This is a genomic window from Arthrobacter sp. UC242_113 (genome assembly GCF_044054585.1).
Classification (GTDB): Bacteria; Actinomycetota; Actinomycetes; order Actinomycetales; family Micrococcaceae; genus Arthrobacter.
Window position 1 is genome coordinate 1 of record NZ_CP171968.1, and the last position, 57,054, is coordinate 57,054.

Consider the following 57,054-nt stretch of genomic DNA (forward strand, 5'->3'; position numbering starts at 1 on the left):
GTTTGAAAAGTTGCTCCGGAGCGATCCTGAACGTTGGTTTGGGTGGTGCCGGGTGTGTCTGTTGTTTGAGAACTCAATAGTGTGCCAAGTTTGTTGATACCGATTTTTTATTAAATTGGTTGAATTTGCCGGGCCTATCCGCCTCCGTGGTGTGGTCTGGTGTTTTTGGCTGGTTTCAAATTTTGTGCAGCTGGTTTCCGCGTTATTTCCGTGGTTTCCGGTTGTGTCTGTTTGTTTTCAACGGAGAGTTTGATCCTGGCTCAGGATGAACGCTGGCGGCGTGCTTAACACATGCAAGTCGAACGATGATCCGGTGCTTGCACCGGGGATTAGTGGCGAACGGGTGAGTAACACGTGAGTAACCTGCCCTTGACTCTGGGATAAGCCTGGGAAACTGGGTCTAATACCGGATATGACTCCTCATCGCATGGTGGGGGGTGGAAAGCTTTTGCGGTTTTGGATGGACTCGCGGCCTATCAGCTTGTTGGTGAGGTAATGGCTCACCAAGGCGACGACGGGTAGCCGGCCTGAGAGGGTGACCGGCCACACTGGGACTGAGACACGGCCCAGACTCCTACGGGAGGCAGCAGTGGGGAATATTGCACAATGGGCGAAAGCCTGATGCAGCGACGCCGCGTGAGGGATGACGGCCTTCGGGTTGTAAACCTCTTTCAGTAGGGAAGAAGCGAAAGTGACGGTACCTGCAGAAGAAGCGCCGGCTAACTACGTGCCAGCAGCCGCGGTAATACGTAGGGCGCAAGCGTTATCCGGAATTATTGGGCGTAAAGAGCTCGTAGGCGGTTTGTCGCGTCTGCCGTGAAAGTCCGGGGCTCAACTCCGGATCTGCGGTGGGTACGGGCAGACTAGAGTGATGTAGGGGAGACTGGAATTCCTGGTGTAGCGGTGAAATGCGCAGATATCAGGAGGAACACCGATGGCGAAGGCAGGTCTCTGGGCATTAACTGACGCTGAGGAGCGAAAGCATGGGGAGCGAACAGGATTAGATACCCTGGTAGTCCATGCCGTAAACGTTGGGCACTAGGTGTGGGGGACATTCCACGTTTTCCGCGCCGTAGCTAACGCATTAAGTGCCCCGCCTGGGGAGTACGGCCGCAAGGCTAAAACTCAAAGGAATTGACGGGGGCCGCACAAGCGGCGGAGCATGCGGATTAATTCGATGCAACGCGAAGAACCTTACCAAGGCTTGACATGGACCGGATCGCCGCAGAAATGTGGTTTCTCCTTTGGGGCCGGTCCACAGGTGGTGCATGGTTGTCGTCAGCTCGTGTCGTGAGATGTTGGGTTAAGTCCCGCAACGAGCGCAACCCTCGTTCCATGTTGCCAGCACGTAGTGGTGGGGACTCATGGGAGACTGCCGGGGTCAACTCGGAGGAAGGTGGGGACGACGTCAAATCATCATGCCCCTTATGTCTTGGGCTTCACGCATGCTACAATGGCCGGTACAAAGGGTTGCGATACTGTGAGGTGGAGCTAATCCCGAAAAAGCCGGTCTCAGTTCGGATTGGGGTCTGCAACTCGACCCCATGAAGTCGGAGTCGCTAGTAATCGCAGATCAGCAACGCTGCGGTGAATACGTTCCCGGGCCTTGTACACACCGCCCGTCAAGTCACGAAAGTTGGTAACACCCGAAGCCGGTGGCCTAACCCCTTGTGGGAGGGAGCCGTCGAAGGTGGGACTGGCGATTGGGACTAAGTCGTAACAAGGTAGCCGTACCGGAAGGTGCGGCTGGATCACCTCCTTTCTAAGGAGCACCTACAGGCCCACGCTTTCCGTGTATGCGGGGTGTGTGGTTTGTCAGGAGTAAAGGCCCGTTGCGCAGGCGATCGTTCTGCGGCGGGTGCTCATGGGTGGAATATCAGCAAATAGGTGCCTGGTGGCACGGGCCGTTGGTTAGTACGGAGTGGTTCCTCTTTGGGGGGCTGGTCCTGGAACGCGGGTGGTTCGTGGTTGTTGGGTAGTGTTTGGCACACTGTTGGGTCCTGAGGCAACAGGACCGGGGAGGGTTTGGTTCTTTCCCGGGATGTTTGTTTCTGGTTTCCTGGCTGCACCGATCGCACGGTTGCCTCTTTGGGGGGTGTGTGGGGTGTGTGGTACGGGGTTGTTGTTTGAGAACTACATAGTGGACGCGAGCATCTTTTATAAGAAGCAATTTCCAAGAATATGAACCTGGATCTGGCTGCGCGTGATGATGGCACTCTTCGGGGTGTGGTTGTTGGGTGTGGTTGGTTTCTGTGGTTCTCTCGAAAATTACTCCTTGATCTTTTGTGGTCAAGTTTTTAAGAGCACACGGTGGATGCCTTGGCATTAGGAGCCGAAGAAGGACGTAGGAATCTGCGATAAGCCTGGGGGAGTCGATAACCGGACTGTGATCCCAGGGTGTCCGAATGGGGAAACCCCGCCAGACGCGCGAGTGATCTGGTGACCCGCATCTGAACACATAGGGTGCGTGGAGGGAACGCGGGGAAGTGAAACATCTCAGTACCCGCAGGAAGAGAAAACAACAGTGATTCCGTTAGTAGTGGCGAGCGAACGCGGATCAGGCTAAACCGACCCATGTGTGATAGCCGGCGGGCGTTGCATGGGCGGGGTTGTGGGACTTGTTGTCCTGGTTCTGCCGGACCGGGGAGGTGTGAGTGCTGGTATAGGTGAACGGTCTTGAAAGGCCGGCCGTAGAGGGTGTGAGCCCCGTAACCGTAATGCTGTGCACCGCCTTTGATGAGTATCCCAAGTAGCACGGGGCCCGAGAAATCCCGTGTGAATCTGTCAGGACCACCTGATAAGCCTAAATACTCCCTAATGACCGATAGCGGACCAGTACCGTGAGGGAAAGGTGAAAAGTACCCCGGGAGGGGAGTGAAACAGTACCTGAAACCGTGTGCTTACAATCCGTCGGAGCAGCCTTGTAGTTGTGACGGCGTGCCTTTTGAAGAATGAGCCTGCGAGTTAGTGTTACGTCGCGAGGTTAACCCGTGTGGGGAAGCCGTAGCGAAAGCGAGTCTGAACAGGGCGTTGCAGTGGCGTGATCTAGACCCGAAGCGAAGTGATCTACCCATGGCCAGGTTGAAGCGACGGTAAGACGTCGTGGAGGACCGAACCCACTTCAGTTGAAAATGGAGGGGATGAGCTGTGGGTAGGGGTGAAAGGCCAATCAAACTTCGTGATAGCTGGTTCTCCCCGAAATGCATTTAGGTGCAGCGTTGCGTGTTTCTTACCGGAGGTAGAGCTACTGGATGGCTAATGGGCCCTACAAGGTTACTGACGTCAGCCAAACTCCGAATGCCGGTAAGTGAGAGCGCAGCAGTGAGACTGTGGGGGATAAGCTTCATAGTCGAGAGGGAAACAGCCCAGACCACCAACTAAGGCCCCTAAGCGTGTGCTAAGTGGGAAAGGATGTGGAGTTGCGAAGACAACCAGGAGGTTGGCTTAGAAGCAGCCATCCTTAAAAGAGTGCGTAATAGCTCACTGGTCAAGTGATTCCGCGCCGACAATGTAGCGGGGCTCAAGTACACCGCCGAAGTTGTGGCATTCACATGTTTTCCAAGCCTTCGTGGTTCAGGAGTGTGGATGGGTAGGGGAGCGTCGTGTGGGCGGTGAAGTCGCGGTGTAAACCAGCGGTGGAGCCTACACGAGTGAGAATGCAGGCATGAGTAGCGAAAGACGGGTGAGAAACCCGTCCGCCGGATGATCAAGGGTTCCAGGGTCAAGCTAATCTGCCCTGGGTAAGTCGGGACCTAAGGCGAGGCCGACAGGCGTAGTCGATGGACAACGGGTTGATATTCCCGTACCGGCGAAAAACCGCCCATGTTGAACAGGGGATACTAACCGCCCGAGACCTGCCCGACACCCCTTGTGGGTGAAGGGTTTTGGTGGAGCGCGGGACCTGATCCTGGGAGGCAAGCGTATTAACAGGTGTGACGCAGGAAGGTAGCCGAGCCGGGCGATGGTTGTCCCGGTCCAAGGATGTAGGGCGAACGGTAGGCAAATCCGCTGTTCATGTGCCTGAGATCTGACGGGACTCCCGTAAAGGGGGGATTCGGTGATCCTATGCTGCCTAGAAAAGCATCGGCGCGAGGTTTTAGCCGCCCGTACCCCAAACCGACACAGGTGATCAGGTAGAGAATACTAAGGCGATCGAGAGAATTATGGTTAAGGAACTCGGCAAAATGCCCCCGTAACTTCGGGAGAAGGGGGGCCCCAACCTTGAACACCACTTGCTGGTGGGAGGGGATCGGGGCCGCAGAGACCAGGGGGAAGCGACTGTTTACTAAAAACACAGGTCCGTGCGAAGTCGCAAGACGATGTATACGGACTGACTCCTGCCCGGTGCTGGAAGGTTAAGAGGACCGGTTAGCCGCAAGGCGAAGCTGAGAATTTAAGCCCCAGTAAACGGCGGTGGTAACTATAACCATCCTAAGGTAGCGAAATTCCTTGTCGGGTAAGTTCCGACCTGCACGAATGGAGTAACGACTTCCCCGCTGTCTCAACCATAAACTCGGCGAAATTGCAGTACGAGTAAAGATGCTCGTTACGCGCAGCAGGACGGAAAGACCCCGAGACCTTTACTATAGTTTGGTATTGGTGTTCGGAGTGGCTTGTGTAGGATAGGTGGGAGACGTTGAAGCCCGGACGCCAGTTCGGGTGGAGTCATCGTTGAAATACCACTCTGGTCACTTTGGACATCTAACTTCGGCCCGTAATCCGGGTCAGGGACAGTGCCTGATGGGTAGTTTAACTGGGGCGGTTGCCTCCTAAAAAGTAACGGAGGCGCCCAAAGGTTCCCTCAGCCTGGTTGGCAATCAGGTGTCGAGTGTAAGTGCACAAGGGAGCTTGACTGTGAGAGAGACATCTCGAGCAGGGACGAAAGTCGGGACTAGTGATCCGGCGGTACATTGTGGAATGGCCGTCGCTCAACGGATAAAAGGTACCTCGGGGATAACAGGCTGATCTTGCCCAAGAGTCCATATCGACGGCATGGTTTGGCACCTCGATGTCGGCTCGTCGCATCCTGGGGCTGGAGTAGGTCCCAAGGGTTGGGCTGTTCGCCCATTAAAGCGGTACGCGAGCTGGGTTTAGAACGTCGTGAGACAGTTCGGTCCCTATCCGCTGCGCGCGCAGGAAATTTGAGAAGGGCTGTCCTTAGTACGAGAGGACCGGGACGGACGAACCTCTGGTGTGTCAGTTGTACTGCCAAGTGCACCGCTGATTAGCTACGTTCGGATGGGATAACCGCTGAAAGCATCTAAGCGGGAAGCTCGCTTCGAGATGAGATTTCCATACACCTTGTGTGTGAGAGGCCCCCAGCCAGACCACTGGGTTGATAGGCCGGATGTGGAAGCGAGGACTAACGACTCGTGAAGCTGACCGGTACTAATAGGCCGATAACTTACACCACACACCACCCCCGCAAACGGATTCAAAAGCGTTTGCACCCAAGGGGGCGGTACAAAGAAACAAGACTGCTTGCGTCCACTATGTGGTTCCCAACCAACAAACCCGCCGGGTTTGACGGTTCAGGAACCAACACAACTAAATACAACACCACAGTTGTAACACCACAGTTTTCCCCTCCCCGGGCACACCCCGGGCGGACGGGACACAGGGTTACGGCGGTCATAGCGTGGGGGAAACGCCCGGTCCCATTCCGAACCCGGAAGCTAAGACCCACAGCGCCGATGGTACTGCACCCGGGAGGGTGTGGGAGAGTAGGTCACCGCCGGACACTATTTACGGCTCAGGCCCCGACGAAGAACGTCGGGGCCTGACCCTTTAACCCCGCCTGACCCTTTAACAGCCAGGGCCACACCAACCCCCGGGCCGCCAAAACCCTCCCTCAGCTCCCGCAGCCTTTTCACTGACGCGTCCTCACGTCCCGCAACGTTCTCCCCGACGCGTCCTCACGTCCTGCGGCTTTTCCGCGACGCGTCCTCAGCTCCCACAGTCTTTTCGCGGACGCTCGATCATCAAGTCCTGCCACGTTCTTGGTACTGCGTATCGCGTTGAACCGGCCCAGCGCAGGGATTGCGGCTGCGGCGGGTTCCGCAGTTCCCGCCATCGCGTGGGCGGCCCTTGTCGGCCCGGGGCTGACAACGACACCATGGATACCGCGATGATCGTGGGTTCAGTGTAAGTGGTCATCGCATTCGCTTACCTGGCTGTCGTCGCGCTCATCCTTACAAATGGGCTGGTTGCCACGCCCAAAGGTGAGCGCCGGCGTCGAATGCGTCAGCAGCAGCTAGCCCGGCTACATTGACTGAGCCCTCGAGCAGTTCGGCGCGTGGCAAAACTGTCAGAGCGTTTGCGGCGACGCGACGTGAGGAAGGGTGCGCGTTGAGGCGACAGGATGTGAGGAGGCGTCGGGGGTGAGGCGACGGGACGTGAGGAAGCGTCGGGTTGGGGCCGGTAAAGTTGGTAGCCATGGAAAATCTCTTCAGCCACGCCGCCGGCAACGAAGCGCCTGAGCCCGTCGATAACCTGGACGCCGTCATCTGCAGTGCTGTTGTCCCCGGTCCCGTGTCCCGCGCATTCATGGGGTTCACCGACCACACCCATCTCTGGTGGCCGATGGAGACCAACAGCGTGTATGGTCCCGGCTCCTACGTGGAGTTCGAGGAGAACCTCATCCTGGAGTCAGCCGAGGATGGCCGCAGCACTATCTGGGGCACCATTGACGACTGGCAGCCGCCGCTGTCCTTTCACGCGTCCTGGTATCCCGGCAGCACCGCGTTGTGGTCAACCGAGCTGCGCGTCGTGTTCCGTGGCGTGGAGGAAGGCACCGAGCTGCGAATTGTCCATGACGGCTGGGAAGGGGCCGAAGATCCGGCCGGCACCCGGGCCGCCTGGGAGAGGGACTGGCCGGAAGTTCTGGGCCGGTACGTGAGGTTCATGGGCGGCGTTGCAGAGTAGCGGCAAGCTAAGCCGGGGGCACTGCCGTGCTCCGGCGAACCACGAACCGCGTCGCGTATTCGGTATTCCCAACGGCCCGGTCTGTTCCGCCGTCGAACCCCTCAAGCAGCAGGCGCACAGCCAGGGCTCCCTGGCCCCGCGGATCCTGATCGACAGTGGTCAGGCCGAAGAGTTCACCCAGTTCGTGCCCGTCCATGCCGATCACCGACAGGTCTTCCGGCACTCGGAGCCCAAAGTCCCTGGCCGCCAGGATGGTGCCAATGGCCATCTCATCCGAAGCTGCAAAGACGGCCGTGGGCCGTTCCGCGGTTCCACCCAGCAGATCCCGTGCCACGGCGTAGGCACCCTCGATGGTGAAGTCCGCTCTGGCCACCCATGACGGCCGCACGGGCAGTCCTGCAGCCGTCATCGCCTTCTCATAGCCTGCACGCCGGGTGCGCGGGATCTTGAAGTCCTGCTCGTACACCGAGTCGCCCGTGATGTGCGCGATTTGGCTGTGGCCGAGCCGGATCAGGTGGTTGACGGCCGCCTCTGCCAGGCCGTGGTCGTCTATGCGGATGGTGGAGGCTCCGGGCAACGGTCCGCCGATGCCCACGAGCGGCCGCTGGATGGCCAGCATCTGGCCGATCTCGTCCTCCGTCAGCGCCAGTGCCACCGCGATGACCGCATCCACGCGCTTCCGCAGCAGGAAGTCCTGGAGAATGCTCCGGCGCCGCACCGCCCCCTCGGTGATGTTGTAGAGCGTCAGGTCATAGCCGGCGTCGAGGAGGGATGCTGAAACGCCCTCCACCACCGAGGCGAAGTACCAGCGGCGGACGGTGGGGACCACGAGGCCGATGTTGCGGGTACGGCCGGAGGCGAGGCTGGATGCCTGGTAGGAAGGCACGAAGCCGAGCTCGGCCGCGGCGGCCCGGGCACGCTCCCGGCTCGCCGGCGACACATGCCCCTTGCCGCTCAAGGCACGTGAAACGGTGGCAATGGAAAGCCCGGCCCGTTCCGCAACGTCCTTGATGCCGGCCATGACTCAGCTCTCTGTGCCCTCTGCAAAGATCCGCAGCCAGACGGTTTCCCCTGCGCCCAGGCCAAACCGCTGGCCCTCCTCGCCAAGGCGCAAGCGCGACGAACTGCGGAGCACGACCTCGCCGGCGGGCAGTTCCAGGGGATCAGAACCCGTGTTCATGACCACCAGAATGTCCCCGTTGAGGAACGCCAGGGACGACGCGGTGCACCATTCCTCCGCCCAGGCGAGGGAACCGCGCCCAAGGTCCAGTTCCCGGCGGACCGTCAGCATGCGGCGGTACAGGTTCAAGTGCGACGACGGGTCCCCGGCTTGCGCGTCCCGCGCCAGTTTCGCGAAGCTCTCCGGCTGGGGGAGCCAGGGCGCATCGCCGTCGCCAAAGCCGCTGTGGCGTTCGGATGCCTTCCACGGCAGCGGAACCCGGCATCCATCGCGTCCCAGCCGGGCGCCGCCCGTCCGCGCAAATGTCGGGTCCTGCCGCTGGTGGTCCGGGATGTCGATGCCGTCAGGCAGGCCGAGCTCTTCGCCCTGGTACAGGTAGGCGCCGCCGGGGAGCCCCAGCATGAACATGGACGCCGCGGCGGCCCGGGTCCTGCCCAGTTCCTCGTCCGGCTGGGGGTCCTCGGGGCCGATGCCGTCACCGTCGCGCGGCCCGGACCAGTCGTACCCGAAGCGGGTGGCGTGCCGGACGACGTCGTGGTTGGACAGCACCCAGGTGCTGGGGGCACCCACGGCGTCCAGGGACGTCAGGGATTCGGTGACGATGTGGCGCAGGCGGGGGAGGTCCAGGCCCGCGTGGAGGTAGGGGAAGTTGAAGGCCTGGTGCATTTCGTCGGGCCGGACCCAGTGGGCCAGCCGCGGCAGGGGGTCCACGTTGGCTTCCGCGCAGAGAATGCGGTCGGGGCCGTACTCTTCAAGAATCCCGCGCCACGCGCGGTAGATGTCGTGCAGGGCCGGCTGGCCGAACATCGGTGCCTCGTGTCCGGGGAAGCCGTCGGAGCTGCTGCCGTCCGCGCGACCGCCCCAGGCGGGAAGGCCCGGGGCCTTCACCAGGGCGTGCGCAACGTCCACGCGGAAGCCGGAGACGCCCCGGTCCAACCAGAAGCGCAGGATACGTTCGAACTCGTCGTGCACGGCCTGGTTGTCCCAGTTGAAGTCCGGCTGCGATGAATCGAAGAGATGCAGGTACCACTGGCCCGGGGTGCCGTCAGGTTCGGTGATGCGGGTCCAGGCGGAACCGCCGAAGTGCGATTCCCAATTGTTGGGTGGTTCGTTGCCCTCGGCGCCCTGGCCGTCCCGGAAGATGAACATGTCCCGTTCGGGGCTGCCTGCGCCGGCCGCCAGCGCGGCCTGGAAATCGCGGTGCTGGTCCGAGCAGTGGTTGGGGACCAGGTCCACGATGACGCGCAGGCCCAGGCGGTTCGCCTCAGCCACCATGCCGTCGAAGTCCCCGAGCGTGCCGAAGATCGGGTCGACGTCGCAGTAGTCGCTGACGTCGTATCCGGCATCGCGCTGCGGCGAGCGGTAGAAGGGCGAGAGCCAGACTGCGTCCACGTTGAGTTCGGCCAGCTGCGGCATCTCGGCGGTGATCCCCGCGAGGTCACCGATGCCGTCGCCGTTCATGTCCCGGAAGGAGCGCGGGTACACCTGGTAAATGACAGCTGACCGCCACCAGCCGTGCGCGTTGTCCGGGGCGTGGATGGGCGTCAGGGAGCCAGCCAGCGGCGACGCCGAGTGCAGAAACGAGTCAACAGACATTGGCCAATCCTAAAGGCGGAAGGGCACCTAATGAAAGCGCTTACACAATTCAAATGGTTGACAGTTGGCGTCATGGAACGCGGCGATGAGGTCACATCAAGCGACGGAATTGGAAACGCTTCCAGCATCACGCGTCCAGCATCGGGCGCCCACGGCTATTCCTGTGCCCGACCAAAGGGCAAAGAGTCCGGTCCACACGACATCTAGACTGAAGCAAAGTGATTGGACGGGAGACACATGGGCAGCATCGCCGACGAACTGACATCAATCCTGGGGCCGCGGAAGGTGCTCCGGGACGACGCCGCACTCACGGTTTACGCGGTGGACCAGGCCCCCGTGGTGGACTACCGGCTGCCCGCCGCAGTGGTTTTGGCGGAGTCCGTCGATGACGTCCAGGCCACAGTCAAAGCCTGCGCCGCCCGGAACGTGCCGCTGGTGCCCCGCGGTGCCGGGACCGGAGTCTCGGGCGGCGCCCATGCCAGCGAGGGGTGCGTTGTCCTTGGCCTCGAACGGATGAACCGCATCCTGGAGCTCAACGCGGATGACGAGACCGCTGTCGTCGAACCTGGCGTAATCAACGCCTATCTGAACGACGCCGCCGCGGCGCACGGACTCATGTTCGCTCCGGATCCTGCAAGTTTCAGGATCTCCACCGTCGGCGGCAACGTGGCCACCAACGCCGGCGGCCTGCGGTGTGCCAAGTACGGCGTGACGCGGGATTCTGTTCTGGCCCTGGACGTGGTCCTTGCGGACGGCTCGCTCCTGCACACCGGCCACCAGACCTTCAAGGGCGTGGCGGGCTACGATCTGACCGGAGTGTTCGTGGGGTCGGAGGGCACGCTGGGCATCGTGGTCGGCGCGACGGTCCGGTTGAAGTACCTACCCCGCGAGGTGCACACCATCGCCGCGTTCTACCCGGACTTCCGGCAGGCGGCGGCCGGGGTGCTCGCCGTCGGCAGGGCCCGCGTCCAGCCGGCCATCATGGAGCTGCTCGACGGCGGATCGCTGGCTCAGCTGGATGAGCTGTACGGCTCGGGCCTGGCAACGCGGGGAGCATCGCTGCTCCTGGTCCAGACGGACGGCTTCGGGGCGGCGGCAGAGGCTGACGTCGTGCGTGAAGTGCTGGCGGCCGGCGGCGCGGTGGTGACCACCGAGGCCAGCGCCGAGGCGGAACAGCTGGTGGAACTGCGGCGCAACAGCAGGGGCGTCGAGGTGGACGACCAGTACCGCGTGGGCGAGGATGTTGCTGTGCCGCGTTCCAGGCTGGTGGACTACGTGGCGGCGCTCGAAGCGCTGGCCGAGGTCCACGATGTCAGGCTGAAGGTGGTGGCCCATGCTGGTGACGGCAACCTGCATCCCACGTTCTGGATTGACCGCGTGAACGACGAGGTGGATGCCGATGCCATGCTCCGTCTGAACACGGCACTCGACGCGTCCATCGTGGCGGCCCTGGAAATGGGCGGAACCATCACGGGCGAGCACGGTGTGGGGCAGTACAAGCTGCGCTGGCTGGGCCTGGAACAGCCGGAGCCGCTGCGCGAGCTGCAGCGCCGGGTCAAGAACCTCTTCGATCCCGCCGGCATCCTGAACCCCGGTAAGGCGATCTAACCGGGGGAAGAAAAAGCCCCCGGCAGACCTAAACCAGTTCCAGGCCGTCGGCCACAACCCTGCCGCGGTGGATCACGGTGCGGTCGGTGCCCCGGTCCATGACGGCGGAGGCCACCGTCTCGCCGTCGACCAGCAGCAGCTCGGCCGGATCGCCTACCTCAAGGCCGGGGCGGTGCGCCGTGCCATTGAGCCGCGTGGACGACGGGTCCAGGACGCTGGCGCCGCCGACCGTCGCGATGGCAAGGCAGTGCCCGATCAGTTCATCCCTGCGGAAGCCGTGCGTGAAGGCGAGCTGCCAGGTGCGGTCCAGCATGTCCGTGTTTCCGTAGGGGGACCAGTAGTCGCGCTGGCCGTCCTCGCCAAGGCCCACCCGGACACCGGCTTCGGCAAGCAGCGGGAGGGGGAGCTGGCCCGCTGCTGCCGGTGCCACCGACGCCATGGAGATGTCCAGCTCGGCGAACTCCTCGATGAGTCGGCGCGTGGTGGCCTCGGAGACGCTGCCCAGCTGGTAGGCGTGGGACATGGTCACCTTGCCCTGCATGCCCAGGGCGCGGGTGCGTTCGAGCACCAGGTCGGTGCTGAAGACACCCAGTTCGCCGGGCTCGTGGAGATGGATGTCGATGGGGACCTGGTACTTCTCAGCGAGCCCGAAAACGATGTCGAGGTGCCGGGCGGGGTCGCGGTCCAGGCTGCACGGATCGATGCCGCCCATGACGTTTGCGCCGGCCATCAGTGCCTCTTCCATCAGCGGAATGGTGCCCTCCTCCCGCAGGAGGCCGGCCTGCGGGAAGGCGATGATCTCGACGTCGGCCCGGTCCCTGAACTGGTCCCTGGCTGCCGCGACGGCGTCGAAACGCTCCAGACGGCAGTCCACATCGACCTGGGCATAGGAACGGACCCGGGTGGTGCCCCGCGCGATCATTCGGCCGAGGGTGTTGTTGACGCGTTCCTGCAGCGGGACTTCGGCGTTGCGCCAGTTCAGCCTGTCGTTCATCATCATGGTCCACACGCCCGGTCCGCCGGTGTGCTCGCGGAACGGCAGCCCGATGCGGGTGGAGTCCAGATGGACGTGGACGTCGGAGAAGGACGGCACCAGCAGCCTGCCGCGGCCTTCGACGACGGCTGCCGCAGCCGGTCTCTCCGGGCGGTGCGGCTCGACCGCCGCGATCCTGCCGTCCGTAATGAGGACATCGCTCAGCGACTGTCCCCACGGCCGGACGGCGCGGATCAGGCTGGTCAATGCAGTGCCTCAGTCGTCGGCGTCGGGATAGTCGTCCTCGGTCTCATCGGCACCGTACCGGGATTCCTCGGTCTCCACGGCGAGGATCTTCAGCAGCTCCGTGTCCGGGTTCAGCATGATGGCGGCCTCGTCGCGGCGGTGGCGCAGGATGGAGTCGATGTAGGACTGGACGGCCTCGGCCAGCGGGATGTGCCGTTCCTGCTTTTCGGACATGTACCAGCGGTGCTCCAGCACCTCGTGCACGGCTTCGGCGGGCTCGAGCTTTCCGGAGAGGTCGCGGGGGATGGACCTGACGATCGGCTCGAAGATCTGGCTGACCCACAGGTGCGCGCTGTATTCCTCGTCCATCTCCGGGTTGTTGTCGGCCCGGAAGGTGTCCATGTCGTTGAGCAGGCGGCGGGCCTGGTTCTCTTGGGCATCGAGGCCGGTCAGGCGCAGCAGGCGGCGCATGTGGTGGCCGGCGTCGACCACCTTCGGCTGCAGCTGGATCGTGGAGCCGTTCTGGGTGGTCTTGATCGCGTACTCTTCGACGTCGAAGCCGAGCTCGTTGAGCCGGCGGATGCGGGCGCCGACGCGCCAGCGCTCGCCCAGTTCAAACGATTCCTTGGCGGTCAGCTCGGTCCACAGGCGCCGGTAGCTTTCCATGATGAGTTCGCTGGTGGCCACGGGGTCCACCTTCTCCTCGATCAGGCCGCCGTCGAGGAGGTCCATGAGTTCGCCGGCGATGTTGACGCGGGCAATCTCCAGGTCGTACTCGCGCTGGCCGGTGGAGAGGTCCGGGTACAGCTCGCCGGTTTCGGCGTCCACGAGGTAGGCGGCGAAGGCCCCGGCATCGCGGCGGAACAGGGTGTTGGAGAGCGAGACGTCGCCCCAGTAGAAGCCGATGAGGTGCAGCCGGACCATGAGCAGCGCCTGGGCGTCGATGAGCCGGGTGAGCGTGTCCTTGCGCAGCATCTGCGAGAAGAGCGCGCGGTACGGCATGGAGAACTTCAGGTGCCGGGTCACGAGGACCGGGTTCAGGGGACGGCCGTCGGGGGTGGTGCGGCCGGTGATGACGGCGACCGGCTCCACGCAGGGCACGTCCAGCCGCGCGAGCTTGCGGAGCATGTGGTACTCGTGGCGGGCCACGTGCTCGGACGTTTCCTTGATGGCGATGACGGAGCCGCCCAGGTGCGCGAAGCGCACAATGTGGCGGGAGATGCCGCGGGGGAGAGCCGCCAGGTTTTCCGCCGGCCAGTCCTCAAGCGCGATGTGCCACGGCAGGTCGAGGAGCTCGGGGTCGGCGGCAGCAGCCGTGATGTTGAGGTTGCTGGCGACTGAGGCTGCCTTGTCGTCATTGGCGCTGGCGGCTTCGAACCGCGGCAGTTTGCCGATCTGCCCGTAGTCGGTGGGTTCATCGTGCCACTGCGCGTTGCGTTCCTCTGTCATGGCTCAATTCTTCCGTATTTTGCGGGGGGCGCCTAAAAGGGGGACAGCGGTTAAAGCCCGACGGCGGCCCTTCCGGTTTAGGGGAGGGCCGCCGTCGGGTTTTGGCTGGGGCCGGTGCTGGGCCCACGCCGGCAGGGTTCCCTGGCCGAAGCGGAGCGAGGCTAGGGGGCCGGTGGGGACTAGTCGCCCAGGCGCTCGCCGGTCTTGGTGTCGAACAGGTGCACGTGGCCGGACTGCGGACGGACCCAGAGGGACTCGCCCTTCATCGGGGGGCGGCGGCCGTCGACGCGGGCCACGATGTCGTGGGTCTTGCCGTCCAGCGTGGTGTGGCCGTAGACGTAAGCGTCGGCACCGAGCTCTTCGACGACGTCGACCTCCACCTGGATGCCTTCACCCTGTGCTGCGGTCTCGAGGTCCTCGGGCCGGCTGCCCAGGGTGACCGTCTGGCCGTGAGCCTCTTCAAGGACATTGCGCGGCACGGGGTAAACGGTGCCGCCGAACTGGACACCGCCGTCGACCACGGGAAGTTCCAGCAGGTTCATGGCGGGCGAGCCGATAAAGCCTGCCACGAAGACGTTCTTGGGGCGGTCGTACAGGTTGCGCGGGGTGTCCACCTGCATCAGCAGGCCGTCCTTGAGCACCGCAACGCGGTCGCCCATGGTCATGGCCTCGACCTGGTCGTGGGTCACGTAAACGGTGGTGACGCCCAGGCGGCGGGTGAGGGAAGCGATCTGGGTGCGGGTCTGGACGCGGAGCTTGGCGTCCAGGTTGGAGAGCGGCTCGTCCATGAGGAAGACCTGCGGGTTACGCACGATGGCGCGGCCCATGGCAACGCGCTGGCGCTGGCCGCCGGAGAGTGCCTTCGGCTTGCGGTCCAGGTACTGCTCAAGGTCCAGGAGCTTTGCGGCTTCGCGGACCCGCTCGGCGCGCTCTTCCTTGCTGACTCCGGCGATCTTCAGGGCGAAGCCCATGTTGTCCGCCACGGTCATGTGCGGGTACAGGGCGTAGTTCTGGAAAACCATCGCGATGTCGCGGTCCTTCGGCGGAACGTCGGTGACGTCGCGATCGCCGATGAGGATGCGGCCGGCGTTGACGTCCTCGAGGCCTGCGAGCATGCGCAGGGAGGTGGACTTACCGCAACCGGAGGGTCCAACGAGGACCAGGAATTCGCCGTCGGCGATTTCGATGTTGAGCTTGTCAACAGCGGGCTTCTCGGTGCCCGGATATAGACGCGTAGCGTTGTCAAAAGTAACTGTTGCCACAGTTATCAATCCCTTCACCGGCAGGTACGTGCCGGACGATCCGTAGTGAATGGTTCATGTAATTCAGTTATGCCCTACATGATGACTCCCCGGCCGGGGCCGAGGAGCATCGAGTGACGCCGCACGGTTCCTGTGCGCCACATCACAAAGAAGAGTATGTCAGATTTATCGCGAATCGGACAAAATGTTACGGACGTCACACATGAGATGTGCCACAGCCGTTCCGCCGAGCTATCCGGATGTGACGGCCTTCCGGCGTTCACGCAGCAGCGCCTCGAGGAGTTCGGCGATGTGCACCGGCGCCTCAACCCGGAACTGTGCCTGGGTGAAGTCGAGGCCCACCTTCACGCCGACGTCGTGCTGCCCGAGGCGGGCCAGGGCGTCCTCATCGGTGGTGTCGTCGCCCGCGAACAGCACGCCCGTGGCTCCGGTGGCCTGCCGCAGGAAGTCAACACCCTCACCCTTGGACGCGTGCACCACGGATGTCTCAAGGACCCGCTTGCCGTTCTTGAGGTAAACGCCCGGGCGGTCCTGGAGTGCGGCGCGGGCAGCGGCGACGGCATCCTCCGCGACGTCGTCGGCCGCCAGCCGGGTGTGCAGCACAACGCCGGCGGGCTTTTCCTCCAGGACGGTCCCGGGGGCCAGTTCCACGATTTCCGTCAGGACGCCCCGGACCTCCTCGAGGAGCGACAGCTGCGCGGGGTCGAGGGTCAGCGGTGCGGAGCCCGGGCCCAGCCACGCCTCGGCGCCGTGGCTTCCGATCAGCAGCGTCTCATCCGGCGGGGAGGCGACCGTCCGCAGACTGTCCAGTGCCCTCCCGGAGATGAGTGCCGTCGTCGTACGCGGTAAAGCGGTCAGTTCGGCGAAGGCGGCAGCCGAGCGGGGGAGCGGGCGTGCGTCCCCGGCGTGGTCCACGATGGGGGAGATGGTGCCGTCGAAGTCCATGGCCACCAGCAGGTGGTCCGTGACGGCGATGCGGCGCACCGCCTCCAGCAGTTCGGGGGACAGCGCCAGCCGGGTGCTGCCGGCCTCGCCGGTGTGCTCAGCCTCAGGAGTCATCGCGGATTACCTTCTCGTTCAGGGCGTTCAGGAAGTCGGCCGACCAGTGGTCGACGTCGTGGTCCAGGATCTGCTTGCGCATGGAGCGCATGCGGCGTGCGGACTCCTTGGGGCTCATGTTGACGGCCCGCATCACGGCGTCCTTGAGACCGTCGATGTCGTGCGGGTTCATCAGCAGCGCCTGCTTGAGCTGGTCCGCGGCGCCGGCGAACTCGCTGAGCACCAGGGCGCCGTCGTTGCTGGTGCGGGCCGTGACGTACTCCTTGGCGACGAGGTTCATGCCGTCGCGCAGTGCCGTGACCAGCATGACGTCCGCCGCCAGGTAGAGCGCCACCATCTCTTCCACCGGGTAGCTGTGGTGAAGGTAGCGGACGGCCGTGTTCTCGATGGTGTCGTAGGTGCCGTTGATGTGGCCCACCGTTCCCTCGACCTCTTCGCGCAGGAGCCGGTACTGCTCCACGCGCTCGCGGCTGGGGCTGGCAACCTGGATCAGCGTCGCGTCGCCCACCTTGAGCTTGCCCTCGTTCAGGAGCTCCTCGTAGGCCTTGAGCCGGTGGCCGATGCCCTTCGTATAGTCCAGCCGGTCCACGCCCAGCAGGATGGTCTTGGGGTTGCCGAGGTCCTGCCGGATCTGGCGGGAGCGCTCAATGATGTCGGGGTTCTGCGCCAGTTCGGTGATGTGCTGGACGTCGATGGAAATGGGGAAGGCCTGGGCGCGGGCAATATGGGTGAGGTCGCCGTCGGTGTCCTTGACGTGGACCTGCTGCTGCTTGACGCTGGCGCCAAGGAAGCGCCGGGCCGAACGCATGAAGTTGCCGGCGTCGCTGCTGCGCTGGAAGCCCACCAGGTCGGCCCCCAGCAGGCCGTCGATGATGGCCTGGCGCCAGGGGAGCTGCGCGAAGATCTCCGGCGGCGGGAACGGGATGTGGTTGAAGAATCCGATCCTCAGGTCCGGCCGCGCCTGGCGCAGCATGCGCGGCACCAGCTGGAGCTGGTAGTCCTGCACCCAGACGGTTGCGCCCTCATCGGCAGTACGGACGACGGCGTCGGCGAACCTTCTGTTCACCGTGCGGTAGGCGTCCCACCAGGTTCTGTGAAACTCCGGCGGTGCGATGACATCGTGGTACAGGGGCCACAGCGTCGCATTGGAAAAGCCTTCGTAATACAGCTCAACGTCATCGCTGCTCAGCTGGACCGGGACAAGGTCCATGCCGCCGTGGCTGAATGGCTCCACCGTTTCGTCCGCGGCGCCGTGCCAGCCCACCCAGGCGCCGTCGGTCCGGGTCATCATGGGAGCAAGGGCGGTGACCAGGCCACCGGGGGAGCGCCGCCAGCCTGAGCCGTCGTCTCCCGGCTCGCCGGGGGCGCAGCGGTCCACCGGCAGGCGGTTGGAGACCACCATGAAGTCGTACTTGGTGGCTGCCTTCGGACCGTCCTTGGTGGCGTCCGAGCTGCTGCCGGGCACGGCCGCGCCTTCCGTTTTTGTGTCGGATTTGTCGCTTACAGCTCCGTGCATTGGGGCTCCCTGAGGTTGCTTGTGACTCCCATCAACCCTATCGGGCCGGAATCTTCCGGGCTATTCGTCCGTTGGTCAGGCTGAACGAAATACTTGAAAGCGCAAGCTCCGGGTTCTCCCCTAAACTGGGGGAGTTGGCCCCGGGTGGTCCGCATCTGTCCGTACGACACGAGGAACTAATGAGCCCCGCAAACGAACCCCGCCAGTCCAAAGCACAACGCACGGCCGACGCCCGCGAGAAAGCCCGCGAAATCCGCGAGGCCCAGCTTAAGAAGGACAAGCGGAACAAACTGCTCATTGGCTGGGGCATCGTGGTCGCCGTTGTGGCCATCCTTGCCGTCGTCGCACTGGTGGTGTCCACCAGCCTTAAGAACAACGCCCCGGTGGCGGACCAGGGCCCCACCCCGGCCAACGGCAATGTCCACGGCGGCATCACGCTGCTCAAGGGCAACGAGGTGGCAAAGACCGACGCTGCATCCGTGAACGTCGCGGACATTCCGTCGCCTGCGGCCTCGGCACCTGCCACCGTTACGGCGCCGGGCGCGGAAGCCGAGAAGGGCAAGCCGGTGAAGGTTGTGCTCTACATCGACTTCATCTGCCCCGTCTGCAAGAACTTCGAGGCGACGTACAACGAGACCATGACGAAGCTCCGTGACGAAGGCAAAATCACCGTGGAGTACCGGGCCCTGGGCTTCCTGGACACCCGTTCCACCACCAACTACTCCTCCCGTGCGGCCAACGCCGCTGCCTGCGTGGTGAACGAATCGCCCGAGAAGTATGCGGCATTTGTGGACACGCTGTTCGCCAACCAGCCGGCCGAGGGCGGCGCCGGGCTTTCCGACGACGAACTGAAGAAGCTGGCCACGGACGTGGGCGCCAAGAGCATTGACTCCTGCGTCGAGAACAAGACGTACCGTCCCTGGGTCAAGTACGCCACCCAGGAAGCCGCGGCCATTGGCGTGAGCGGTACGCCGACGGTCCTCGTGGACGGCAAGCAGTGGGGCAAGGGCGACAGCGCCCAGGCCGAATTCCCGGCCTTCGTCGAGGCGGCCATCAAGGCCAAGGCCTAGACTTTCCCTATGGGCAGTGGCCCGGTGTCCCGGTATTCCGGGCGCCGTGCCACTGTTCTGTTTAACTGGTTGTCTGTTTGCTGCGGGGCGCCCGTTTTTACGGGCGGGCGGTCCTTGGGCTAACCTTATCTAGCGCCGTCACGGCGCCTGCCCTGACGGGCGCGCCTCCTTAGCTCAGTTGGCCAGAGCACCGCTCTTGTAAAGCGGGGGTCGTCGGTTCGAATCCGACAGGGGGCTCCACTTTGGCTTTGACCTTCGGGTCATGATGCCGTGCGATTCCGCCGAAGGTCATTCCGGCCCGCAACACACGAACCCACGTTTCGCCCCTGCGCCGGCGGTCGGCACCTGGTGAACTTCCGCGGATCCAGCCCGGTCACTTTGGAGCTCAGCAGTTGGCACCCGCCGCCTGTTCGGGCGGTAACAGGGCTAGTCCGCGTCAATCTCCTCGAGCAGATCCTTTGCGGCCTTGCGGATGTCGTCGTGGTCGTACTGCGCCGCCCGGCTCTCCAGCGAAATAATGGCGCAGCGGTGGACTTTCTTGAGATCCCCGAAAGGAAAGCTCAGGCTGCCCTTGGTGCCCTCGGATTTGTCCTTATCAATGCCGAGATGCCAATTCGAGAACTCGTCGAAGCCGTGCTTGTCGATAAAGGAGTTCTCCTCGTCCGCTGATGGCGCGTGTTCACTCCAGTCATCCCGGACATCCCGCGCCACCTGCCCCTTCTTCACGAGGCTGCGCGCGTGCTCCAGTGCCTTGCGGTTAAGTTTCGTCGCCATGTGGTGCCTCCGCCTGCTGGGAGTCGGATCCAGGACAGCTCAAGGTTAAGACCGACGACGGCGCCCCGCCAGTCCGCTCTGCTGTGCGGCGTATCTGCCGGAAGACTTAACAGCCAGGAGATTGCGCGGAAACGTGCGCACAACACGGGCCGCATAGCTTGGCGCCATGATCATGACAGAGATGCTCGCCCGGATGCGTGCGGCGCTCGCGGAAGCCCTGCTCTTGCCTCCGGTTCCTGCCACTGCCGAGCAGGCCAGCGATGCCCTTCAGGAGGTCACGCGCTGGGCCTGGCTGCCTCCGCTCAGCGGGGTTGCCGTCGCGGCAGACCACGCGCCCAGAACCCACCCAAATGACGCCGCCAAGCCCGCGGAACAGGGCGGAAAGAGCAATTAGTGTCGCGTTGGCCACACTATTCTTGACGTTGCCGCTTTATGACCTAAACTGCTTCACTGAGGTGCCTGAATGGCGCTGTGCAGCAACGAAAGTGAACAACGCTATGGCTACCGATTACGACGCCCCACGCAAGACAGAAGAAGAGACTCCCTCCGAGTCTCTGGAGGCCCTCCAGGCGTCCCGCGGCGGCGGTGCCCAGACCGCCGTCATCGACCTCGACGAGAACGACACCGCCGAGGGCATCGACCTTCCGGGCGCCGATCTTTCCAACGAGGAACTGACGGTCATCGTCGTTCCCGAGCAGTCCGATGAGTTCACCTGCGGCTCCTGCTTCCTGGTCCGTCACCGGTCCCAGGTAGCCAAGGAAAAGAACGGCCTGAAGTACTGCCACGACTGCGAAGGCTAACTAGCCCTCCGCGCAAGTCCTGCTTTGCGGCAAGGCAGCCTTCATAGCCAGGCAGCATTCAGAGCAAAGCCACGCGAGGCGCCGGCTCCCGATGGGAGGCCGGCGCCTCGCTTTTTCCCACCAACGCCGTTATCCGCGGTAACGGAAACGTGGAGAAAGGGCCACGAACGTCTCTCGATGGCCTCAAAAGAACGCCGGGAATTACGGCCCCGTGACCCGGTTTTTGCGATACTAACGGTTACGCCCCGAACCGGCCACATCCCTCGTTTAGTGCTTTTGGCGCTCCTATTCTGGAGCTATCCAAAAAACTCACTCGAAAGGGGTGGCCAAATGAAAAAAATACCCGCCTGGCTCACAGTCATCCTTATGGCTGTTGGACTGGGCCTGCTGGCTCCGGGCTCCGCCTCGGCGGCCTCCTACTGCGGGCAGGTGTGGGGCTCGCTGGCGAAGTCAAACCAGACCATGAGCACCGCAGCTGTCACCAATGTCCGCACAGGGCAGCATTACTGCTTCGACCGCCTCGTAATCGATCTCAAGGGCAAAGCCAAGGGCTACAACGTCCGCTACGTATCCAAGGTGGCCCAGGAAGGCTCCGGCCAGCCGATCAAGCTCCGTGGCGGCGCATTCCTTCAGCTCACCATCAACTCGCCGGCCTATGACAACGCCACCGGCAAGGCCACCTTCATTCCGGCCAACCGGTCCGAGGTGACCAAGGTGTCCGGGTACCACACGTTCCGGCAGGTGGCTTGGGCCGGCAGTTTCGAGGGCTACACCACCCTCGGCCTCGGCGTCCGCGCCCGGCTGCCGTTCAAGGTGTACACGCTGGACGGTCCCGGCTCCGGCTCCCGTCTCGTAGTCGACGTCGCGCACTACTGGTGAGCTGCCTGCTGTAGGGGAGCGCAGCGGCTCATGGGACAAGGGGGTCCCCATACGTTCAGTCTCCTGACTGGCAGTCAAAAGCAGCGATGCCCCGCCACCCGGACCGGGAGGCGGGGCATCGCTGCTGCTGCAAGCGGAAGCGCTATTCGGGAACCACCAGCGCCGGGGTGTCCTTGCGGATGGTGTCGCCGCGGAAGTAGCCGGGCCGCAGCCGCGCCATCACCAGCATGAAGACAATTCCGAGGGCCAGGATTCCCACGCCGAGCACGAACACGAGCCCCACGCCGAAGATCTCCGAACCGCTGCCGAACTCCGGGGCCCAGCTGTCCGCGGCCGTCTGGATGAAGACGACGGTGAGCACCAGTCCGCCCAGCATGGGGAACAGCAGCCGCATGAAGAAGTTGCGGACGCTGGAGAACAGGCTGTGCCGGAAGTACCACGTGCAGGCGAAGGCCGTGAGGCCGTAGTAGAAGCAGATCATCAGGCCCAGCGCCAGGATGGTGTCGTTGAGGACGTTCTCGCTGACCACCTTCATGACGGCGTAGAAACCGCCCGAGATCCCGCCCGCGATCAGCGTGGCGAAGCCGGGGGACCCGAAGCGCTTGCTGACCGACGCGAAACGCGGCGGCAGGGCGCCGTAGTGACCCATGGCCAGCAGGCTGCGTGCCGGGGAGGCCATGGTGGACTGCAGGGACGAGGCGGTGCCGGCGAGCACTGCGAGCGACATCAGGATGGCCAGCGGACCCATGACCGGCGAAGCCAGCGCGGCGAAGACATTCGACTGGTTGTCCGGGTTGTTCAGGCCAATGCCGTCGGCGCCGGTGCCTGCCACCATCATGGTGGCCACGATTACAGCGAGGTAGAGGGCCAGGACGGCGATCGCCGTCGTGGTTCCTGCCTTGCCCGCGGTGCCTTTGCCGCCCTTGGTTTCCTCGTTCACTGTCAGGCACACGTCCCAGCCCCAGTAGACGAAAACGGCGAGTGACATGCCGGCGGTGAACTGCTCGAAGCTCTCGATCCTGGCGGGGTTGAACCAGTCCCAACTGAACGCGAGGGACGGGCCGGCGTCACCGGATGCTGCGTGCGTGAGCGCCATGACGATGAAGACGCCCAGGACCAGGACCTGGAAACCGACCAGGCTGTACTGCACGAGCTTGGTGGCGTGCAGGCCGCGGTAGCTGACCCAGACGGCGAGAGCCACGAACGTGAGGCAGGTGGCAATATTGAGTGCCGTGTTGGAGGTCAGGTCCGCGAGTTCGGGGTTGTTGAACACCTGGGCCAGGAAGAGGTAGAAGAAGTCCACCGCGACGCCTGCCAGGTTGGACAAAACAATGATGTTGGCGGCGAGCAAACCCCAGCCGCCCATCCAGCCGACGAACGGGCCGAACGCCTTCGTCGTCCACGTGAACGTGGTGCCGCTGTCCGGGGAGTCGGCGTTGAGCTCCCGGTAGGCGAACGCCACGAGGATCATCGGGATAAACGCGATGATAAAGATCGCGGGCAGCTGCACGCCCACCGTCCCGACTGCGGGACCCAGTGAACTGGTGAGGCTGTAGGCCGGAGCCACCGAGGAAATGCCCAGGACGACGACGGCCAGGAGGCCCAGCTGCCCGCCTTTAAGGCCCTTCCCGGTGATGCCGTGCGTTGCCTCGCTGGCCGGGGAATTCCGGGCGGGCTGGGTGCTCTCGCGCGTGGTTTGGCTCATGACTGGCCCTTTCTAGATGGCAGCGGGCTGCTGCTGGGTGATGCAGTGAATGCCCCCGCCGCGGGCGAAGAGTTCGCGGGCATCGATGCCCACAACCTTGCGCCCGGGATACGCATCCGCGAGGATGCGGAGTGCCTTCTCGTCGTTGGGGTCGGAGAACGTGCAGGCGATGACTCCGCCGTTGACCACCACATGATTGATGTAGCTGTAGTCCACGAAGTCCTCCGGATCCGTCAGGGCAACGGGCGCCGGGACCTCGATGATCGACCATTCCCGCCCGGCTGCGTCCGTAGTGGAGGACAGGAAACTGATGATTTCGCGGCTCACCTCGTAGTCCGGGTGGGCCGGGTTCTGCTGGGCATGGACCAGCACGGTGCCCGGGGACGGGATGGCGGCAACGATGTCCACGTGCCCGCGCGTTCCGAACCGCTGCGAGTCACGGGTGAGCCCGCGAGGCAGCCAAATCACCTTTTTGGCGCCGATGGTCCTGGCCAGTTCGGCTTCGACGTCGGCCTTGCTGAGCCCGGGATTGCGGCCCGGATCCAGCTGCACCGTTTCGGTGACCAGCACCGTGCCCTCGCCGTCCACCTGGATTCCGCCGCCCTCGTTGACCAGCTCGGACACGAGGTGCCGGGCGCTGGACCGGCCGGCCACCTCGGCGGCGACCAGCGAGTCCTTGTCCCAGCTCGCCCAGTCCTGGGCGCCCCAGCCGTTGAAGACCCAGTCCACGGCGCCCAGGGCGCCATTTCCGTCCAGGACAAACGTCGGGCCGATGTCGCGCATCCAGGCATCGTTGAGTTCCGCCGTCAGCACCTCGACGGCAGGTGACAGGTAGCGGGCGGCGGTCCCGACGTCGGACGGGTCCACCACCATGGTGACCGGTTCAAACTCGACGGCGGCGTTCGCGACGGCGGCCCAGACGGACCGGGCGGCGTGCGCCTCCTCCGCTGTGTCCCCGAGGGTGTAGCCGCCCGTGGGGAAGGCCATCCAGAGCCGCTCCTGGCGCGCCGTTTCGGCCGGCATGCGCCACATGCTCATGCGCTGACCCGCTCGGTGGTTGAGCCGATGTCCCCGCTGGTTGAGCCTGCCGAAACCCCGGCGTCGGTGCCGAACGGCTCCTCCGGGCGGACCGGTTCGGTGAGCCGGGCGTAGGTGTCCGGGCGGCGCGTGGTCAGGAACGGGAACAGCGTTAGCCAGTCCTTGCGCTGGTCCAGGTCGAGGTCGGCCACGAGGACAGCCGACTCGTCGCGCGGTGCCTGGACCAGGATGCGGCCGTAGGGGTCGGAGATGAACGAGGAGCCGTAGAAGTCCAGGCTGCCCTCCTGGCCCCAGCGGTTCGGGACCACCATGAACAGGCCGTTGGCGATGCCGTTGCCCACGATGACCTGCTGCCAGAGGGGCTGCGTGTCAAAGTCCGGGAACAGCGGCTCGGAACCGATCGCCGTCGGGTACACCAGCAGTTCGGCGCCGCCGAGGGAGTACATGCGGGCCAGCTCTGGGAACCACTCGTCCCAGCAGGTGGGCATGCCCAGCCGGGCGCCGCCGAGTTCAGCCGGGGCGTGGACCTGGTAGGCGTCCTTCGCGGCAGGGCCTTGGCGGAAGAACTTGTCCTCGTAGTATCCGGCGGTTACCGGGATGTGCAGCTTGTGGGTGCGGGCCAAGAGCTCGCCGGACGGGGACACGAGGATGGACGTGTTCAGGCCCAGGCCGTCATCCGAGCCGTCCGGGTTGCCGGCACGCTGGAAGAGCGAGGCGTGGACGGTGATGCCGTTCCGGCGGGCAGCCTCGGCTGCGAAGCGGAAGGTGGGACCGGTCAGCAGGTCCTCGGCGGCGTCGGAAGGGCGGGGCCGCTCCTGTCCCTGCCGCCCAAGGTCATTATCCGGGACCTGGTCTGCGGGGTAGCGGGAGAGGGTGAGCTCGGGCAGGAACACCACGGTGGCGCCCAGCCGGGCGGCACGGTCGATGCCCTCGTTGAGTTCCGCGCGGAGTGCGGCGGCGCTGCGGTGCCAGCGGTGCTGCACCGCGCCGACCCTCAGGGCTGGACGTCCGGACGGCTCTGTCCGGGCGAGCGAAGCAAGCGCGTTGAGGCAGGTTATTTCGATCATGATAGTGATTTCTCCAGTGAGACGACCGTCACTAAATGAATGACGTTCATTTAGTATGCACGCGCCGCGGGGGTGTGGCAAGGGCAATTTGAACGTCACTCATTTATGACCCTTCTCATTCGGGGTGCGCGAAGTAGTAAGTAAGCTGATCGTGAAATTCTGGTTCCGCCGCTCCCGGCGCCGGAGCGCCTGCGGTAGCGTCGGAACCACTGGACCATTCGAGGAGGATTCATGAAGGCTTCACCGACACTGACCAACAACATGCAGGCCGTCCTGGCGGACCTGATCGAGCTGCACATCCAGGGCAAGCAGGCGCACTGGAACATCGTGGGAACCAACTTCAGGGATCTGCATCTTCAGCTGGACGAGATTGTCGATGCCGCACGGGCCTTTGCCGACGACATGGCGGAGCGCATGCGCGCCCTGCACGCCCTGCCGGACGGCCGCAGCGCTACCGTGGCGAAGGGGACCCACCTTCCGCAGTTCCCCGACGGGCTCATCAGCACCAAGGATGCGGTCGACCGCATAGTCGCTGCACTCGAAGCGGCCGTGGGCACCATGCGCAAGGTCCATGACGAGGTGGATGAGGAAGACCCCACCACCGCAGACCTGCTGCACACCTTCATCGAAAAGCTTGAGCAGTTCGCGTGGATGGTGGGCGCCGAGAACATGAAGGCGTCGGCCAGCGCCACGAAGCCTGACAGCAAGTAGCCAGCGGGCCACGCGCGGCCGGCTGCGAACGGGCAGCCCTGGAGGAATTTCTCCGGGGCTGCCCGTTTCTGTGTCGGCTGCCGTGCGTGCGGCACCGGCTGCTGCGTCGCGGCTACTTCGCGCGCGGGACGCGGCGAAGTACGACGGCGGCGAGCACCGAGGCTCCGGCCATCAGTACCAGCGCAATCGCCGCGGTGATGTGGACGCCCGAATCAAACGCTGCCCGGGCGGCCGCCGTGAGCCCCTCGGCCACGGGGGTCGGCAGTGACCCCGCCAGCTCCACGGCGCCGGCCAGCGTTTCGCTGGCCTGGTCCGCGGACGCCGCCGGAACCGTCTCGCCGACAGCCTCGGGCAGGGAGAGGTGCTGCTGGTATGACGCAGTCAGGATCGATCCCAGGATGGCTGTCCCCAGGAGTGAGCCCACTTCGTAGCCCGTCTCCGAGATTGCTGCGGCGGCTCCGGACTTTTCCGCGGGCACAGATCCCAGAATCAGGTCATTCGAGATGGTCTCGGCGGAGCCCACACCCAGCGCCAGAATGAGGAGGGCTGCCAGCAGTGCCGTGGGTCCGGCGTCGTGATCCCCGAACGCCACCAGGGCGTAACCGGCGGCGCTCAGCGCCAGTCCTGCGGCAACCACAAATCCTGGCCGCACCTTCCGGACCAGCGGAACCACCAGCAGTCCCGCCACCACCATGGCGGTCAGGGCGGGCAGCATTGCCGTGCCGGATTCCGACGGCGACATGCCTTCAAGCAGCTGCAGGTGCTGGGCCAAAAACAGGATGAACCCGTTGTAGGAAAACAGCGCCAGGACGTTGGCCGTGATCGCCGTGCTGAACACGCGGTTCTTGAACAGCGACAAGTCCAGCAGCGGGGACGCGAGCGCCCGTTGGCGGCGGACGAACACGAGGCCCATGGCCAGGCCAAAGGCCAGAACGCCGAGGGACTTCACGCCGGGGCCGTGGGTGGCCAGTTCCTTGATGCCGTAGACCACCGGCACCATGGTCAGCATCGACAGTGCAATGCTGGCCCCGTCCACCCGTCCCGGGTTTGGGTCCTTGGACTCAGGAATGAGGAAGCGGCCGAAGACCAGCGGCGGCAGCATGATCGGTACGGCCACGAGCAGGACCGCGCCCCACCAGAAGTGCTCCACCAGCCAGCCACCAAAGATCGGCCCCAGCGCGGCGCCGCCGGAGAATCCGGCGGCCCAGATGGCCACCGCCAGCCTCCGCCTGCCGGGGTCCCGGAAGATGTTGCGGATCAGGGACAGCGTGGACGGCATGAGCATGGCACCAAAGAATCCCATGGCCGCGCGGCCTGCGATGAGCCACTCGGCGGTCGGGGCGAAGGCCGACGCCGCTGAGACCGCCGCAAAACCCGAAATGCCGACGAGCAGCAACCGGCGGCGCCCGATCCTGTCGCCAAGGCTGCCCATGGCCACCAGGAGTCCGGCCAGGACCAGGGCATAGGCATCCACTATCCACAGCAGTTGCACGCCCGACGGGTCCAGGCTGCGGGCGATCGCGGGAAGGGCAAACGTCAGCGCGGTGTTGTCCACGGCCACCAGGAGGACCGGGAACATGAGCAGGGCCAGGGCGAACCAGTCGCGCGCGCCGCCACCGCTGGATGCATGGTTGGCAGAAGTGCGCTCCCGGGAAAGGGCTGAGTTCATGGTCATGAGGTAACTATACCGTCTGGACGGTATAGTTATAAACCTCGCGGTGTACCGGGCATGATGGAAGCCATGCCAAGAAAACCGGTCGCCCGCGGCGCAGTGCTCGATGCGTTTGAATCCCTGCTGATCGAGGTGGGGGAGCGTGCCGCCACCCTTGACGCAGTGGCTGCCCGCGCCGGTGTGTCCAAGGGCGGGCTCCTGTACCACTTTCCGAACAAGGAAGCGCTGATCGGCGTCCTGCTGGACCGGCTGGACGAGTTCGCGGAGGCGGACGCCCAGGCCATGGCCGCGGCTGCCGAGGGTGCAGCCGCCTACTTCATCAAGTCGTCCGTCTGGGCGGACACCCCGCTGGACCGTGCCATCGTGGCCGCGACCAGGCTCGCCGAGGTGGCGCACGAGGAGACCCGGCGTCGGTTCGCCCACATCCAGCAGCGGTGGCTCGACGAGATCGCCCGCGACGTCGGACCTGCCCTCGCCAAGGCAGTCCTGTATATGGGTGACGGGCTCTACTTCAACGCCATGCTGTCGATCGGCCCCGCGGCAACGCCGTCGGAGACCGCGGCCGACGTCGAGAGCCTTCTTGCCGCCCTCGACCGGCTGCGGGGCTAGGTGCGCGCCACCCTGCGGGGGTAGGTGCGGGGTGCTGCCCGCAGCCGGGGGTGGGTCAGCCCACGCCGCCACAGTTTGCAGACGCGATCGCGGCGTAGGAGAATAGCCTCTGTGACAGCTGTCACCGCTCAACTGAATATGCCTTCGATCTGCGGCGGGAGAGTCCTGCAAGTAGGTACAAGCAGGCGCCGTAGGAGCAAAACCTCCCCAGGAATCTCTCAGGCCCATGTACCGCCGCGGCAAGGCAACTCTGGAAAGCAGCAGGCTGCCCGCATTGAATGTTCCGCCACCGCGCGGGCGGTTCAGGGCATGCTGTGCTCACCGACGGTGCAAGCGGAGCTGTGCGTAGGCGCAGCAACGCGGAAACTCTCAGGTCCAATACAGAGCGGGGAGGAACCCGAATCACTGTGGCGTACCCTGCGCCGCCTTAGTTATGGAGTTCCTTTTGACCGTAGATTCAGCCTCCGCCTCCTTTGTCGACCGGCATATTGGTGCCCGCCGGCAGGCCGACGTCGAAGCCATGCTCAAGGCCGTCGGCTACGAGACTGTCGATGCACTGGTTGACACGGCAGTGCCGAAAGACATCCGGCAGGACTCCCCGCTGGAGCTCTCCCCGGCCCTGAGTGAGGTCGAAACCCTCGCCGAACTGCGGAAGCTCGCGGCCAAGAACAAGACCGCCGTCCAGATGATCGGCCAGGGCTACTACGACACCGTCACGCCGCCCGTGATCCGGCGCAACATCCTCGAAGCCCCCGCCTGGTACACCGCGTACACCCCATACCAGCCTGAGATTTCCCAGGGCCGCCTCGAGGCGCTGCTGAACTTCCAGACCATGGTCCAGGACCTGGTGGGCCTGCCGATCGCCAACGCGTCGCTGCTGGATGAAGCAACGGCGGTGGCTGAGGCTGTGCTGCTGATGCGTAGGGCCAACAAGAACAAGGCTGCCCACGACGGCAAGACCGTCCTGGATGCGGACTGCCTGCCGCAGACCATCGCGATCGTCAAGGGCCGCGCCGAGGCGCTCGGCTTCGAGGTTGAGGTTGCGGACCTGTCCCAGGGACTGCCCGATGGCGACATCAACGGCGTCGTGCTCCAGCAGCCCGGTGTCTCCGGCCGGGTCTTCGACCATAGCGGGGTTATCGCCGCCGCAAAGGAACGCGGTGCCCTGGTGACGGTGGCCGCTGACCTGTTGGCCCTCACCCTGATCACGCCTCCGGGCGAGCAGGGCGCGGACATCGCCGTCGGCTCGGCCCAGCGCCTGGGCGTGCCGCTGTTCTACGGCGGACCGCACGCTGCCTACATGGCCGTGCAGAAGGGCCTGGAACGCTCCCTTCCCGGCCGCCTCGTGGGCGTCTCCAAGGACAACGCCGGCGCCCCCGCCTACCGCCTCGCGCTGCAGACCCGCGAGCAGCACATCCGCCGCGAGAAGGCCACGTCCAACATCTGCACCGCGCAGGCGCTGCTGGCCATCGTGTCCTCCTTCTATGCCGTCTACCACGGACCGGAAGGCCTGAAGGCGATCGCCGAAACTGCCCATGGCCACGCCAAGACCCTGGCCGCCTCGCTCAAGGCCGCCGGGCTGGACGTCCTGCACACCAGCTTCTTCGACACGGTGACGGTTTCCGTCCCGGGCAAGGCCGCCGGCATCATCGCCGCCGCCGAAGAGAAGGGCATCAACCTCCGCAGCATCGACGCCGACACCGTCGGCATCTCCACCGATGAAACCACGACGCCGGCCACCGTCGCTGACGTTCTTGCTGTCTTTGGTGCAAAGTCAGTGGGGTCCACGGGCAGCTTCGCCCTGGATGCCGCCGTCGAGCGTTCCTCCGAATACCTGCAGCACCCGGTGTTCAACACGCACCGCTCCGAGACCCAGCTGCTGCGTTACATCCGCAAGCTCTCCGACCGGGACCTGGCGCTGGACCGCACCATGATCCCGCTGGGTTCCTGCACCATGAAGCTGAACGCCACGGCCGAGATGGAAGCCATCTCCTGGCCGGAGTTCGCCTCGATCCACCCGTTCGCGCCGGATTCGCAGACCGAGGGCTGGCGCGAACTGATCGATGGCCTGGAAGCCGACCTCGCCGAGATCACCGGCTACGACCAGGTCTCCATCCAGCCCAACGCCGGCTCGCAGGGTGAGCTTGCCGGGCTGCTGGCGATCCGCGGCTACCACCTGTCCCGCGGCGATGACCAGCGCAACATCTGCCTGATCCCGGCCTCGGCCCACGGCACCAATGCCGCCTCGGCCGTGCTGGCCGGCATGAAGGTCGTCGTCGTGGCCACCGCCGCCGACGGCACCATCGACCACACCGACCTGTACGCCAAGATCGAAGCCAACAAGGACGCCCTGTCCTGCATCATGATCACCTACCCGTCCACGCACGGGGTTTACGACGCCGACGTCCGCGAGGTCTGCGACGCCATCCACGCGGCCGGCGGCCAGGTCTACATCGACGGCGCCAACCTCAACGCCCTCGTCGGGCTCGCGCAGCCGGGCAAGTTCGGCGGCGACGTGTCCCACCTGAACCTGCACAAGACGTTCTGCATCCCGCACGGCGGCGGCGGTCCCGGCGTCGGACCGGTGGCGGCGAAGGCGCACCTGGCACCGTTTATGCCGGGCGATGCGGCCACCTGGACCGAAGGCAACGGCGTTCCGATCTCCGCCTCGCGCTTCGGCTCCGCCGGCGTGCTGCCCATTTCCTGGGCCTACGTGAAGCTCATGGGCGGCAGCGGCCTGACCGAAGCCACCAAGTCCGCGTTGCTCGCCGCGAACTACGTTGCAGCCAGCCTCAACGACTTCTTCCCCGTGCTCTACACGGGCGAAGGCGGCCTGGTGGCACACGAGTGCATCCTTGACCTGCGCGAACTCACGGCCAAGACCGGTGTTACCGCCGAGGACGTGGCCAAGCGCCTGATCGACTACGGCTTCCACGCGCCCACACTCGCCTTCCCCGTGGCCGGCACGCTGATGGTGGAACCCACCGAGTCCGAGGATCTGGGCGAGATCGACCGGTTTATCAAGGCCATGATCGCCATCCGGGCCGAGATCGACCAGGTGGCCAACGGCGACTTCACCGTGGAGAACAGCCCGCTGCGCAACGCACCGCACACCGCGGCCGCTGCCATCAGCTCCGACTGGGACCGCGCCTACCCGCGCGAGCAGGCCGTCTTCCCCGTGCACACGCTCAAGCAGGACAAGTACTTCCCGCCGGTAGGCCGTATCGACGGTGCAGCAGGCGACCGAAACCTGGTCTGCTCCTGCCCTCCGATCGAAGCCTTCGAGAACTAGATTTCGTCCGGTGGTTGAGCTTGTCGAAACCGCCACCCGCAAAGGATTCCTCAATGACTGAGAACTACACTGCCCTTTACGAGGAGCACAAGAAGCTGGGCGCCTCGTTCACCGACTTCGGCGGCTGGCAGATGCCGCTCAAGTATGGCTCCGAACTGGCCGAGCACCGCGCCGTCCGCAACTCAGCCGGCATCTTCGACCTCTCCCACATGGGCGAAGTCTGGGTGACCGGCCCGGACGCGGCCGCGTTCCTCGACTACGCCCTGGCCGGCAAGATCTCCGCCATGGCCGTCGGCAAGGCCAAGTACTCCCTGATCTGCAATGAGGACGGCGGCATCATCGACGACCTCATCGTGTACCGCCGCCCGTTGGCGACTGAGGGCGCAGGAAACAGCACCGACAGGTTCCTGGTGGTCCCGAACGCCGGTAACGCCAAGGTGGTGGCCGAGGTTCTGGTGCAGCGGGCAGCGAACTTCGATGTCGCCGTCGAGGACGCCTCGGCCGAGACATCGCTGATCGCCGTGCAGGGCCCCAAGGCCGAGGGGATCCTCCTGCGCCTGGTTCCGGCAGCCCAGCACGAGCTGGTGACGGGGCTGAAGTACTATGCCGCCGTCGAGGTTTCCTTCCTGGTGGGCGGCGCCGAGCGCAGCCTGCTGCTGGCCCGCACCGGGTACACCGGTGAGGACGGCTTCGAGATTTTCGTGGAGAACGACGACGCTGCCGCCCTTTGGCAGTCCATCGTCGCCATTGCGGACGAGGGGGAGCTGACGCCGTCCGGCCTCGCCTCCCGCGATTCGCTCCGCCTCGAGGCCGGCATGCCGCTGTACGGCAACGAACTCTCGCTCGACGGTGACCCGTTCGCCGCCGGACTGGGCCCCGTCGTGGCGCTGTCCAAGGAAAGCGACTTCGTGGGCAAGGCCGCGCTGGCAGCCAAGAAGGAAGCCGGTGCCGGTTCCACCACCGGCCGCAAGCTCGTGGGCCTCAAGGGCCTGGGCCGCCGCGCCGGCCGCGGGCACTACCCGGTCCTCAAGGACGGCAACGTCGTCGGCGAAGTCACCTCCGGCCAGCCCAGCCCCACGCTCGGCTACCCGGTCGCGATGGCTTATGTCGACGTCGCCTACGCCGAACCCGGCACGGCACTGGACATCGACCTGCGCGGGAAAGCGGAGCCGTTCGAAGTCGTCGCACTGCCTTTCTACAAGCGCTCCAAGTAGTCCAAGCGCTGGTTGAGCCTGTCGAAACCGGCGGCCCGTCCCCGGCCCGTCGGGGCTGACATCCTCCGCGTGCTCGGTCGCGTAGACGCCCGCTAAGCGGACGTGACGCTCCCTTAGACGCACGCTTCCGGATATCAGCCCCGAGGGGGCGTGTCAGGTCACCTTTGATGCTGGGCAGGACAGAACCGTCGCCGGGGTGAGCGCCTTCGAAAGCCAAAGGTGCTGGGGGAGGGCCGCTGACCGCTGGGTGAGCCTGTCGAAACCGGACGAGTGGGCCTGATTGTGCAAGCTCGATCATTGGGGGTTGAGCTTGCCGAACCTCGAGGCCCAGAAGTCGCCAGGACCCCGCTTTATCTTTCACTGCCGTTGGTTCCGTTCCCGGAACTGACGGCCGGGAACGGCGGGTGAGTGGATTCCGGAAGCGTGCGTCAAAGCGAGGAACGAGCAGCACGCGGAGGAATTCGGTCACCCGCCTCCCAACCCGACCACAGAAGTAACGAGATTAAGGAACACAATGGCAAAAGTTGCCGCTGAACTGCAGTACTCCGACGAGCACGAGTGGGTTCTCCGCGAAGACGGGAACCTGGTCTCGATCGGCATTTCCGCCGTGGCCACAGACGCCCTCGGCGACATTGTTTACGTGGACCTGCCCGAGGTCGGCTCGGTTGTGACCGCGGGGGAGACCTGCGGCGAGGTGGAGTCCACCAAGTCGGTCTCTGACCTGTACTCCCCGGTGACGGGCGAGGTCACGGAGATCAACCCGGTCGTCGTCGAGGATCCGGCCCTGATCAACAGCGATCCGTACGGTGCAGGTTGGCTTTTCAAGGTGGCCGCCGACTCGGAGGGGCCGCTGCTGTCGGCCGAAGAGTACGCTTCCAAGAACGGCGGCGAGCTGTGAGCGCCGCAGGAGCAGCTACGGCTGCCTTCGAGCAGGTAGTGTCCCCGAGCCTGAACGCGGACCTCGCGGAGCTGGACCCGGAGATCGCGGCAAAGATCGACGACGAGCTCGGCCGCCAGCGCGAGGGCCTGGAGATGATCGCCTCGGAGAACCACACCGCCGCGGCAGTGATGCAGGCGCAGGGTTCGGTGCTGACCAACAAGTACGCCGAGGGCTACCCGGGCAAGCGCTACTACGGCGGCTGCGAGCACGTAGACGTGATCGAACAGCTCGCCATCGACCGGGTCAAGTCGCTGTTCGGTGCAGAGTACGCGAACGTGCAGCCGCACTCCGGCGCTCAGGCCAACGCCTCGGTGATGCACGCCCTGATCAAGCCCGGCGACACCATCATGGGCCTGAACCTGGCCCACGGCGGGCACCTGACCCACGGCATGCGGATCAACTTCTCCGGCCGCCTCTACAACGTGATTCCGTACCAGGTCCGCGAAGAGGACCACCGGATCGACATGGCCGAGGTGGAGCGCCTGGCCCAGGAACACAAGCCGCAGCTGATCGTTGCCGGCTGGTCCGCCTACGCGCGCCAGCTCGACTTCGCGGAGTTCCGCCGGATTGCCGACTCCGTGGGCGCCTACCTGATGGTGGACATGGCGCACTTCGCCGGGCTCGTCGCGGCCGGCCTGCACCCGTCCCCTGTCCCGCACGCGCACGTCACCACGTCCACCACGCACAAGACCCTCGCCGGTCCGCGCGGCGGCATCATCCTGAGCAACGACGCCGACGTCGCCAAGAAGATCAACTCGGCGGTGTTCCCTGGCCAGCAGGGCGGTCCGCTGGAGCACGTAATCGCGGGCAAGGCCGTGGCCTTCAAGATCGCTGCGTCCCAGGAGTTCAAAGAACGCCAGGAGCGCGTGCTCGCCGGGGCCCGGATCCTCGCCGAGCGCCTGGTCCAGCCGGACGTCACCGCCAAGGGCATCTCCGTGGTGTCCGGCGGCACGGACGTGCACCTGGTCCTGGTGGACCTGCGAAACTGCGAGCTCGACGGACAGCAGGCTGAAGACCGCCTCGCCGCGATCGACATCACGGTGAACCGCAACGCCGTGCCGTTCGATCCGCGTCCGCCGATGGTCACCTCCGGCCTGCGAATCGGCACCCCGGCGCTGGCCACCCGCGGCTTCGGTGAAGCAGCCTTCGCCGAGGTGGCGGACATCATCGCCGAGGCACTGACCGCCGACGCCGGCACGGACCTGTCCGGCCTGCGCACGCGGGTCGAGGCCCTGGCCGCAGCCCACCCGCTCTACCCGTCAGTGGCACCCCTGAGCTGACCCCTTCGGGCGCCCGGGTCCGACCGTCGGAGGGGGCCGGGTATCCGGCAGCATGCTCCCCACCGTCCCCCTAGCCTCGCAAGCTCGGCCAGGGAACCCGGACGGTGTGGGCCCAAGCACGCGGAGGAACCCGCCCAGGGGCCGCCACCCCGACCACATGTCTAGTTAGGATTGATTATGGCCGTTGGAGTCTTTGATCTCTTTTCCATTGGGATCGGGCCCTCGAGTTCCCACACTGTGGGGCCGATGCGTGCCGCTGCCGTTTTTTCCGGGGAGCTCAAAGCCTCCGGGAAGCTGGAGCGCGTGGCGTCGCTGCGGGTGGACCTGTACGGTTCGCTTGCCGCCACCGGGCACGGGCACGGCACCATGACGGCGATCCTGCTGGGCCTGGAGGGGTACCACCCTGAGCTGATACTTCCCGATGAGGTCGAGGAACGGCTGGCGTCAATTGCGGAGTCCGGAACCCTGCAGCTCGCCGGGTCCGTGCCGCTGCCGTACGGGGTCAAGGACATGGTGCTTCGGCCGCTGACTGTGCTGCCCCGGCACACCAACGGCATGACCTTCACCGTCTCGGACGCCGAGGGCGGGATCCTGCACAGCGCCACCTTCTTCTCGGTGGGCGGCGGGTTCATTGTCCGCGAGGGCGAGGAGGATGCGGCGCAGCAGGAGCTGGATGAGTCCAAGAAGGAACTGCCGCTGCCGTTCCGGACTGCCGCCGAGCTGCTGGGCCGCTGCCACTCCAAGGGCCTGTCCATTGGCGACGTCATGCTGGTCAACGAGCGCGCGTCCCGGTCCGAGGAGGACATTCGCGCGGGCCTGCTCCACATTTATTCGGTGATGGAGGGTTGCGTGGAGGTCAGCCTGAAGCGCGAGGGTCTGCTGCCCGGGGGACTGAAGGTCCGCCGTCGTGCTCCTGACTGGCACGAACGCCTCCTGAAGGAGGACAAGGACCGGGACCCCAAGTATTGGCAGGAATGGGTGAACCTGATCGCCCTGGCGGTCAACGAGGAGAACGCGTCAGGCGGGCGCGTGGTCACCGCCCCGACGAACGGCGCAGCAGGGATCATCCCAGCCGTGCTCTACTACGCGCTGCACTTCGCTCCCGGGATGGACCAGGCGACCCAGGAAGACCGCGACGACGTCGTGGTGAAGTTCCTGCTGACGGCCGGTGCCATCGGGGTGCTGTACAAGGAACAGGCGTCCATCTCCGGCGCGGAGGTGGGCTGCCAGGGCGAGGTGGGATCGGCGTCGTCGATGGCCGCCGCCGGGCTCGCCGAGGTGATGGGCGGCACGCCCGCGCAGGTGGAGAACGCCGCGGAAATCGCGATGGAGCACAACCTGGGCCTGACGTGCGATCCGATCGGCGGGCTGGTTCAGGTGCCGTGCATCGAGCGGAACGCGATCGCCGCTGCGAAGGCCATTAACGCGGCCAAGATGGCGTTGTGGGGCGACGGCTCGCACCGGGTCTCGCTGGATGAGGTCATCGTTACCATGCGCGAGACCGGCAAGGACATGAGCTCGAAGTACAAGGAAACCGCTATGGGTGGGCTGGCGGTTAACGTCGTCGAGTGCTGATCTGCAACCATCGGCCCGGAGCTAGTTGTTGGCAGCCGCCCAGAGGTTCAGGCTCGATGCGAAGACGACCCACGACAGGTAGGGCAGCATCAGCAGGCCGGCCGCGCGCCGGATCGGCCCGAACAGGAGCACCGTGGCGGCGACGGCCAGCGCCAGCGCGATGATGATGCCCAGCGCCAGCCAGAGCGCGGCCGAACCCCACGCCGGATACAGCCCGAAGAACACGGGCGTCCACGCCAGGTTCAAGGCAAGCTGTACGCCATAGAGGATGAGCGCAGCCCTGCGGTTCGGGCCGCGGCTTCGCCAGACGAGCCATGCCGCCACGGCCATGGCCGTGTACAGCAAAGTCCAGACCGGCCCGAACACCCAGTTGGGTGGGGACCACGGCGCCTTGTCCGCCGCCGCATACCAGCCGGTGACGTTGCTGATGGTCGCCTGCGAACCCAGCAAAGCCACCAGGGCCGAGGCCGCCAGGAAACCTAGGAGTGCCGCAAGTTCGACGGCGGTGCGCCGCGGCTTGTGCCGGGCGGCGTCACCACTTGTTCCGTCGCCGTCTACCCCGGTGCCGGCGTCTCTCCGGGCTCCCGCGGCCGGGACGCGGTCCTTGCTTCTCATTTCACTACAGTCGCCAAGGCCGCAGCCGGAGTCAAGGCGGCCAAGTAACCGCAGACGCCCGAGCTGACTGTCAGGCCGGCGTGCCACCATGGGAACCATGGGCGAAGGCTATGATCCTGGCTTCCTGCGCGAGGCCGTTGACCTGCCGGGCCCGGACGCGCCCACGGTCCTCCTGAACTACACGCACTTCTCGGTTCGGCTGTCGCCGGCGCGCAGGCTCGCAGCCGTGACCGGCGTCAACATCGACGGAGAAGCACTGGTGCCGCTGGGGCGCGAGGGAACCTGGCACTACGACCCCCGGGTGCCGCAGGGGCTCCAGACGGGCCCGGATGTGTACCAGCACAACGATCTGGACCGGGGCCATCTTGTCCGCCGCCTGGACCCGGTCTGGGGCGATGACAGCACCGCGCTGGCCGCAAACCAGGACACCTTCTCCTACCCCAATGCGGCGCCGCAGGCAGCTGCCTTCAACCAGGGCAAGGAACTCTGGGCCGGCCTGGAAGACCACGTTCTCCACCACGCCAGCCAATTCGGCGCCAGGATCAGCGTGTTTACGGGACCCGTCCTCGACGCCGGAGACCTGCGGTACCGCGGCATCCAGATACCCCGGAAATTCTGGAAGATCGCGGCCTGGACCATGGACGGCCTGCTGGCCGCGGCCGGCTTCCTCCTGGACCAGTCCCCGCTGCTGGGCCCGGAGGAACTGGCGAGGACCATCAGGGAACGCCTGCTGGCAGACGAACCACCGCCGCTGGGGCCGTACCGGACCTTCCAGGTCCCCATCCCGCAAATTGCCGGGCTGACCCGGATCGCGCTGACGCGCCTGGCCGACGCCGACCGGTTCGCCGCCGGGGTTCCGGAGGGCACGCCGGGAGGCGCCGCCCGGCCACTCACGGACCTTCGGCAGGTGCGGCTCTGACCAGGATCACGTCCCCGCGGCAAGCGGCGCGGGAGGCTGGACGGATAGACTTGAGGCTGCTTCTCCGGCACCTGCAAGAAACGTAAGCGAAGATTGGACACGGCACACTTGCGAGAATTCACTGCCCGCTTTGCCACCTCCGAAGAGGTCGCAAACTGGGACTCCCACGTCACCGCGAATCCGAACGGCGGAAACCTGCTGCAGTCGGAAGCCTTCGCCGAGGTCAAGCAGCACTTCGGCTGGAAGACCCTGCACCTCGTCTACGAAACAGGCGACTACACGAGCTACAACCTGGTGCTGGAAAAGAGCTTCCCGCTGCTCGGCAAGCTCTGGTACCTCATCAAGGGGCCGGACGTGGCCGGCGTCGAGGACATCCCCGGCATCGCCGCGGCAAACGCAGAGTTCGTCAAGCGCGCACGGCTGGGCGTCTTCGCCATCAAGATCGAGCCGGACATCGTCCTCAGCGACGCCGCCCGCGGGGTCATCGAGGAGGCCGGGCTGGTCAAGACGCACAATCTGCAGCCCAACGACTCCACGGCCCTGCTGGATATCTCCCCTGACGAGAACCAGCTGCTCCGCAACCTCCACTCGCGGGGACGGAACGCCGTCCGCCGCGCCATCCGCGAGGGCGTCGAGGTGCACAACGTTGAGCCCAGCGAGGAAAACTTCAAGGCCATGTACGCCCTGATGACCGACACCGTCCAGGCGAAGTCGCAGGTCCGCGTCCGCGAATACGACTACTACCGGCAGTTCTGGACGAACTTCATCAAGCGCAGCCAGGGCAGGCTCATGTTTGTGTACGAAAACGGCGTTCCCTCGGTGGGCGCCTTCGTGATCAACTACGGCCGCAAGGGCACGTACAAGGACGGCGGCTCCCTTCAGAAGCGCAACCAGTACGGCGATTCGCACCTGGTGCAGTGGACCGCGATCAACCAGCTCAAGGAGCTGGGCTGCACGGAATACGACTTCTGCGGAACCCCGCCCAGCGACAAGCTCAAGGACACCTCGAACCCCTTCCACGGGCTGGGGCTTTTCAAGACGAGCTTCAGCAAGACCGTAACGGACTTCGTGGGCTGCTACGACCAGGTCATCAGCCCGCTGAAGTACAAGGCGTGGACTGCTGCCGGCGAACGCGTCGCCCGGCAGCTGTACACGCGCCGCACCGGGCAGCAGTTCTACTGACATCGAGCTGAGCCATCGAATGGCTAAGGCACTGAACTCCTAAGGCACTGACAGAAGGGGGAGCCCTGATGACCAAACAACCCCGCGGCGCCAACCGGCCGCCCACCGACGGGCTGCCCAAGACGGAGCCGCTCACCGCCTCGCAGCTGCACCAGAACGCGGCGGCCAAGCGCATGCTGCGACGCCTGGTGCAGGGGGAAAATCCGCCGACGGCGCCATTGAGCATCGTGGACCGGCTCGCCGGGAGCCCCTACGCCAACCCCATGATCCAGGTGGGCGGGATCGATGAGTCCGCTCGCAAGACGATGGACTTTGCGCTGCATCTTGCCGAGTCCATGTTCCGGTACGGTGCCGGCGCCCTCGAGGTCGAAACAAGCATCATCGCCGTGACGGCGGCGCTGGGGCTGAAAAACATCGAGGTGGACATCACCAACCAGTCCGTGGGCATCAATTACGCAGCCAAGGACCAGACGCCCATCACCCTCCTGCGGGTGGTCCGTTCCTGGACGAACAATTATGCGGGGCTTGCCCAGGTCCACCAACTGGTCACAGATATCGTCGCCGGAGGCGTCGGCCGGGACGAGGCCGTCCGCCGGCTCGACGAGATCGTCCGGCGCCCCAAGCCGTTCCCGCGCTGGATGGTGACAGTGGCGTTCGCGGTGTTCGCGGCCGTGTTCGTGGCCGTCATTGGCGGCGGACCCGGCGCCTCGGCCGTGGCGTTCGCCTCCAACCTGCTCATCAGCCTGGTGGCCCGGAAGCTGGGCCGCTGGCGGACACCTGACTTCTTCATTACGGCGGCCTGTTCCTTTGTGGTGACGGTCATCGCGCTGCTGATGTGGAGGTTCGGTAGTCCCGTGGGGATCCGGCTGGCGCCCGCCATTGTGGTGGTGGGCGGAATCCTGCTGCTGCTTCCCACCGGGCGGCTCGTGTCCTCAGTCCAGGACGCCATCAACGGCTTCCCCGTCACGGCGGCGGGCCGCTTCCTGTCCACCCTGCTGACGTTCGGCGCGGTGGTGGCCGGGATCGCCGTCGCGTTCGTGGTGGGGGACAGGATCGGCATGGAACCGATCAGCGTCACAGAGACCTTCCCGCCGGCGTACCCGCTTTGGGTTCAGGTGATCCTGGTGGCCATCGCGGTGGTGGCAATCGGCGTCACAGAACAGACGGACTGGAAGCTGCTGCTTCCGACGGCGGCCGTCGGTGTGGTGGGGCACCTGGCCCTGATAGGCGGCGAGGCGCTGGGCATTGGCCCGCGGTTCTCGCCGGCGCTGGCCGCCGTCGTGATCGGCCTGCTGGCCCGCGTGGTGGCGCTGAAGATGGGGGCACCGCAGCTGGTGGTCGCCGTGCCGGCCGGTTTGATTCTCCTGCCGGGCCTTACCATTTTCCGGTCGATGTACGTCCTGACCATCGAGGAATCCGAGATCCTGCTCGGGGCAGGCGGGATGCTCAGCGCCGGGGCGATTGTGTTCGGCGTGGCCGGCGGCATTGTGCTTGGTGACACGCTGGCCCGGCCGCTCACGCGCAGCCTGGCCAGCAACGAGCGGCGGCGGTCCCGCCGCCGCTAGGCCCTGCTGGATCTTCCCGGCGTAAGATCTCGCGGGCCTTGGATTTTGCGGCGTCAGATTTTCCCTGCGTCAGATCTTGCCTGCGTCAGATCTTGCCGATCGGGAGCTTCTTCTCGGCCTGGAAGACGTCCTCCACGCGGCCCTTGGCCCAATAGCCGGACAGTGAAACCTGGCTGCGGTCCAGGCCGCGCTCGCCGAACAGCACCTCCCGCAGGCCCTTCATGTAGCCGCGCTCACCGTGCGCAAAAACATCCACCCGGCCGTCGGGCCAGTCGGCATTGCGCACCGCCTCCACCAGCAGGTCACCCTCGCCGGCGGGAACGCCGCCGCGCTGCAGCCAGACCAGCTCGAGCCCGGCCGGGGCGCTGATCGGCTGGACGTCCGCGCCGGAGTCCACCTCGAGAAAGGCCAGGCCCCTGGCATGCGCCGGAAGGGACTCGATGACGGCGGCCACGGCCGGCAATGCCGCCTCGTCAGCCGCCAGCAGATACCAGTCCGCCGCTGGATCGGGGTTGTAGCCGCCGCCGGGGCCCGTGAAGATGAGGCTGTCGCCGGGTTCGGCAGCGGCTGCCCAGGGGCCTGCCAGGCCTTCGTCGCCGTGGACGACGAAATCGATGGCCAGTTCTCCCGCGGCCGTATCCACCCAACGGACCGTGTAGGTCCGCGTGTGCGGCCACAGCTCCCGGGGCATGGTTTCCCGGATGGCCCAAAGGTCCACGGGCCGTGGGTAGTCCACTTCGGGCTGCGGAAAGACGATCTTGACGTACCGGTCCACGAAGTCATTGTTCACGTAATCAGCGAACCCGGCGCCGCCCGCGACAATCCGCACCATGTGAGCGGAAAGCTGCTCCCGGCGAAGCACAGTCAGGGTGACCTGCGGACGGGATTTTTTGGTGGCGGTGGTGTCGGCCGGGAGGGAGGTCATGGGGGTAAGCCTAGCCTAAGCTCCTTGGCCGGAGCTGAGGAGCGGGACGGCGGGGAGTTCCCAGTCCACGGGGTCGGCGCCCTGTTCTGTCAGCAGCGCGTTGGCGCGGCTGAACGGCCGGGAGCCGAAGAACCCGCGCGAGGCAGACAGCGGGCTGGGGTGGACGCTGGCCACCACAGGGGTGGTGCCCAGGAGGGGCCGTACGCTCTCGGCGTCCTTGCCCCAAAGCACTGCCACCAGCGGCGCGCTGGTTCCCTCCGCTGTCCGGCGGCCGACGACGGCGGTCACTGCCGCCGTCGTGATCGTTTCCCAGCCCTTGCCGCGGTGCGAGCCGGCGGCGCCCTCACGCACGCTGAGCGCCCGGTTCAGCAGCAGCACGCCCTGGTCCGCCCAGGCGCCGAGGTCACCGTGGATCCGCGGCGGCAGACCCAGGTCCGATGCAAGCTCCTTGTAGATGTTGGCCAGGCTGCGCGGGATGGGCCGGGTGCCGGCGTCCACGGAAAAGGCGAGCCCCACGGCGTGTCCTCTGGTGGGGTAGGGATCCTGGCCGACGATCAGGACCCGCACCCCGTTCAACGGCTGCCGGAATGCCCGGAGGACGTTCGACGCCGACGGCAGCACCCGCTGCCCGGCCGCCTCCTCGGCCGCCAGGAAAGTCAGCACGGACCTCAACTCGGCCTCCACCCCGGCAAGGGCGTCGGCCCAGTCGGGTGCCATAAGCTCGCCGAAGGGGAGCCCGGCCAGCTCCGCAAAGTCCGGGCCGGCCGCCGTTGCAGGTTCCAAATCGAAGAGCGGTTCAGGTTCCGTCACGGTGTCCATTCTCCCGTACAGCTGTCCGAAGCCTGCTGCCCTTCCCTTGGAACGGGCCGAGGGGTGCCGCCGTGGCGCAAATGACAACGCTGTTATTCCTCCGTAACATAGGGGAGGTACTTTGACCGGATTCAGCTAAGGAGAGCGCAGTGGCCGAGCCGTTGCAGGACCACCTCGCAGAGCGGGATCCAGGACGGGATCCAGAGCAGCACTCAGCGCTGGAGCACGGGCTGCGGGGCGGCTCACTGCTGGACGACTTCAAGCTCAGGGACTCGCCGCTGAGCGAGCGGGAGCAGCAGATTCTCGCTCTGGAGCGGCAGTGGTGGAAGTACGCCGGCGCCAAGGAACAGGCCATCCGGGAGCTCTTCGACCTGTCCGCGACGCACTACTATCAGATCCTCAACGCACTGATCGATACAGAGCACGCGCTGGCCCACGACCCCATGCTCGTGAAGAGATTGCGTAGACTACGTACGTCACGTCAGCGGGCCCGCACTGCACGCCGCCTTGGATCTGACGCGTAACTGCTAGTGCCGGACTGCCGGCGAAAACCAACAAGGACGCCTCTTCACCATGACTAATTTTGCTCGGGACGAATTCGACAGGGTGCCTGAGGTCTCCTCCCGGCAGGGCGTACACCGCGCTGCCTCCGCGCCGTCGCGCCCGAAGTTGTGGCCGATCCTTTCCGTGGGAATCGCGGCGCTCGCCGTCGGCCTGGTTGCTTTCCTCCTGCTGCCGCAGCTGGGGTTGCAGCCCGCCATCACGCCGCCGCCCGCCGCGGCGGCCGACACGTCAACGGCGCCGGCCAGCCCCACGGCGACGCCCTCTGCAAGTGCGACGCCCAGCGCCACCCCTTCGGCCTCGGCGTCCGCCTCCGAACCGGCTTCGCCCTCCGCGCTGGAGCCCGCCACCTCGGAGACCATTGCACCTGCAGCCGTGGACAAGTCGCAGCCGGTCGCCATTTTCAACGGAACGCTGACCTCCGGACTGGCCGGACGGGTAGGTGCCACGGTCAAGGCCGATGGCTGGGTTCTCGGTGAGGTGGCCAACTGGCAGGGCGCCCCGCAGCAGCAGTCGGTGATCTTCTACTCCGACGCTGCCCACCGTGCCAGCGCCGAGGCGCTCAGCGCGTTGCTGAACATCCCCACGCTGGTGGAGAGTGCGGACTTCCGCACGCCCGTTGCAGTGGTGCTGGGCCCCGGCTACCAGTAGCAATTCCGGTTACGCCTGAATAACTATTGCCTCCGCGCCGGGCCGCAGGCCTGCGCCTCAACGGGCCTGACTCGATAGAGTGATGGCAGGCTTCAAGGCGTAATTCACGGCACACGTCGACGTGGGCCTTGCGGAAGCAACCTGAAAGTGTGGGGATCATGGCATTGGGAACCGTGAAGTGGTTCAACGCGGAAAAGGGCTACGGCTTCATCACCGTTGACGAGTCAGGCGACGACGTTTTCGTGCACTGGTCCGCCATCGAGACCGACGGGTTCCGGGCGCTGGACGAAGGCCAGCGCGTGGAACTGGAAGTGGGCGAGGGCGAAAAAGGTCCGCAGGCCGAAAAGGTCCGGCCCGTCTAGTGGCACGCGCAGGTCTCAGGGTTCCTGCCGTCTGGGGCGCCGCCGGCTGGTGTGCCGCCGCTGCGCTGACACTCGGCGCCTGCTCCGGGTCCGGGGACAACGCCCGGACTGCTCCGGTTGAAGCCAGCGGCGACGGGACCCTGCGGATCGGGCTGGTCCTCGACAACACCGGGCCGCAGTCCTTCCTGAACGCCGCCCAGCTGGCCGCCGCCAAGCTCGCCGTCCAGGAGATCAACGCTGCTGGCGGGCACAAGGGCCGGCCCGTGGAGCTGCTGCCCCAAACCACCGGGGGCGACACCGCTGCCCAGGCCCGGAAACTCGTTGATGCCAAAGCGGACGTCGTGATTGGTCCCACCGATTCCAGCCGGGCGCCCGCTGCCATCGACGTGCTGTCCAAAGCCAGGATTACGCTCATCTCTCCCGCCAACACGGCTCCGGAACTCAGCAGTTACAAGAGCGGGGGCTACTACTTCCGCACGGCGGCGGCTGACATCGCACAGGCTCCCGTTCTGGTGAAACTCGCCCGGGATGCCGGTGCAAAAAGCCTTGCGGTGGTCTACGAGGACGGCACCTACGGCCAGGCCGTGTCTGCAGCAGTGTCCGCCTCTGCCAAGGCCAGCGGGCTGGACCCCGTCACCGTCTCCGGCTTCAAGGCGGGCGAGGCGCAGCAGTCAGCTGCCGCCGCCCGCGACGCGGCGCCGGACGCCGTCGTCGTTCTGGCCAGGGACGGTGCGCAGGGAGCCATCGCCGAGCTCACCAACGCCGGAGTGCCTGGAAACAAACTCATTTTGGGCGACGCCGCCTTCAGGCAGTACGGGTCCGCACTCGGATCAAAGTCGCTGGAGGGGGCCCGCGCCCTGGTGCCCGGAGTCTTCCCCTCGGCGCACTTCCAGGCTGAACTCGTGGCCATCGATGGGGGACTCAAGGATACGACGTTCGCGGCCGAGACTTATGATGCGGTGAATCTTGCGGCCCTGGCCGCTGCTGTGGCGGAGGACGACGCCGGTACCTCCATCGCCGGTACGCTGATCTTTGTCTCCGGCGGCACTTCGGGCAGCCGGGCGTCCGCCTCGCCATCAGGCCAGCCGGCCGTCTGCCCGACATACAAGGACTGCCTCGCCGCCATCCGGGACGGGAAGGCCATCGACTACGACGGCGAATCTGGCCCCGTCCGCTTCGATGCGAACGGCGACGTCACTGCCGCCAGGTACATGGTGTTCACGTACGGGGCCGACAACAAAGCCAAGCTCACGGGAAGTGAGGCCGCCGGCAGGTCTGCCGGCTGACCGCTGGTTGATCGCTGGCAGCGAATACTCTCCGCGTTCGCGGGATTTACAAGCACATCTGCTTGCACTCTCCCCGGGGGAGTGCTAATTATTGATTAGCACTCCAGCGTGCCGACTGCTAAAGGGTTGACCGGTTCCGGCCGGCGCACCCCCGGCACCGGCGCAAGGAGCGAAAGAAACACCTGGTTGGGGTGAGATCCGGACCGTTGGGCGTACATAGGCCTGCGGAAAAGATCGTCCGTCGCGGGCACCGCAGCGAGGTTCCTTCTTAACGACTGTCCCGAAAGGACTACTGCCGTTATGGCCAAGATCATTGCATTTGATGAAGAGGCACGCCGCGGTCTTGAGCGGGGCCTGAACACCCTCGCCGACGCCGTCCGGGTCACCCTCGGCCCGCGTGGCCGCAACGTCGTCCTCGAAAAGAAGTGGGGCGCCCCCACGATCACCAACGATGGTGTTTCCATCGCCAAGGAGATCGAGCTGGACGATCCCTACGAGAAGATCGGCGCCGAGCTGGTCAAGGAAGTTGCCAAGAAGACGGATGACGTCGCTGGCGACGGCACCACGACGGCCACCGTCCTGGCCCAGGCACTGGTCAAGGAAGGCCTGCGCAACGTCGCGGCCGGCGCTGACCCGCTGTCCCTCAAGCGCGGCATCGAGAAGGCTGTTGAAGCCGTCACCGCCGAGCTGCTGAACTCCGCCAAGGAAATCGAAACCAAGGAAGAGATCGCCGCCACGGCTTCCATCTCCGCCGGTGACGACGAAATCGGCGCCCTGATCGCCGAAGCCCTGGACAAGGTGGGCAAGGAAGGCGTCATCACGGTCGAGGAGTCCAACACCTTCGGCCTCGAGCTGGAGCTCACCGAAGGCATGCGCTTCGACAAGGGCTACATCTCCGCTTACTTCGTCACGGACACCGAGCGCCAGGAAACGGTCCTCGAAGACCCGTACATCCTGATCGTCAACTCCAAGATCTCCAACGTCAAGGAACTGGTTGCTGTCCTCGAGAAGGTCATGCAGTCCAACAAGCCGCTGCTGATCATTGCCGAAGACATCGAGGGCGAGGCTCTGGCCACCCTGATCGTCAACAAGATCCGCGGCACCTTCAAGTCCGTCGCCGTCAAGGCTCCGGGCTTCGGTGACCGCCGCAAGGCGCAGCTGGCCGACATCGCCATCCTCACCGGTGGACAGGTCATCGCCGAGGAAGTCGGCCTCAAGCTTGAGACCGCCGGCCTCGAGCTCCTGGGCAAGGCACGCAAGGTTGTCGTGACCAAGGACGAGACCACCATCGTCGAAGGTGCAGGCGACGCCGACCAGATCGCCGGCCGCGTTTCCCAGATCCGCGCCGAGATCGAAAACTCCGACTCCGACTACGACCGCGAGAAGCTGCAGGAGCGCCTGGCCAAGCTGGCCGGCGGCGTTGCAGTCATCAAGGCCGGTGCCGCCACGGAGGTTGAGCTCAAGGAGCGCAAGCACCGCATTGAGGACGCTGTCCGCAACGCCAAGGCTGCCGTCGAAGAGGGCATCGTTGCCGGTGGTGGCGTGGCCCTGATCCAGGCCGGCGCCAAGGCATTCGCCAACCTGCAGCTCCAGGGCGACGAAGCAACCGGTGCGAACATCGTCCGCGTTGCCATCGACGCCCCGCTGAAGCAGATCGCCTACAACGCAGGCCTCGAGCCCGGCGTTGTGGTGGACAAGGTCCGCGGCCTGCCTGCCGGCCACGGCCTGAACGCAGCAACCGGCGAATACGTCGACCTGCTGGCCGCCGGCATCAACGACCCGGTCAAGGTAACCCGCTCTGCCCTGCAGAACGCGGCTTCCATTGCCGGCCTGTTCCTCACCACCGAGGCAGTCGTAGCCGACAAGCCGGAGAAGAACGCTCCCGCCATGGGCGGCGGCGACGAGATGGGTGGCATGGGCGGCTTCTAGCCTCCCCGCTGCTCCCAGCTGGCTAACGAGTGCGGCCCCCTCCACGGAGGGGGCCGCACTTTTTTGTCTGCGCATTTTGTCCGTGCATCTTTGTCCGTGCAGTCTGGCAGGATGGTTCGGTGACGATTACTGCAGCAGCCGACGGTTCGGCTTTGGGAAACCCGGGTCCCGCGGGGTGGGCCTGGTACGTGAACGACGACTGCTGGCGGGCCGGCGGCTGGCCGCACGGAACCAACAACCAGGGTGAGCTGATGGCCGTCCTGGACCTCTTCCGCTCCACAGCACACCTCCCGGACGAGGACCTGCACATACTTTGCGACAGCCAGTACGTGATCAATTCCGTGACGAAGTGGATGCCGGGATGGAAGCGCAAAGGGTGGCGCAAAGCGGACGGCAAACCCGTGCTGAACGTGGACATCCTCAAGGACATCGACCGGGAGCTCGCCGGGCGGAAGTACAGGTTCGAATGGGTCAAGGGCCACGCTGGGCACGAGCTGAACGAAGCCGCCGACGAACGCGCCCGGGCCGTGGCAATTGCCTACCAGCAGGGCGTCGCCGCCCGGTCAGGCCCGGGGTTTCCCGACGCCGAACCGGCAGCGGCCCGGCGGGCCGTCAAGGAGGGCCGGGGCGAGGGCGGTATCCCTTCACTGTTTGAGTCCGAAACACCGGCCCGCCGCGCGGAAGCCGGCGCTCCCTCCCGTGCGGAAGCCGGCATTAGGGTTCGCCCGGAGCCCGCCGCCCCGGCGCTTTTCGGATCCGACGAGCCTGACCTCTTCAGCGAACTGGGCGCCGACGAACTTGGCGTCGATGCGTTCGCGGAAGCCCCGGAGGGCGCCACGCCCGAAGAAACGGTCGAGGCCCTGGAACGCGAACTCCTCCGCCCGGATGTCCGCAGCGACATCGGGCGGACGGGTCAGCTCCTGCACCCTGACTTCACCGAAATCGGGACAGCCGGACGCCTCTGGACGCGCGACGCCATGATGATGTCACTCGAGGAAAGCCCGGCTGGTCCTGTTGATCTGGACGTGCTCAGTGCGGACCGGATCGGCACGGACACGGTCCTGCTGACCTACCGCAGCTACTCCCGCGCCGGCTCAGCCCTGCGAAGCTCCCTGTGGGTCCTGGACGGCGAACAGTGGCGCCTGCGGTTCCACCAGGGCACGCCAGAAGCCTGAGGGCCCAAAGCGCTGAGTTGCCGGAAGCCGGAGTTGCCCCGAAGCCTGAGCCCGGCCGCGGGTGACTAACCGTAGGCGTCAGCTGAAGCGCTGCGCGTTGCCCTGCTCCGCCTGCGCATAGGTGTCCGCAGCCGATGACAAGGCCAGGTTGATGGAGGCGAGGGAGGCCTCGACCTTGCCCTGGGTCAGCGTCCACTCGGCAACGAGCGCCTGGAAGTTGGTGGCAGCCGAGCCGCGCCACGTGGCCTGCAGTTCATCCAGCCCGTGCTTCATCGCCTGGACGTCGGCGCTGATCCGGTCAACGGTCGCCTTGACGTTGGCTGATTTCACCTGCAGTAGGTCGGTATCGACGGAAATGATGCTCATGACGGGCCTCTCGACATCCTGGGGGACTGCCCCAGCAGGACAGTCGCAATGGCTGGCGGACCGGCCATTCCGGTCCGCTACATCGAGCCTAGGAACCCGACGGCAGGCGGTGCCACAACGCGCTCCGCTATGTGGATAAACGGTTCCCGCCGGCAACCCGCTTCCCGGCGGCAGCGCCGTCTCCGGCCATACTGTCGTCCGAGAACGTCCCGATCCTGTCCGCTTCGATGCCGTCCTCGCGGGGGGAGTCCTCCCGGAGCGGGAGGCTGACCACGAGTGTCGCGCCTCCGCCGTCGGTACCATTCACCCGGACGGAGCCGCCGTGCGAGCCGATGATGGCGGCCACGATCGCCAGGCCGAGGCCGCTGCCGCCCGTATCCCGGGTACGGGAGGTATCGGCCCGGTAGAAGCGCTCGAAGACCTTGGTGGCTTCGGTGTCGGAGATTCCGGGCCCGTGGTCCCGGACCTCGAGGACCGCCTGGGCTGAACCGGAGCCGCCCTGCCGGACGCCCACCGCGATTTCGATGGGTGTTCCCTCCGGCGTGTAGCGCAGCGCGTTGCCCACGAGATTGCCGATGACCTGGCGGAGCTTCGCTTCATCTCCCAGCACCGGTGCCGGCCCGGCGCTTCCGCCGTGGAGGCCCGTCAGAGTGATGGCCCGCGTCCGGGCACTGGCCTGCGTGTCAACCACGGCGTCATGCGCGAGCAGTTGCAGGTCGATGGGCTTGCGCTGCAGCGGACGCTGCTCATCGAGGCGTGCCAGCAGCAGCAGGTCCTCCACCATGGACCCCATCCGTTTGGCCTCACTCTCGATCCGGCCCATGGCATTGGCCACGTCCTCGGAGGACTGCAAGGCGCCGTGCCGGTACAGCTCCGAGTAACCCCGGATCGTCACTAGCGGGGTGCGCAGCTCGTGCGAGGCGTCGGCGGCGAACCGGCGCATCCGGTCCTCGGAGGCCATCCGTGCCGCGAACGCTGCCTCGATGTGGGCGAGCATGGCGTTCAGTGACTGGCCCAGGCGGCCGACCTCCGTCGTCGGATTCTCCACGTCGACGCGGCGGGACAGGTCACCGGCGGCGATGGCCGCAGCGGTCTTTTCCACCCTGGCCAGCGGCCGGAAGGACCGGGTCACTGTCCAGTTGGCGATGAAGAAAGCCAGGATAAGGGCCAACAGCCCCGCGCCCACCACAACCAGGGTGGCATGGCGCAGTACCTCATCCACGGACGAAAGCGGCAGCCCGATGACCAGCACTGACCTCTGCTGGTTGCTGTCCACGATGCTGACCGCTACCACCCGCCAGTTCGCCCCGTCCTTGCCGCGGACCTGGTACGGCTCCAGCCCGCGATCGCGGGCCTCGTCCACGGAAATGGTATCGATGGCCGGACGGTGGAGTTCCGTGCCGCCCAGCCGCCGGCCCTGGGCGCCCGGATAGTACACCACCACGGAGTAGTCCGTGGGAACGACGGGGTTTGGCACGAGAAGCTGGCTGAAGGACCGTTGTTCCTGGATGGATTCGACGGCGGCCCCGAGCTTGTCGTCCACCTGGCCCTCGAGGTACGTGCGCAGCAGTGTCAGGGTGCCGGCGCCGGTCACCGCCAGGGCCACCAGCAGGAGTGCCATCATGATGGCCACCAGCTGGGACCGGAGGTTGGCGGACTTCCAGCGGTCCAGCGCTGACTTCCATCGTTCCAGCAAGGTCAGCGCTTTTCTGCTGTCCGCAGCACGTACCCGACGCCGCGCTTGGTCTGGATGAGGGCCGGGGCGTCGGGATCGATGTCCACCTTGCGCCGCAGGTAGGAAATGTAGGACTCCACGATGGAGGCGTCGCCGTTGAAGTCGTATTCCCAGACGTGGTCCAGGATCTGTGCCTTGGAAAGGACCCGGTTCGGGTTGAGCATCAGGTACCGCAGCAGCTTGAACTCGGTGGGGGACAGCTCGATCACTTTGCCGCCGCGGCGCACTTCGTGGGCGTCGTCGTCGAGCTCCAGGTCATCCACCCGGATGACGGCCTCGTCATCCTCCAGCATCGGCTGCGTCCTGCGGAGCACGGCACGGATGCGGGCCACCACCTCATCAAGGCTGAAGGGCTTGGTGACGTAGTCGTCCCCGCCCACCGTCAGCCCGGTGACCTTGTCCTCGGTGTCATCCTTGGCGGTCAGGAACAGGACAGGGAAATGCTTGCCCGCCGCACGCAGCCGGCGGGTGACGGTGAAGCCGTCCATGTCCGGAAGCATGACGTCCAGCACCGCGAGGTCGGGTGCGTGCGCCTCAACGGCAGCCAGCGCCTCCCGCCCGTTCCCCGCGGACACCACTTCGAAGCCGGCGAAGCGCAAGGAAGTGGAGAGCAGCTCGCGGATGTTCGGTTCGTCATCAACCACGAGGAGCTTCGCTTCGGCGCTGTTCTTTTTCATATTCCCATGATGCTCCCAGAATCTGGGAGTTTTCTGGATGAATGTTGTGTGTTGGTTGGGTCAGCAGGATTCGACGTCCTTGGCGTCCATGATGCGGTAGGCGTAGCCCTGCTCGGCCAGGAAACGCTGGCGCTTGGCCGCGAAATCCTGGTCCAGGGTGTCGCGGGCAACGAGGGAGTAGAACCGGGCCGCGCGTCCGTCCTGCTTGGGCCGCAGCAGTCGGCCGAGCCGCTGGGCCTCCTCCTGGCGCGAACCGAAGGAGCCGGAAACCTGGATGGCCACCGAGGCCTCGGGCAGGTCGATGGAAAAGTTGGCCACTTTGGACACCACTAGGGTCTGGACTTCCCCGGCGCGGAAGGCGTCAAAGAGCTTCTGGCGGGCCTTGACCGGGGTTTCGCCCTTGATGACCGGGGCATCCAGCCGCTCGCCGAGCTCGTCGAGCTGGTCGATGTACTGCCCGATTACCAGGACCTGCTCGCCGCGGTGGTGCGCCACCAGCTGTTCGGCCACGAGGGTCTTCGTCTCGGACGTGGCGCACAGCCGGTACTTGTCCGCATCCTCGGCCATGGCATACGCCACGCGCTCGTCCTTGGGAAGATCCACGCGGACCTCCACGCAGTCCGCGGGGGCGATGTAGCCCTGGGCCTCGATGTCCTTCCATGGTGCGTCATAGCGCTTGGGGCCGATGAGGCTGAAAACCTCACCCTCCCGGCCGTCTTCACGCACCAGCGTCGCCGTCAGGCCGAGCCGCCGCCGGGCCTGCAGGTCCGCCGTCATCCGGAAGATCGGGGCCGGCAGCAGGTGGACCTCGTCGTAGATGATCAGGCCCCAGTCGTGGCCGTCGACGAGCTCCAGGTGCGGGTAGAGGCCGCCTCGCTTGGTGGTGAGGACCTGGTACGTTGCGATGGTCACCGGGCGGACTTCCTTGACGGCGCCCGAGTACTCGCCGATCTCATCCTCCGTCAGCGAGGTCCGCCTGAGCAGTTCGTCCTTCCACTGCCGTGCCGAGACGGTGTTGGTGACGAGGATCAGCGTCGTGGTGGAGCTGGTGGCCATCGCCGCGGCGCCCACAAGCGTCTTGCCCGCACCGCAGGGAAGCACGACGACGCCGCTGCCGCCGGCCCAGAAGTTCTCCGTGGCCAGCCGCTGGTACGGCCGCAGCGTCCAGCCCGACTCGTTCAGCATGATGGGGTGCGGGGCCCCGTCGACGTAGCCCGCCAGGTCCTCCGCGGGCCAGCCGATCTTCAGTAGCAGCTGCTTCAGCTGGCCGCGCTGGGAGGAATGGACCACCACTGTCTCGGCGTCGATGCGCGGGCCCAGCAGCGGCTGGATCTTCTTGGCCCTGCTGACCTCCTCGAGCACCGGGTAGTCGCTGGTCCGCATGACCAGGCCGTGCTGGGGGTCCTTCTCCAGCCGCAACCGGCCGTAGCGGGACATGGTTTCTTCGATGTCGATCAGCAGCGAGTGCGGCACGGGGAACCGGGAATACTTCAGCAGCGTATCCAGCACCTTCTCGGCGTCGAGCCCTGCTGCCCGGGCGTTCCACAGCCCCAGCGGCGTGAGCCGGTAGCTGTGCATGTGCTCGGGTGCGCGCTCCAGTTCGGCGAAGGCCGCGATGGCGTGCCGGGCCTCCGTCGCCTGCTCGTGGTCCACTTCGAGGAGGATGGTCTTGTCGCTCTGGACAATCAGGGGGCCGTCATTCACGCAGGTAGAACCTTCACTGCTGCATTTCCTCTGCTGCCTCGATATCGATGATCCGGTGGATGGAGAGCACCCGCTCCGTGTCCTTGGCGGGGTCGAAGACGCGGACGCGCCCGCCCGCCACGGAGACCGGAACAACGGTTTCCAGTTTCGCATTACCCAGGCTGTCGACGACGTTCATGACCACTTTTTGCCGGAGCCGGATGGCCTTGTGCAGGGTCTCCAGACCCAGCTGGGTCGCCTCCTCGGCGCCGGCGGCAGCCGGACGGGAGCCGTTGGGGCTGGCTCCGTGCTCCGCACGGCTGCGCAGAATGGCTAGCTGGGCGGCGACGTCGGCGTCGGGAAGGGCGGTGCGCGGCGCGCTGTAGACGGGGCGCCCGGTGCCGGGAAGGGGGACGGTCCGGTTGAGGCGGACGACGGCGGATCCGGCCTCTTCGACGGCAGGGGACAGTCCCAGCCCGCGCAGCACGAGGGCCGTCTGCCGGGGTGAGGCCATGGAGACCAGGACGGTGGGGGCGATCCGGACCAGGCCCAGGGACGAGGCCGCAGCCTCCCGGCAGAGCTCACTGAGCGCAGCTTCGTCATCGCTCTGGATGAAGCTGGCCGCCGCCCCGACCCGCAGCTTGCCGTGCCTGGCGGCTGTGTCCTCCACGAGGTACTGCAGCGGCTGCGGAACGGCGGTGGCGGAGTACCGGCGGAGGAAATCGAGGATGGCTGCAGCGTCCTGGCCCGAGTCCAGGGCGCGCCGGATGGACTCCGCGGAGAACCGGTACGTCGTGGCCGGGCCCTGCCCTTCGGCGTCGGCCATCCGCTGGAGCTGCTCGGCCAGGTCGGGGGCGAGGTAGCCGGGCGCCACCGCGGTCAGGTCGGCCTGCAGGAGCACATGGTTGAGGGCAGCCGGGAGATGTTCGCCCAGGAGGTCCATAGCGTCCTCAGGCGCGTCCGCGGCGATGGCGGCACCCAGCTGGCTGAGCGCGCCGGACCCGATCAGCCCCAGCAGCTCCGCCTCGGCAAGCACGCCGCTGATCAGGGAACTGAACCGCCGCGCCATGCGGGGCTGTGACCACTCGGCACGCAGCAGCACGGCCTCCGCATTGAGCACCGGCGCCGCCCCGTCCGGCACCTCCGCCTCGAGCGTCAGCTCCCGCAGTATCTCCAGGATCCTCTTGCGGATGACGGGCGCGTCGGACCGCTGCGCCTCGGCGGAGAGGGCGTTGACGGTGGCCGCCGGGGCGGGCCGGTGGTTGGCGGGCCCAGCGGGCTGGCCGTTCGTGGGCTGCCCCACGAGTGACGGGGCGCGCTCGCTGGCCAGCCAAGCGGTGACGAGCCACAGCCACTGTTCCTGCCGCGGCAGCCCGAGCCATTCCAGCTGGGGCGGCTGCACCCAGCACGAACTGTCCACGTCCAGCCGGATCAGGCCCGCCAGGGCGCAGAGCTCCAGCATCACCGCGGTGGTGTGATGGTCCACGCGGAGGGTCTCAGCGAGCCGGCGCATCTCGCGGATGCCCACGCCGCCGCTCCGCAGGGTGGCCAGGGGCTGGTCCCTGACCGCCTGCAGCAATTCGCCGGTGAGGCGCAGGGTTTCGGCGATAGCCCCGAGCGCGGCGTTGCGGCGGAGTGCGGCGGTGGTGACGCCGAGCATCGGGGCGGGCGGAGCCAGGGAGAAGTTGTTGATGATGGCGCCGCCGCGCAAGGAAATGCCCACGCTATGCGGCAGTTCCACGTGTGCCGCATCCAGCGGCACCAGCAGGCCCCGGGCCAGCAGCCAGTCGACGGGCCCGACGTCGTGACCTTCAGTGGTGACGGAAGCCTTTCGCTGGGCCTGGGGTACGGCACCCATCGCCCAGTTGCTGAACCGGGCCAGGAGCGCCGTGGTCCGTTCCGGGGCGCCGGCGAGGAGCGCCTGCAGTCCCTCGGGGGAAGAGGTCCAGTGCTGCAGCGCCAGCGCTGCTTCCATTGGTGTGGTGGCCGCCTGCACGGCCGCGCCGCTGCGGTGCAGCTCCGCTACGAGCTGGACAACGCGCTGGGCGAAGGCCGGCTGCAGCCTGACCAGTTCGGTGTAGCTGCGCCCCAGCCCTGCCGGGTAGATCCCGACGACGTCCTTCAGGCTGCTCACCGGAAGATAGAAGCGCTGCCTCTGGGCGCCGGGGCCAGCCCCGTGCGGCGGCTCCGCCCGCTGCACCAGGGCGAGATCGTGCAGCGACTGCAGGAGCTGCTCGATGGCCGCCACAGTTGAACCTGCGATGGCCTTCTTCAGCACCGCGGCCGATGCGCTGTGCCCGGTGTCCGTGTTGGTACACAGGTGCAGGGTCTCCAGCACCTGCATCTGCGGACGGTTCAGGCGCTCCAAGGCCCGCTGCACGCTCACCCGTGCGCTGGCGCGGGCGGCCAGGGCCGGGAAGTCTGGAACGCCGGGGGAGATCAGGTCCGGCCGCGCAGCGAACAAAGCCCGCAGCGACTCGTCGCTGCGTGCCTCCAGTTCCTTGCTGAGCGCTCGAATGAGGGACATCAGTCCAACGTTACCGCCCGCCGGGGCTTCCTGCCCGGCGGCGGGCGGAAACGCCGTTTGCCACCAGCACGAGCATCAGCAGGAAGGCCGCCGGAAGGCCATAGAGTGCCGTTGACGTGATCCACTGCGGCGCCGCCTGGCCCGCAGCGGCCAGGGCCATGACCGCCCCGACTGCTGCGAGGGACAAAACTGCAAGGAGCACTGCGGCCGCCATCAGTGGCCGCCGGATACGCGCGGATGTCATGGACGTAACGCTAACAGCAGTGCCGCGGCCGCGCCTCAAAGCGGGATTAGCCTGCCAGTCAGGATAACCTTGAAGGAACAGACCAACATGGACCAGGCAGTCATACCCTGAACCCGCACATCAGTGCGGATGCGGTGACGGCCGGCCGTGTCCCAGAACGTCAGAACGAAGAAGGTTGATTAGGTGCCTACCGGCAAGGTCAAGTGGTACGACAAGGATAAAGGTTTCGGATTCCTCGCGGGCGAGGACGGACAGGAAGTGTTCCTTCCCAAGTCGGCGCTGCCCGCCGGAGTTACGGAACTGAAGGCCGGCACCCGGGTTGAGTTCGGCGTCGCGGACGGACGCAAGGGCGCCCAGGCCCTGGGCCTGCGCGTCCTCGACAAGACACCGTCCATCGCAAAGGCCAAGCGCCCCAACGCGAGGGATCTTGCCCCGCTGGTGCAGGACCTGGTGACTGTCCTGGACAACCTGTCCGGCACGTTGTCGTCCGGCAAGTACCCGGACGGCAACAAGGGCAAGGCTATTGCCACTGCCCTGCGTAAGGTTGCCGACGAGCTGGACGCCTAGGCCTCCCGATGAACCCGGAACCTGAACAGGCCGAATCCAAGGTGGAACCCAAGGCACCCCGGCGCCGCACCGGTGTCCCGGTATGGCGGACGGGGAAGCCTGACGCCGTGCTGGCCGCTGCCGTGGACGCGGCCCGGACCGCCATCGAAGGCATCGCGAAGGCATCCGAAATCGGGGACCACCTGGCCGCCCGGACCGAGGGTGACCGCGTGGTGACACACCTTTTCGAATCACGGCTTCCGGGGTACCTCGGCTGGCAGTGGTATGCCGTCCTGACACGCAACTCCCGCTCCAAGGTGATCACGGTCAACGAGCTTGGCCTGCTCCCGTCCGAAGACTCGATCCTCGCTCCGGAGTGGGTCCCGTGGGCCGAGCGCGTACGCCCGGAGGACGCACAGGAGCAGGACGAGCAGGAAGCTCCGGGGGAGGCGCCCACTGGCTCTGAAACAGAGCCCGACGCCGAGACAGCGGCTGACGCTGAAACAGAGCCCGACGCCGAGACAGCGGCTGACGCTGAAGCAGAGTCGGACGCCGAGACAGCGGCTGACGCTGAAGCAGAGTCGGACGCCGAGACAGCGGCTGACGCTCAAGAACGCGACTAATCACAACGATTATTGGTTCACAACCACCGACGGCGCCGTCCGGACGCAAGCCCGGACGACGCCGTCGTACTTTAAGTGAAGAGTTATTGTCCAGATAATGGGGCTAAAAGGCCCTCCAACCCCGATTATCTGGACAAAAACTCGAAGCCGGCTGGCTACTTCTTCAGCTCGCCCACCACGTAGTCGATGCACTCCAGCAGGGCGGAGACATCGGACGGTTCGATGGCCACGAAG

46 protein-coding genes, 1 tRNA gene, 3 rRNA genes and 1 riboswitch (1 of these 51 only partly in view) are annotated in these 57,054 nt (G+C 65.7%); of the genes, 28 read left to right on the forward strand and 22 right to left on the reverse strand.

Annotated features, from left to right (window positions below; all coding sequences use genetic code 11):
* Positions 1-237 precede the first annotated feature (237 nt).
* The 4 genes from ACHMXB_RS00005 to ACHMXB_RS00020 all read left to right on the forward strand — a co-directional run bounded on the left by ACHMXB_RS00005 (position 238) and on the right by ACHMXB_RS00020 (position 6,924).
* Positions 238-1,762 (forward strand): 16S ribosomal RNA (locus ACHMXB_RS00005).
* A gap of 525 nt (positions 1,763-2,287) precedes the next feature.
* A 23S ribosomal RNA gene (locus ACHMXB_RS00010) occupies positions 2,288-5,413 on the forward strand.
* Between the two features lie 210 nt (positions 5,414-5,623).
* Positions 5,624-5,740, forward strand: a 5S ribosomal RNA gene (rrf, locus tag ACHMXB_RS00015).
* Together the 16S, 23S and 5S rRNA genes form the textbook arrangement of a ribosomal RNA operon.
* A 695-nt stretch (positions 5,741-6,435) precedes the next feature.
* Positions 6,436-6,924, forward strand: a complete 489-nt coding sequence (locus ACHMXB_RS00020) for a hypothetical protein (protein ID WP_395401651.1) — start codon at positions 6,436-6,438, stop codon at positions 6,922-6,924.
* A gap of 7 nt (positions 6,925-6,931) precedes the next feature.
* Here ACHMXB_RS00020 and ACHMXB_RS00025 read toward each other — a convergent pair whose 3' ends face one another.
* Complete coding sequence (locus ACHMXB_RS00025) at positions 6,932-7,945, reverse strand: LacI family DNA-binding transcriptional regulator (protein ID WP_395401653.1); 1,014 nt, start codon at positions 7,943-7,945, stop codon at positions 6,932-6,934.
* Positions 7,946-7,948: 3 nt separating this feature from the next.
* Entirely contained in the window at positions 7,949-9,700 is a 1,752-nt protein-coding gene (locus ACHMXB_RS00030; RefSeq protein WP_395401655.1) for a glycoside hydrolase family 13 protein, read from the reverse strand.
* 237 nt (positions 9,701-9,937) lie between these two features.
* On the opposite strand from ACHMXB_RS00030, the gene ACHMXB_RS00035 reads away from it, so the two are divergent.
* Complete coding sequence (locus tag ACHMXB_RS00035; protein WP_395401657.1) at positions 9,938-11,308, forward strand: FAD-binding oxidoreductase; 1,371 nt, start codon at positions 9,938-9,940, stop codon at positions 11,306-11,308.
* A gap of 28 nt (positions 11,309-11,336) precedes the next feature.
* Here ACHMXB_RS00035 and ACHMXB_RS00040 read toward each other — a convergent pair whose 3' ends face one another.
* The 5 genes from ACHMXB_RS00040 to ACHMXB_RS00060 all read right to left on the reverse strand — a co-directional run bounded on the left by ACHMXB_RS00040 (position 11,337) and on the right by ACHMXB_RS00060 (position 17,813).
* The gene (locus ACHMXB_RS00040; protein ID WP_395401659.1) at positions 11,337-12,548 is read right to left on the reverse strand and encodes an amidohydrolase; all 1,212 of its coding nucleotides are present in this window, start codon (positions 12,546-12,548) and stop codon (positions 11,337-11,339) included.
* 9 nt (positions 12,549-12,557) lie between these two features.
* Positions 12,558-13,976 (reverse strand): DUF4032 domain-containing protein, encoded by a 1,419-nt coding sequence (locus ACHMXB_RS00045; RefSeq protein ID WP_395401661.1) that lies wholly within the window; start codon positions 13,974-13,976, stop codon positions 12,558-12,560.
* A gap of 179 nt (positions 13,977-14,155) precedes the next feature.
* Complete coding sequence (locus ACHMXB_RS00050; RefSeq protein WP_236806882.1) at positions 14,156-15,238, reverse strand: ABC transporter ATP-binding protein; 1,083 nt, start codon at positions 15,236-15,238, stop codon at positions 14,156-14,158.
* A 231-nt stretch (positions 15,239-15,469) separates the two neighbouring features.
* Complete coding sequence (gene otsB, locus ACHMXB_RS00055) at positions 15,470-16,297, reverse strand: trehalose-phosphatase (protein WP_395401664.1); 828 nt, start codon at positions 16,295-16,297, stop codon at positions 15,470-15,472.
* Positions 16,287-17,813: a trehalose-6-phosphate synthase gene (locus ACHMXB_RS00060; RefSeq protein WP_395401666.1), complete on the reverse strand. Its 1,527-nt coding sequence runs from the start codon at positions 17,811-17,813 to the stop codon at positions 16,287-16,289. Before ACHMXB_RS00060 ends, otsB begins: the two co-directional genes overlap by 11 nt.
* Before the next feature lie 179 nt (positions 17,814-17,992).
* Between ACHMXB_RS00060 and ACHMXB_RS00065 the strand changes: the two genes are divergently transcribed.
* Complete coding sequence (locus ACHMXB_RS00065; protein ID WP_395401668.1) at positions 17,993-18,883, forward strand: DsbA family protein; 891 nt, start codon at positions 17,993-17,995, stop codon at positions 18,881-18,883.
* 163 nt (positions 18,884-19,046) lie between these two features.
* Positions 19,047-19,123, forward strand: a tRNA-Thr gene (locus ACHMXB_RS00070).
* A gap of 186 nt (positions 19,124-19,309) precedes the next feature.
* Here the strand turns inward: ACHMXB_RS00070 and ACHMXB_RS00075 are convergent.
* Complete coding sequence (locus ACHMXB_RS00075) at positions 19,310-19,657, reverse strand: hypothetical protein (protein ID WP_395401670.1); 348 nt, start codon at positions 19,655-19,657, stop codon at positions 19,310-19,312.
* A gap of 166 nt (positions 19,658-19,823) precedes the next feature.
* Here ACHMXB_RS00075 and ACHMXB_RS00080 point away from each other — a divergent pair, with 166 nt between their 5' ends.
* The 3 genes from ACHMXB_RS00080 (at position 19,824) to ACHMXB_RS00090 (ending at position 21,336) form a co-directional block, all read left to right on the forward strand.
* Positions 19,824-20,051: a hypothetical protein gene (locus tag ACHMXB_RS00080; protein ID WP_395401672.1), complete on the forward strand. Its 228-nt coding sequence runs from the start codon at positions 19,824-19,826 to the stop codon at positions 20,049-20,051.
* A 103-nt stretch (positions 20,052-20,154) separates the two neighbouring features.
* Complete coding sequence (locus ACHMXB_RS00085; RefSeq protein WP_102973153.1) at positions 20,155-20,457, forward strand: DUF4193 domain-containing protein; 303 nt, start codon at positions 20,155-20,157, stop codon at positions 20,455-20,457.
* Between the two features lie 330 nt (positions 20,458-20,787).
* Positions 20,788-21,336: a hypothetical protein gene (locus tag ACHMXB_RS00090; protein WP_395401674.1), complete on the forward strand. Its 549-nt coding sequence runs from the start codon at positions 20,788-20,790 to the stop codon at positions 21,334-21,336.
* A 142-nt stretch (positions 21,337-21,478) separates the two neighbouring features.
* Here ACHMXB_RS00090 and ACHMXB_RS00095 read toward each other — a convergent pair whose 3' ends face one another.
* Genes ACHMXB_RS00095 through ACHMXB_RS00105 form a run of 3 tightly spaced genes read right to left on the reverse strand, consistent with a single transcriptional unit; the run spans position 21,479 to position 25,146 of the window.
* A complete protein-coding gene (locus ACHMXB_RS00095; protein ID WP_395401676.1) occupies positions 21,479-23,041 on the reverse strand; it encodes an APC family permease in 1,563 nt (520 codons plus the stop codon).
* A gap of 12 nt (positions 23,042-23,053) precedes the next feature.
* On the reverse strand, positions 23,054-24,079 hold the full coding sequence (locus tag ACHMXB_RS00100; RefSeq protein ID WP_395401678.1) for an agmatine/peptidylarginine deiminase: 1,026 nt from the start codon (positions 24,077-24,079) through the stop codon (positions 23,054-23,056).
* Positions 24,076-25,146 (reverse strand): nitrilase-related carbon-nitrogen hydrolase, encoded by a 1,071-nt coding sequence (locus tag ACHMXB_RS00105; protein WP_395401680.1) that lies wholly within the window; start codon positions 25,144-25,146, stop codon positions 24,076-24,078. Before ACHMXB_RS00105 ends, ACHMXB_RS00100 begins: the two co-directional genes overlap by 4 nt.
* Before the next feature lie 231 nt (positions 25,147-25,377).
* Here ACHMXB_RS00105 and ACHMXB_RS00110 point away from each other — a divergent pair, with 231 nt between their 5' ends.
* Positions 25,378-25,857 carry a Dps family protein gene (locus ACHMXB_RS00110; protein ID WP_395401682.1) on the forward strand — a complete coding sequence of 160 codons (480 nt, stop codon included), beginning with the start codon at positions 25,378-25,380 and terminating at the stop codon, positions 25,855-25,857.
* A 112-nt stretch (positions 25,858-25,969) separates the two neighbouring features.
* Here the strand turns inward: ACHMXB_RS00110 and ACHMXB_RS00115 are convergent, their stop codons facing one another.
* Complete coding sequence (locus ACHMXB_RS00115) at positions 25,970-27,526, reverse strand: MFS transporter (RefSeq protein WP_395405031.1); 1,557 nt, start codon at positions 27,524-27,526, stop codon at positions 25,970-25,972.
* A 72-nt stretch (positions 27,527-27,598) separates the two neighbouring features.
* Here ACHMXB_RS00115 and ACHMXB_RS00120 point away from each other — a divergent pair, with 72 nt between their 5' ends.
* The 6 genes from ACHMXB_RS00120 to ACHMXB_RS00145 all read left to right on the forward strand — a co-directional run bounded on the left by ACHMXB_RS00120 (position 27,599) and on the right by ACHMXB_RS00145 (position 36,439).
* Entirely contained in the window at positions 27,599-28,138 is a 540-nt protein-coding gene (locus ACHMXB_RS00120) for a TetR/AcrR family transcriptional regulator (RefSeq protein ID WP_395401684.1), read from the forward strand.
* A 145-nt stretch (positions 28,139-28,283) separates the two neighbouring features.
* A riboswitch (glycine riboswitch) is annotated at positions 28,284-28,382 on the forward strand.
* A gap of 189 nt (positions 28,383-28,571) precedes the next feature.
* Entirely contained in the window at positions 28,572-31,430 is a 2,859-nt protein-coding gene (gene gcvP / locus ACHMXB_RS00125; protein WP_395401686.1) for an aminomethyl-transferring glycine dehydrogenase, read from the forward strand.
* Positions 31,431-31,483: 53 nt separating this feature from the next.
* Positions 31,484-32,644 carry a glycine cleavage system aminomethyltransferase GcvT gene (gene gcvT, locus ACHMXB_RS00130; RefSeq protein WP_395401688.1) on the forward strand — a complete coding sequence of 387 codons (1,161 nt, stop codon included), beginning with the start codon at positions 31,484-31,486 and terminating at the stop codon, positions 32,642-32,644.
* 514 nt (positions 32,645-33,158) lie between these two features.
* Positions 33,159-33,542 (forward strand): glycine cleavage system protein GcvH, encoded by a 384-nt coding sequence (gene gcvH / locus ACHMXB_RS00135; RefSeq protein ID WP_395401690.1) that lies wholly within the window; start codon positions 33,159-33,161, stop codon positions 33,540-33,542.
* On the forward strand, positions 33,539-34,864 hold the full coding sequence (gene glyA, locus ACHMXB_RS00140) for a serine hydroxymethyltransferase (RefSeq protein ID WP_395401692.1): 1,326 nt from the start codon (positions 33,539-33,541) through the stop codon (positions 34,862-34,864). Before gcvH ends, glyA begins: the two co-directional genes overlap by 4 nt.
* A 177-nt stretch (positions 34,865-35,041) precedes the next feature.
* Positions 35,042-36,439, forward strand: coding sequence for an L-serine ammonia-lyase (locus tag ACHMXB_RS00145; protein ID WP_395401694.1), 1,398 nt, complete (start codon positions 35,042-35,044; stop codon positions 36,437-36,439).
* A 21-nt stretch (positions 36,440-36,460) separates the two neighbouring features.
* Here ACHMXB_RS00145 and ACHMXB_RS00150 read toward each other — a convergent pair whose 3' ends face one another.
* Positions 36,461-37,054 (reverse strand): TspO/MBR family protein, encoded by a 594-nt coding sequence (locus ACHMXB_RS00150; protein ID WP_395401696.1) that lies wholly within the window; start codon positions 37,052-37,054, stop codon positions 36,461-36,463.
* A gap of 97 nt (positions 37,055-37,151) precedes the next feature.
* Here ACHMXB_RS00150 and ACHMXB_RS00155 point away from each other — a divergent pair, with 97 nt between their 5' ends.
* The 3 genes from ACHMXB_RS00155 (at position 37,152) to ACHMXB_RS00165 (ending at position 40,720) form a co-directional block, all read left to right on the forward strand.
* Positions 37,152-37,973 (forward strand): DNA/RNA non-specific endonuclease, encoded by an 822-nt coding sequence (locus ACHMXB_RS00155; protein ID WP_395401698.1) that lies wholly within the window; start codon positions 37,152-37,154, stop codon positions 37,971-37,973.
* Between the two features lie 108 nt (positions 37,974-38,081).
* Complete coding sequence (locus tag ACHMXB_RS00160; protein ID WP_395401700.1) at positions 38,082-39,155, forward strand: lipid II:glycine glycyltransferase FemX; 1,074 nt, start codon at positions 38,082-38,084, stop codon at positions 39,153-39,155.
* Between the two features lie 68 nt (positions 39,156-39,223).
* A complete protein-coding gene (locus ACHMXB_RS00165; RefSeq protein WP_395401702.1) occupies positions 39,224-40,720 on the forward strand; it encodes a threonine/serine exporter ThrE family protein in 1,497 nt (498 codons plus the stop codon).
* Positions 40,721-40,805: 85 nt separating this feature from the next.
* Here ACHMXB_RS00165 and ACHMXB_RS00170 read toward each other — a convergent pair whose 3' ends face one another.
* Together ACHMXB_RS00170 and ACHMXB_RS00175 are read right to left on the reverse strand one after the other, a co-directional pair.
* Positions 40,806-41,645, reverse strand: a complete 840-nt coding sequence (locus ACHMXB_RS00170; protein WP_395401704.1) for a siderophore-interacting protein — start codon at positions 41,643-41,645, stop codon at positions 40,806-40,808.
* Between the two features lie 15 nt (positions 41,646-41,660).
* On the reverse strand, positions 41,661-42,464 hold the full coding sequence (locus ACHMXB_RS00175; RefSeq protein WP_395405033.1) for a uracil-DNA glycosylase: 804 nt from the start codon (positions 42,462-42,464) through the stop codon (positions 41,661-41,663).
* A 140-nt stretch (positions 42,465-42,604) separates the two neighbouring features.
* Here ACHMXB_RS00175 and ACHMXB_RS00180 point away from each other — a divergent pair, with 140 nt between their 5' ends.
* The 6 genes from ACHMXB_RS00180 (at position 42,605) to ACHMXB_RS00205 (ending at position 48,419) form a co-directional block, all read left to right on the forward strand.
* On the forward strand, positions 42,605-42,979 hold the full coding sequence (locus ACHMXB_RS00180) for a DUF3263 domain-containing protein (RefSeq protein ID WP_395401706.1): 375 nt from the start codon (positions 42,605-42,607) through the stop codon (positions 42,977-42,979).
* Between the two features lie 49 nt (positions 42,980-43,028).
* On the forward strand, positions 43,029-43,667 hold the full coding sequence (locus ACHMXB_RS00185) for a LytR C-terminal domain-containing protein (protein ID WP_395401708.1): 639 nt from the start codon (positions 43,029-43,031) through the stop codon (positions 43,665-43,667).
* A 158-nt stretch (positions 43,668-43,825) separates the two neighbouring features.
* Positions 43,826-44,029 carry a cold-shock protein gene (locus ACHMXB_RS00190; protein WP_395401710.1) on the forward strand — a complete coding sequence of 68 codons (204 nt, stop codon included), beginning with the start codon at positions 43,826-43,828 and terminating at the stop codon, positions 44,027-44,029.
* Entirely contained in the window at positions 44,029-45,315 is a 1,287-nt protein-coding gene (locus ACHMXB_RS00195; RefSeq protein ID WP_395401712.1) for an ABC transporter substrate-binding protein, read from the forward strand. The genes ACHMXB_RS00190 and ACHMXB_RS00195 overlap by 1 nt, the downstream gene beginning before the upstream one ends.
* 300 nt (positions 45,316-45,615) lie before the next feature.
* Positions 45,616-47,244 carry a chaperonin GroEL gene (groL, locus tag ACHMXB_RS00200; protein WP_395401714.1) on the forward strand — a complete coding sequence of 543 codons (1,629 nt, stop codon included), beginning with the start codon at positions 45,616-45,618 and terminating at the stop codon, positions 47,242-47,244.
* A 119-nt stretch (positions 47,245-47,363) separates the two neighbouring features.
* Positions 47,364-48,419, forward strand: coding sequence for an RNase H family protein (locus ACHMXB_RS00205; protein WP_395401716.1), 1,056 nt, complete (start codon positions 47,364-47,366; stop codon positions 48,417-48,419).
* Between the two features lie 78 nt (positions 48,420-48,497).
* Here the strand turns inward: ACHMXB_RS00205 and ACHMXB_RS00210 are convergent, their stop codons facing one another.
* The 6 genes from ACHMXB_RS00210 to ACHMXB_RS00235 all read right to left on the reverse strand — a co-directional run bounded on the left by ACHMXB_RS00210 (position 48,498) and on the right by ACHMXB_RS00235 (position 55,651).
* Positions 48,498-48,785 carry a WXG100 family type VII secretion target gene (locus ACHMXB_RS00210; protein WP_111902971.1) on the reverse strand — a complete coding sequence of 96 codons (288 nt, stop codon included), beginning with the start codon at positions 48,783-48,785 and terminating at the stop codon, positions 48,498-48,500.
* A 127-nt stretch (positions 48,786-48,912) separates the two neighbouring features.
* Complete coding sequence (locus ACHMXB_RS00215; protein ID WP_395405035.1) at positions 48,913-50,409, reverse strand: sensor histidine kinase; 1,497 nt, start codon at positions 50,407-50,409, stop codon at positions 48,913-48,915.
* A gap of 74 nt (positions 50,410-50,483) precedes the next feature.
* On the reverse strand, positions 50,484-51,197 hold the full coding sequence (locus tag ACHMXB_RS00220; protein WP_043419482.1) for a response regulator transcription factor: 714 nt from the start codon (positions 51,195-51,197) through the stop codon (positions 50,484-50,486).
* Positions 51,198-51,257: 60 nt separating this feature from the next.
* On the reverse strand, positions 51,258-52,901 hold the full coding sequence (locus ACHMXB_RS00225) for a DNA repair helicase XPB (RefSeq protein ID WP_395401719.1): 1,644 nt from the start codon (positions 52,899-52,901) through the stop codon (positions 51,258-51,260).
* 13 nt (positions 52,902-52,914) lie between these two features.
* A complete protein-coding gene (locus ACHMXB_RS00230) occupies positions 52,915-55,407 on the reverse strand; it encodes a helicase-associated domain-containing protein (RefSeq protein WP_395401721.1) in 2,493 nt (830 codons plus the stop codon).
* Between the two features lie 10 nt (positions 55,408-55,417).
* Positions 55,418-55,651, reverse strand: a complete 234-nt coding sequence (locus tag ACHMXB_RS00235; protein WP_395401723.1) for a hypothetical protein — start codon at positions 55,649-55,651, stop codon at positions 55,418-55,420.
* 183 nt (positions 55,652-55,834) lie between these two features.
* Between ACHMXB_RS00235 and ACHMXB_RS00240 the strand changes: the two genes are divergently transcribed.
* The gene (locus ACHMXB_RS00240; protein ID WP_395401725.1) at positions 55,835-56,218 is read left to right on the forward strand and encodes a cold-shock protein; all 384 of its coding nucleotides are present in this window, start codon (positions 55,835-55,837) and stop codon (positions 56,216-56,218) included.
* Between the two features lie 8 nt (positions 56,219-56,226).
* On the forward strand, positions 56,227-56,820 hold the full coding sequence (locus ACHMXB_RS00245) for a DUF3027 domain-containing protein (protein ID WP_395401727.1): 594 nt from the start codon (positions 56,227-56,229) through the stop codon (positions 56,818-56,820).
* Positions 56,821-56,975: 155 nt separating this feature from the next.
* Here ACHMXB_RS00245 and serC read toward each other — a convergent pair whose 3' ends face one another.
* Positions 56,976-57,054, reverse strand: the end of a protein-coding gene (gene serC / locus ACHMXB_RS00250; RefSeq protein WP_395401729.1) for a phosphoserine transaminase. It continues 1,052 nt past the right edge of the window; only the last 79 of its 1,131 coding nucleotides appear in the window; its start codon lies off the right edge, out of view; the stop codon is at positions 56,976-56,978.

Bases quoted from the DNA above. Each gene is read 5' to 3' on its own strand.
- ACHMXB_RS00170 (WP_395401704.1), bottom strand. From the start codon at position 41,645: ATGACCTCCCTCCCGGCCGACACCACCGCCACCAAAAAATCCCGTCCG.
- ACHMXB_RS00095 (WP_395401676.1), bottom strand. From the start codon at position 23,041: ATGAGCCAAACCACGCGCGAGAGCACCCAGCCCGCCCGGAATTCCCCG.
- ACHMXB_RS00080 (WP_395401672.1), top strand. From the start codon at position 19,824: ATGATCATGACAGAGATGCTCGCCCGGATGCGTGCGGCGCTCGCGGAA.
- ACHMXB_RS00150 (WP_395401696.1), bottom strand. From the start codon at position 37,054: ATGAGAAGCAAGGACCGCGTCCCGGCCGCGGGAGCCCGGAGAGACGCC.
- ACHMXB_RS00075 (WP_395401670.1), bottom strand. From the start codon at position 19,657: ATGGCGACGAAACTTAACCGCAAGGCACTGGAGCACGCGCGCAGCCTC.
- ACHMXB_RS00060 (WP_395401666.1), bottom strand. From the start codon at position 17,813: ATGCACGGAGCTGTAAGCGACAAATCCGACACAAAAACGGAAGGCGCG.
- ACHMXB_RS00100 (WP_395401678.1), bottom strand. From the start codon at position 24,079: ATGAGCATGTGGCGCATGCCGGCCGAAACGGCGCGCCAGGAGCGGCTC.
- ACHMXB_RS00120 (WP_395401684.1), top strand. From the start codon at position 27,599: ATGCCAAGAAAACCGGTCGCCCGCGGCGCAGTGCTCGATGCGTTTGAA.
- ACHMXB_RS00235 (WP_395401723.1), bottom strand. From the start codon at position 55,651: ATGACATCCGCGCGTATCCGGCGGCCACTGATGGCGGCCGCAGTGCTC.
- ACHMXB_RS00220 (WP_043419482.1), bottom strand. From the start codon at position 51,197: ATGAAAAAGAACAGCGCCGAAGCGAAGCTCCTCGTGGTTGATGACGAA.
- ACHMXB_RS00145 (WP_395401694.1), top strand. From the start codon at position 35,042: ATGGCCGTTGGAGTCTTTGATCTCTTTTCCATTGGGATCGGGCCCTCG.
- groL (WP_395401714.1), top strand. From the start codon at position 45,616: ATGGCCAAGATCATTGCATTTGATGAAGAGGCACGCCGCGGTCTTGAG.
- ACHMXB_RS00020 (WP_395401651.1), top strand. From the start codon at position 6,436: ATGGAAAATCTCTTCAGCCACGCCGCCGGCAACGAAGCGCCTGAGCCC.
- ACHMXB_RS00025 (WP_395401653.1), bottom strand. From the start codon at position 7,945: ATGGCCGGCATCAAGGACGTTGCGGAACGGGCCGGGCTTTCCATTGCC.
- ACHMXB_RS00185 (WP_395401708.1), top strand. From the start codon at position 43,029: ATGACTAATTTTGCTCGGGACGAATTCGACAGGGTGCCTGAGGTCTCC.
- ACHMXB_RS00245 (WP_395401727.1), top strand. From the start codon at position 56,227: ATGAACCCGGAACCTGAACAGGCCGAATCCAAGGTGGAACCCAAGGCA.
- gcvT (WP_395401688.1), top strand. From the start codon at position 31,484: ATGACTGAGAACTACACTGCCCTTTACGAGGAGCACAAGAAGCTGGGC.
- otsB (WP_395401664.1), bottom strand. From the start codon at position 16,297: ATGACTCCTGAGGCTGAGCACACCGGCGAGGCCGGCAGCACCCGGCTG.
- ACHMXB_RS00085 (WP_102973153.1), top strand. From the start codon at position 20,155: ATGGCTACCGATTACGACGCCCCACGCAAGACAGAAGAAGAGACTCCC.
- ACHMXB_RS00215 (WP_395405035.1), bottom strand. From the start codon at position 50,409: ATGATGGCACTCCTGCTGGTGGCCCTGGCGGTGACCGGCGCCGGCACC.
- ACHMXB_RS00115 (WP_395405031.1), bottom strand. From the start codon at position 27,526: ATGAACTCAGCCCTTTCCCGGGAGCGCACTTCTGCCAACCATGCATCC.
- ACHMXB_RS00035 (WP_395401657.1), top strand. From the start codon at position 9,938: ATGGGCAGCATCGCCGACGAACTGACATCAATCCTGGGGCCGCGGAAG.
- ACHMXB_RS00105 (WP_395401680.1), bottom strand. From the start codon at position 25,146: ATGATCGAAATAACCTGCCTCAACGCGCTTGCTTCGCTCGCCCGGACA.
- ACHMXB_RS00090 (WP_395401674.1), top strand. From the start codon at position 20,788: ATGAAAAAAATACCCGCCTGGCTCACAGTCATCCTTATGGCTGTTGGA.
- ACHMXB_RS00155 (WP_395401698.1), top strand. From the start codon at position 37,152: ATGGGCGAAGGCTATGATCCTGGCTTCCTGCGCGAGGCCGTTGACCTG.
- ACHMXB_RS00175 (WP_395405033.1), bottom strand. From the start codon at position 42,464: ATGGACACCGTGACGGAACCTGAACCGCTCTTCGATTTGGAACCTGCA.
- ACHMXB_RS00065 (WP_395401668.1), top strand. From the start codon at position 17,993: ATGAGCCCCGCAAACGAACCCCGCCAGTCCAAAGCACAACGCACGGCC.
- ACHMXB_RS00030 (WP_395401655.1), bottom strand. From the start codon at position 9,700: ATGTCTGTTGACTCGTTTCTGCACTCGGCGTCGCCGCTGGCTGGCTCC.
- ACHMXB_RS00165 (WP_395401702.1), top strand. From the start codon at position 39,224: ATGACCAAACAACCCCGCGGCGCCAACCGGCCGCCCACCGACGGGCTG.
- ACHMXB_RS00045 (WP_395401661.1), bottom strand. From the start codon at position 13,976: ATGACAGAGGAACGCAACGCGCAGTGGCACGATGAACCCACCGACTAC.
- gcvH (WP_395401690.1), top strand. From the start codon at position 33,159: ATGGCAAAAGTTGCCGCTGAACTGCAGTACTCCGACGAGCACGAGTGG.
- ACHMXB_RS00110 (WP_395401682.1), top strand. From the start codon at position 25,378: ATGAAGGCTTCACCGACACTGACCAACAACATGCAGGCCGTCCTGGCG.
- ACHMXB_RS00190 (WP_395401710.1), top strand. From the start codon at position 43,826: ATGGCATTGGGAACCGTGAAGTGGTTCAACGCGGAAAAGGGCTACGGC.
- ACHMXB_RS00210 (WP_111902971.1), bottom strand. From the start codon at position 48,785: ATGAGCATCATTTCCGTCGATACCGACCTACTGCAGGTGAAATCAGCC.
- gcvP (WP_395401686.1), top strand. From the start codon at position 28,572: ATGGAGTTCCTTTTGACCGTAGATTCAGCCTCCGCCTCCTTTGTCGAC.
- ACHMXB_RS00230 (WP_395401721.1), bottom strand. From the start codon at position 55,407: ATGTCCCTCATTCGAGCGCTCAGCAAGGAACTGGAGGCACGCAGCGAC.